The 56,766-nt window shown below is 67.0% G+C and carries 55 protein-coding genes, 1 tRNA gene and 1 pseudogene (2 of these 57 running past the window's edge); 26 read left to right on the top strand and 31 right to left on the bottom strand.

Translation table 11 applies throughout. The features are described from left to right. Together mfd and RZ1_RS12115 are read left to right on the top strand one after the other, a co-directional pair. Nucleotides 1-291: the 3' end of a transcription-repair coupling factor gene (gene mfd, locus RZ1_RS12110; protein WP_072812166.1), read on the top strand. 3,360 nt of this gene lie to the left of the window's left edge; the window shows 291 of its 3,651 coding nt (coding positions 3,361-3,651); its start codon lies off the left edge, out of view; it ends in the stop codon at nt 289-291. Continuing rightward, nucleotides 288-1,178 carry a nucleoside triphosphate pyrophosphohydrolase gene (locus RZ1_RS12115; protein ID WP_072812168.1) on the top strand — a complete coding sequence of 297 codons (891 nt, stop codon included), beginning with the start codon at nt 288-290 and terminating at the stop codon, nt 1,176-1,178. Before mfd ends, RZ1_RS12115 begins: the two co-directional genes overlap by 4 nt. Nucleotides 1,179-1,193: 15 nt before the next feature. On the opposite strand, the gene RZ1_RS12120 is transcribed toward RZ1_RS12115, so the two are convergent. From RZ1_RS12120 to RZ1_RS12130, 3 genes are all read right to left on the bottom strand, one after another. After that, nucleotides 1,194-2,096, bottom strand: a complete 903-nt coding sequence (locus RZ1_RS12120; protein ID WP_083583651.1) for a glycosyltransferase family 2 protein — start codon at nt 2,094-2,096, stop codon at nt 1,194-1,196. A 3-nt stretch (nt 2,097-2,099) separates the two neighbouring features. Beyond that, nucleotides 2,100-3,086, bottom strand: a complete 987-nt coding sequence (locus tag RZ1_RS12125; protein WP_072812170.1) for a hypothetical protein — start codon at nt 3,084-3,086, stop codon at nt 2,100-2,102. 78 nt (nt 3,087-3,164) lie between these two features. After that, the gene (locus RZ1_RS12130; protein ID WP_238071686.1) at nt 3,165-3,749 is read right to left on the bottom strand and encodes a methyltransferase type 11; all 585 of its coding nucleotides are present in this window, start codon (nt 3,747-3,749) and stop codon (nt 3,165-3,167) included. 209 nt (nt 3,750-3,958) lie between these two features. Here RZ1_RS12130 and RZ1_RS12135 point away from each other — a divergent pair, with 209 nt between their 5' ends. Beyond that, entirely contained in the window at nt 3,959-5,212 is a 1,254-nt protein-coding gene (locus RZ1_RS12135) for a glycosyltransferase family 4 protein (RefSeq protein ID WP_072812174.1), read from the top strand. Then, nucleotides 5,212-6,249: a GDP-mannose 4,6-dehydratase gene (gene gmd, locus RZ1_RS12140; RefSeq protein ID WP_072812176.1), complete on the top strand. Its 1,038-nt coding sequence runs from the start codon at nt 5,212-5,214 to the stop codon at nt 6,247-6,249. Before RZ1_RS12135 ends, gmd begins: the two co-directional genes overlap by 1 nt. An 11-nt stretch (nt 6,250-6,260) precedes the next feature. Here the strand turns inward: gmd and RZ1_RS12145 are convergent, their stop codons facing one another. Next, the gene (locus RZ1_RS12145; RefSeq protein ID WP_072812178.1) at nt 6,261-7,202 is read right to left on the bottom strand and encodes a GDP-L-fucose synthase family protein; all 942 of its coding nucleotides are present in this window, start codon (nt 7,200-7,202) and stop codon (nt 6,261-6,263) included. A 243-nt stretch (nt 7,203-7,445) separates the two neighbouring features. Here RZ1_RS12145 and RZ1_RS12150 point away from each other — a divergent pair, with 243 nt between their 5' ends. After that, nucleotides 7,446-9,185, top strand: coding sequence for a WecB/TagA/CpsF family glycosyltransferase (locus RZ1_RS12150; RefSeq protein WP_072812180.1), 1,740 nt, complete (start codon nt 7,446-7,448; stop codon nt 9,183-9,185). A gap of 31 nt (nt 9,186-9,216) precedes the next feature. Further along, nucleotides 9,217-10,029: a glycosyltransferase family 2 protein gene (locus RZ1_RS12155; protein WP_238071685.1), complete on the top strand. Its 813-nt coding sequence runs from the start codon at nt 9,217-9,219 to the stop codon at nt 10,027-10,029. 6 nt (nt 10,030-10,035) lie between these two features. On the opposite strand, the gene RZ1_RS12160 is transcribed toward RZ1_RS12155, so the two are convergent. From RZ1_RS12160 to RZ1_RS12200, 9 genes are all read right to left on the bottom strand, one after another. Beyond that, entirely contained in the window at nt 10,036-11,808 is a 1,773-nt protein-coding gene (locus RZ1_RS12160; protein WP_083583653.1) for a DUF4082 domain-containing protein, read from the bottom strand. Nucleotides 11,809-11,812: 4 nt separating this feature from the next. Continuing rightward, on the bottom strand, nt 11,813-13,084 hold the full coding sequence (locus RZ1_RS12165) for an O-antigen ligase family protein (protein WP_238071684.1): 1,272 nt from the start codon (nt 13,082-13,084) through the stop codon (nt 11,813-11,815). A gap of 156 nt (nt 13,085-13,240) precedes the next feature. Further along, nucleotides 13,241-13,996 (bottom strand): hypothetical protein, encoded by a 756-nt coding sequence (locus RZ1_RS12170; RefSeq protein WP_072812184.1) that lies wholly within the window; start codon nt 13,994-13,996, stop codon nt 13,241-13,243. A gap of 105 nt (nt 13,997-14,101) precedes the next feature. Next, entirely contained in the window at nt 14,102-15,358 is a 1,257-nt protein-coding gene (locus RZ1_RS12175; protein ID WP_072812186.1) for a hypothetical protein, read from the bottom strand. Beyond that, nucleotides 15,355-16,656, bottom strand: a complete 1,302-nt coding sequence (locus RZ1_RS30850) for a hypothetical protein (protein WP_072812188.1) — start codon at nt 16,654-16,656, stop codon at nt 15,355-15,357. The genes RZ1_RS12175 and RZ1_RS30850 overlap by 4 nt, the downstream gene beginning before the upstream one ends. Continuing rightward, complete coding sequence (locus tag RZ1_RS12185; protein WP_072812189.1) at nt 16,653-17,441, bottom strand: SGNH/GDSL hydrolase family protein; 789 nt, start codon at nt 17,439-17,441, stop codon at nt 16,653-16,655. Before RZ1_RS12185 ends, RZ1_RS30850 begins: the two co-directional genes overlap by 4 nt. Then, nucleotides 17,438-18,097, bottom strand: coding sequence for an SGNH/GDSL hydrolase family protein (locus RZ1_RS12190; protein WP_072812190.1), 660 nt, complete (start codon nt 18,095-18,097; stop codon nt 17,438-17,440). The genes RZ1_RS12185 and RZ1_RS12190 overlap by 4 nt, the downstream gene beginning before the upstream one ends. Continuing rightward, nucleotides 18,094-19,245, bottom strand: a complete 1,152-nt coding sequence (locus RZ1_RS12195; RefSeq protein WP_072812192.1) for a glycosyltransferase — start codon at nt 19,243-19,245, stop codon at nt 18,094-18,096. Before RZ1_RS12195 ends, RZ1_RS12190 begins: the two co-directional genes overlap by 4 nt. A 3-nt stretch (nt 19,246-19,248) precedes the next feature. Next, nucleotides 19,249-19,797 (bottom strand): WcaF family extracellular polysaccharide biosynthesis acetyltransferase, encoded by a 549-nt coding sequence (locus RZ1_RS12200; protein ID WP_072812344.1) that lies wholly within the window; start codon nt 19,795-19,797, stop codon nt 19,249-19,251. 73 nt (nt 19,798-19,870) lie between these two features. Here RZ1_RS12200 and RZ1_RS12205 point away from each other — a divergent pair, with 73 nt between their 5' ends. From RZ1_RS12205 to RZ1_RS31275, 3 genes and pseudogenes are all read left to right on the top strand, one after another. Further along, nucleotides 19,871-21,136, top strand: coding sequence for a hypothetical protein (locus RZ1_RS12205; RefSeq protein ID WP_238071683.1), 1,266 nt, complete (start codon nt 19,871-19,873; stop codon nt 21,134-21,136). A gap of 17 nt (nt 21,137-21,153) precedes the next feature. After that, complete coding sequence (locus RZ1_RS12210; protein ID WP_238071682.1) at nt 21,154-22,041, top strand: glycosyltransferase family 2 protein; 888 nt, start codon at nt 21,154-21,156, stop codon at nt 22,039-22,041. Further along, nucleotides 22,041-22,928 (top strand): annotated as a pseudogene (locus RZ1_RS31275) (oligosaccharide flippase family protein); the annotation flags it as partial. The gene RZ1_RS12210 and the pseudogene RZ1_RS31275, both read left to right, overlap by 1 nt. 400 nt (nt 22,929-23,328) lie before the next feature. On the opposite strand, the gene RZ1_RS31280 reads toward RZ1_RS31275, so the two are convergent. Next, nucleotides 23,329-23,943 carry a serine acetyltransferase gene (locus tag RZ1_RS31280; protein ID WP_072812198.1) on the bottom strand — a complete coding sequence of 205 codons (615 nt, stop codon included), beginning with the start codon at nt 23,941-23,943 and terminating at the stop codon, nt 23,329-23,331. 10 nt (nt 23,944-23,953) lie between these two features. After that, nucleotides 23,954-24,451: a YdcF family protein gene (locus RZ1_RS12225; RefSeq protein ID WP_240795021.1), complete on the bottom strand. Its 498-nt coding sequence runs from the start codon at nt 24,449-24,451 to the stop codon at nt 23,954-23,956. 218 nt (nt 24,452-24,669) lie between these two features. Between RZ1_RS12225 and RZ1_RS12230 the strand changes: the two genes are divergently transcribed. Further along, nucleotides 24,670-25,842, top strand: a complete 1,173-nt coding sequence (locus RZ1_RS12230; RefSeq protein ID WP_169917927.1) for a glycosyltransferase — start codon at nt 24,670-24,672, stop codon at nt 25,840-25,842. On the opposite strand, the gene RZ1_RS12235 is transcribed toward RZ1_RS12230, so the two are convergent. From RZ1_RS12235 to RZ1_RS12245, 3 genes are all read right to left on the bottom strand, one after another. Continuing rightward, a complete protein-coding gene (locus RZ1_RS12235; RefSeq protein WP_072812202.1) occupies nt 25,839-27,320 on the bottom strand; it encodes a lipopolysaccharide biosynthesis protein in 1,482 nt (493 codons plus the stop codon). The two genes, RZ1_RS12230 and RZ1_RS12235, sit on opposite strands and share 4 nt — an antisense overlap. A 63-nt stretch (nt 27,321-27,383) precedes the next feature. Next, nucleotides 27,384-28,322, bottom strand: a complete 939-nt coding sequence (locus tag RZ1_RS12240) for a TIGR03621 family F420-dependent LLM class oxidoreductase (protein ID WP_169917929.1) — start codon at nt 28,320-28,322, stop codon at nt 27,384-27,386. Between the two features lie 46 nt (nt 28,323-28,368). Continuing rightward, nucleotides 28,369-29,481 carry a methyltransferase domain-containing protein gene (locus tag RZ1_RS12245; RefSeq protein ID WP_072812205.1) on the bottom strand — a complete coding sequence of 371 codons (1,113 nt, stop codon included), beginning with the start codon at nt 29,479-29,481 and terminating at the stop codon, nt 28,369-28,371. Between the two features lie 14 nt (nt 29,482-29,495). Here RZ1_RS12245 and rfbC point away from each other — a divergent pair, with 14 nt between their 5' ends. Next, nucleotides 29,496-30,050, top strand: coding sequence for a dTDP-4-dehydrorhamnose 3,5-epimerase (gene rfbC, locus RZ1_RS12250; protein ID WP_072812206.1), 555 nt, complete (start codon nt 29,496-29,498; stop codon nt 30,048-30,050). On the opposite strand, the gene RZ1_RS12255 is transcribed toward rfbC, so the two are convergent. Genes RZ1_RS12255 through RZ1_RS12270 form a run of 4 tightly spaced genes read right to left on the bottom strand, consistent with a single transcriptional unit; the run spans nt 30,034 to nt 33,763 of the window. Beyond that, a complete protein-coding gene (locus tag RZ1_RS12255; RefSeq protein WP_072812208.1) occupies nt 30,034-31,062 on the bottom strand; it encodes an NAD-dependent epimerase/dehydratase family protein in 1,029 nt (342 codons plus the stop codon). The two genes, rfbC and RZ1_RS12255, sit on opposite strands and share 17 nt — an antisense overlap. Before the next feature lie 3 nt (nt 31,063-31,065). Further along, nucleotides 31,066-31,749 carry a PIG-L deacetylase family protein gene (locus tag RZ1_RS12260; protein WP_072812210.1) on the bottom strand — a complete coding sequence of 228 codons (684 nt, stop codon included), beginning with the start codon at nt 31,747-31,749 and terminating at the stop codon, nt 31,066-31,068. Next, nucleotides 31,716-32,510: a glycosyltransferase family protein gene (locus RZ1_RS12265; RefSeq protein ID WP_072812212.1), complete on the bottom strand. Its 795-nt coding sequence runs from the start codon at nt 32,508-32,510 to the stop codon at nt 31,716-31,718. Before RZ1_RS12265 ends, RZ1_RS12260 begins: the two co-directional genes overlap by 34 nt. Beyond that, complete coding sequence (locus tag RZ1_RS12270) at nt 32,507-33,763, bottom strand: class I SAM-dependent methyltransferase (RefSeq protein WP_072812214.1); 1,257 nt, start codon at nt 33,761-33,763, stop codon at nt 32,507-32,509. The genes RZ1_RS12265 and RZ1_RS12270 overlap by 4 nt, the downstream gene beginning before the upstream one ends. Before the next feature lie 246 nt (nt 33,764-34,009). On the opposite strand from RZ1_RS12270, the gene RZ1_RS12275 reads away from it, so the two are divergent. The 6 genes from RZ1_RS12275 to RZ1_RS12300 all read left to right on the top strand — a co-directional run bounded on the left by RZ1_RS12275 (nt 34,010) and on the right by RZ1_RS12300 (nt 41,561). Further along, on the top strand, nt 34,010-34,471 hold the full coding sequence (locus RZ1_RS12275) for an effector binding domain-containing protein (protein WP_072812216.1): 462 nt from the start codon (nt 34,010-34,012) through the stop codon (nt 34,469-34,471). Then, a complete protein-coding gene (locus RZ1_RS12280; protein WP_072812218.1) occupies nt 34,468-34,893 on the top strand; it encodes a hypothetical protein in 426 nt (141 codons plus the stop codon). Before RZ1_RS12275 ends, RZ1_RS12280 begins: the two co-directional genes overlap by 4 nt. A gap of 138 nt (nt 34,894-35,031) precedes the next feature. Continuing rightward, nucleotides 35,032-35,739 (top strand): hypothetical protein, encoded by a 708-nt coding sequence (locus RZ1_RS12285; protein ID WP_139281818.1) that lies wholly within the window; start codon nt 35,032-35,034, stop codon nt 35,737-35,739. Continuing rightward, nucleotides 35,736-37,862, top strand: coding sequence for an Rv1355c family protein (locus RZ1_RS12290; RefSeq protein ID WP_072812350.1), 2,127 nt, complete (start codon nt 35,736-35,738; stop codon nt 37,860-37,862). Before RZ1_RS12285 ends, RZ1_RS12290 begins: the two co-directional genes overlap by 4 nt. Nucleotides 37,863-37,906: 44 nt before the next feature. Further along, complete coding sequence (locus RZ1_RS12295) at nt 37,907-39,793, top strand: putative bifunctional diguanylate cyclase/phosphodiesterase (protein ID WP_072812221.1); 1,887 nt, start codon at nt 37,907-37,909, stop codon at nt 39,791-39,793. Nucleotides 39,794-40,022: 229 nt separating this feature from the next. Further along, complete coding sequence (locus tag RZ1_RS12300) at nt 40,023-41,561, top strand: sugar transferase (protein WP_072812222.1); 1,539 nt, start codon at nt 40,023-40,025, stop codon at nt 41,559-41,561. Between the two features lie 116 nt (nt 41,562-41,677). On the opposite strand, the gene efeB is transcribed toward RZ1_RS12300, so the two are convergent. The 3 genes from efeB to efeU all read right to left on the bottom strand — a co-directional run bounded on the left by efeB (nt 41,678) and on the right by efeU (nt 45,097). Beyond that, nucleotides 41,678-42,952 (bottom strand): iron uptake transporter deferrochelatase/peroxidase subunit, encoded by a 1,275-nt coding sequence (gene efeB, locus RZ1_RS12305; RefSeq protein WP_072812224.1) that lies wholly within the window; start codon nt 42,950-42,952, stop codon nt 41,678-41,680. Further along, on the bottom strand, nt 42,949-44,088 hold the full coding sequence (efeO, locus tag RZ1_RS12310) for an iron uptake system protein EfeO (RefSeq protein ID WP_072812351.1): 1,140 nt from the start codon (nt 44,086-44,088) through the stop codon (nt 42,949-42,951). Before efeO ends, efeB begins: the two co-directional genes overlap by 4 nt. A gap of 121 nt (nt 44,089-44,209) precedes the next feature. Further along, nucleotides 44,210-45,097: an iron uptake transporter permease EfeU gene (efeU, locus tag RZ1_RS12315; RefSeq protein WP_072812226.1), complete on the bottom strand. Its 888-nt coding sequence runs from the start codon at nt 45,095-45,097 to the stop codon at nt 44,210-44,212. Nucleotides 45,098-45,266: 169 nt separating this feature from the next. Between efeU and RZ1_RS12320 the strand changes: the two genes are divergently transcribed. The 7 genes from RZ1_RS12320 to RZ1_RS12350 all read left to right on the top strand — a co-directional run bounded on the left by RZ1_RS12320 (nt 45,267) and on the right by RZ1_RS12350 (nt 50,428). Further along, nucleotides 45,267-46,022, top strand: coding sequence for a lytic transglycosylase domain-containing protein (locus RZ1_RS12320; RefSeq protein ID WP_072812354.1), 756 nt, complete (start codon nt 45,267-45,269; stop codon nt 46,020-46,022). A 106-nt stretch (nt 46,023-46,128) separates the two neighbouring features. Next, nucleotides 46,129-47,415, top strand: a complete 1,287-nt coding sequence (gene eno / locus RZ1_RS12325; RefSeq protein ID WP_072812228.1) for a phosphopyruvate hydratase — start codon at nt 46,129-46,131, stop codon at nt 47,413-47,415. A gap of 127 nt (nt 47,416-47,542) precedes the next feature. Next, nucleotides 47,543-48,130, top strand: coding sequence for an FtsB family cell division protein (locus tag RZ1_RS12330; protein ID WP_240795023.1), 588 nt, complete (start codon nt 47,543-47,545; stop codon nt 48,128-48,130). Continuing rightward, a complete protein-coding gene (locus RZ1_RS12335; RefSeq protein WP_072812232.1) occupies nt 48,127-48,654 on the top strand; it encodes a DUF501 domain-containing protein in 528 nt (175 codons plus the stop codon). Before RZ1_RS12330 ends, RZ1_RS12335 begins: the two co-directional genes overlap by 4 nt. Next, entirely contained in the window at nt 48,651-49,601 is a 951-nt protein-coding gene (locus tag RZ1_RS12340; RefSeq protein WP_072812233.1) for a Ppx/GppA phosphatase family protein, read from the top strand. The genes RZ1_RS12335 and RZ1_RS12340 overlap by 4 nt, the downstream gene beginning before the upstream one ends. 94 nt (nt 49,602-49,695) lie before the next feature. Further along, nucleotides 49,696-49,772 (top strand) — tRNA-Leu (locus tag RZ1_RS12345). A 182-nt stretch (nt 49,773-49,954) separates the two neighbouring features. Continuing rightward, nucleotides 49,955-50,428 carry a hypothetical protein gene (locus RZ1_RS12350; protein ID WP_072812235.1) on the top strand — a complete coding sequence of 158 codons (474 nt, stop codon included), beginning with the start codon at nt 49,955-49,957 and terminating at the stop codon, nt 50,426-50,428. 76 nt (nt 50,429-50,504) lie between these two features. On the opposite strand, the gene RZ1_RS12355 is transcribed toward RZ1_RS12350, so the two are convergent. The 4 genes from RZ1_RS12355 to RZ1_RS30510 form a co-directional block, all read right to left on the bottom strand. Continuing rightward, nucleotides 50,505-50,879, bottom strand: a complete 375-nt coding sequence (locus tag RZ1_RS12355; RefSeq protein ID WP_169917931.1) for a hypothetical protein — start codon at nt 50,877-50,879, stop codon at nt 50,505-50,507. Then, nucleotides 50,876-51,613 (bottom strand): FHA domain-containing protein, encoded by a 738-nt coding sequence (locus RZ1_RS12360; protein WP_139281819.1) that lies wholly within the window; start codon nt 51,611-51,613, stop codon nt 50,876-50,878. The genes RZ1_RS12355 and RZ1_RS12360 overlap by 4 nt, the downstream gene beginning before the upstream one ends. Before the next feature lie 113 nt (nt 51,614-51,726). Then, nucleotides 51,727-51,906 carry a hypothetical protein gene (locus RZ1_RS12365; protein WP_072812238.1) on the bottom strand — a complete coding sequence of 60 codons (180 nt, stop codon included), beginning with the start codon at nt 51,904-51,906 and terminating at the stop codon, nt 51,727-51,729. A 498-nt stretch (nt 51,907-52,404) separates the two neighbouring features. Next, complete coding sequence (locus tag RZ1_RS30510; RefSeq protein ID WP_169917933.1) at nt 52,405-52,542, bottom strand: hypothetical protein; 138 nt, start codon at nt 52,540-52,542, stop codon at nt 52,405-52,407. 253 nt (nt 52,543-52,795) lie between these two features. Here RZ1_RS30510 and RZ1_RS12370 point away from each other — a divergent pair, with 253 nt between their 5' ends. Both RZ1_RS12370 and RZ1_RS12375 read left to right on the top strand, forming a co-directional pair. After that, the gene (locus RZ1_RS12370) at nt 52,796-54,256 is read left to right on the top strand and encodes a SulP family inorganic anion transporter (RefSeq protein ID WP_072812240.1); all 1,461 of its coding nucleotides are present in this window, start codon (nt 52,796-52,798) and stop codon (nt 54,254-54,256) included. A gap of 93 nt (nt 54,257-54,349) precedes the next feature. Then, entirely contained in the window at nt 54,350-55,753 is a 1,404-nt protein-coding gene (locus RZ1_RS12375) for a DUF4389 domain-containing protein (protein WP_072812242.1), read from the top strand. On the opposite strand, the gene RZ1_RS12380 is transcribed toward RZ1_RS12375, so the two are convergent. Both RZ1_RS12380 and RZ1_RS12385 read right to left on the bottom strand, forming a co-directional pair. After that, entirely contained in the window at nt 55,743-55,940 is a 198-nt protein-coding gene (locus tag RZ1_RS12380; protein ID WP_072812244.1) for a CsbD family protein, read from the bottom strand. The two genes, RZ1_RS12375 and RZ1_RS12380, sit on opposite strands and share 11 nt — an antisense overlap. A gap of 97 nt (nt 55,941-56,037) precedes the next feature. Continuing rightward, nucleotides 56,038-56,766 carry the 3' portion of a magnesium transporter CorA family protein gene (locus RZ1_RS12385; RefSeq protein WP_072812357.1) on the bottom strand. 291 nt of this gene lie beyond the right edge of the window, so 729 of the gene's 1,020 nt are visible here — the last part of the coding sequence; the start codon falls outside the window, past its right edge — the gene reads right to left on this strand; it ends in the stop codon at nt 56,038-56,040.

Consider the following 56,766-nt stretch of genomic DNA (forward strand, 5'->3'; position numbering starts at 1 on the left):
TGCCGCGAATACGGGCTCGAGGAAGTCACGGTCGCCGGCACCCAGCTGAAGATCTCCCCGATGGAACTGCCCGACTCGAAGCAGATGCGGCTCAAGCGGATCTTCCCGGCCGCCCAGTACCGCGCAACCAGCGGCATGGTGCAGCTGCCGCTGCCGCGTACCGGCGGGGTCGGCTCCGATCGGGTCCGCGACGTCGAACTGCTCCAGTACATCGCGGATTTCCTGCTCGCGATGGACGGCAAGGCACAGGGGTCGGTGGACGTGCGGGTCGCGGCGGGGGCGAACGCGTGACGGTGGTCCTTCTCGATCCGCGCCGGCCCGGGGTCGTGCCCGCGACGGCGGTGCGCCTGCTGTGCGGCCCGGTCGAGTACGGCGACGAGGTACCCGACTCGGTGCGCGCCGCAGTGGGCCTCGACCACCGTCCCGGTGCCGACGTGCTCGTCGCGCTGGACGCCGGCAGTGGTGCCGTGACCGCACGGACCGCGCGTGGCGAGGTCGTGGTCGCGGCGGACCCGGTCGTGGGGGACCGGTTGCTCGACGCGGTGGACGTGATGGACCGGCTGTGGGGGTTCGGCGGCTGGGAGGTCACCCAGACGCACGACTCGCTCCGGCGCTACCTGCTCGAGGAAACCTACGAGCTTCTCGACGCCATCGACGAGGACGATCGGGCCGGGCTACGGGAGGAACTCGGCGACCTGCTGCTGCAGGTGCTGTTCCACTCCCGGATCGCCCAGGAATCACCGACCGACCCGTTCGACGTCGACGACGTCGCCGACACCCTCGTCACCAAGCTGTCGCAGCGGAGCCCGCATCTGACCAACGGCCACACCGGTCCGCTCGACGTCGCCGAGCAGGAGGCGGCGTGGCAGGCGGCCAAGGCAGCCGAAAAGGCGCGGGAGTCGTGCCTCGACGGCATCGCGATGGCGCAGCCGGCGCTGGCGCTGGCGGAGAAGGTGATCGAACGGGCAGGCGGGGCAGGTTTGCCGGGGGCGATGATCCCCTCCGAACTGTGTACGGTCCGGTTGGGTGGTGACACCGACGCCGAGCATCGGCTTCGAAAGGCTGTCGTGGCGTTCGCCGGCCGCATCCGCGAAGCCGAGAACACGGCGGAGGCGGATCGCGGCGAGCGACGGCCGTTGTCGGCCGACGACTGGCACAGATTCTGGCCGTCGGTCTGAGATTCTCCGACGACGTCAACTCGTCGGCCGGTGTCCCGCCGATCCTCCGACCGTACGGAAGAGTCGGCGGCCGATCCGGACAAACAGATCCTGCTGCCGTCGCGCATAGAGTCGTGCCACCGCCAGCCTGGCGGCGCGCCGCTGCTCCGAGTCGAGGTCGTACTCCGCCAGTACTCGCAACATCTCCCTGCATTCGAGAGTGGTCGCGCAATTCGCTTGCCACGACGGAACATCGAGCTTACGTGCCAGCGCCGACGGCGTCGCATGTGTCAGATTCCGGCGGCCGAGGACTTCGGGCACGTGTCCCCACGGTCCCGTCAGCGCGAGTTTCGCGGCGAACACCTCGTCCTCGCGCAACATGTTCCGGCGGTCTATCCGAAGCACAGGTTCCCGTCGGACAAGGCTGTAGAGGGGATCGACGAGCGGAATCGTCTCGTTGAGCACCGCCAGTAACGCGACGAAACGGGTGGCGGGGTCGCGCGAACCGAGCGCGGTGTCGTCGTACCGCCCGCTTCGGGCGAGGCCTTCGGGAGTCAGGTAATCCATCCGGTGGGTCACCAGCACGAGCCGGTCGTCCGCCGCGAACGCAGCCAGGCTCCGTGAGATGCAGGGCGGTGCGAGCCAATCGTCGTCTCCGACCCAGCGAAAGAACGTTCCGGTGGCCAGCCGTAGCGCACTGATGTAGTTGTTGAGCACGCCGACATTGACGGGATGCCGGTGGTAGACGATCCGGTGGTGATTCTCGACGAGTTCGCGGCACACGTCTTCGGTGCCGTCGGTGGAGGCGTTGTCGCAGATCACCAGTTCGAGGTTCGGGTGATCCTGTGCGAAGACGGACCGCACCACGTCCCCGATGCGATCTGCCCCGTTGCGCACCGGCAACCCTACGGAGACCAGCGTGTCGGACACCGAGTTCACAGGTCACACACGTTCGAGCCAGATCTCCCGCCAGAACGGCACGAACTCCCGTGGGCAACTGGCGTTGAGCGCACCGTTGCAGGTGATGCCCTCGAGGACGATGCAGGGATTCTTCATGGTGAGCAACTCGCCGGTGCCCTCGTCGATGCACCTGGTCACCCGCGCCTGAACCCGGGCCGTACGTCCGCAGTGACGTGCCATTTCTTCCTCGAAGCCCATGCCCCGGTTCAGGCGATCCGCGTCGAGCGTCTCCATGATCTCGCTCTTGGTCTTGATCCGGACCATCTCGCCCGGTTGCAGGTTCAGGTGGGCGGTCGGTGTCCTGCCCACGACCTTGCCTTCTACGAATCCCCAGGGCAGTCCGTTGCGAAACCACAGCTTGCGCGGGAGCAGCCGCCGGCTGGTGTCCTGCAGCCGATTGAAGAGACCCACGAGGAATGCTTCCGCGGAATCGACCGGGCCGACGTTTCCGGTCTTCACGTCGGTCACATATTGACCGAGATCGCGGAAGGGCAGGCATGTCGGCGCGGCGCGGAGCAGCTCGGTGGCCTGGCACGAATACCGTGGCCGGTCGTCGGATCCCGGTTCCTTGCGAGTGTTGGCGTCGAGCAGTGGAATATCGGCGGACGACGAGCTGGGCGGGTTCGGCGTCCCGGGCTCCACCCGTTTGAGCCAGGCATCTTTCCAATACAGCGAACACGCAGTCTGGCACCCGCCGTGGGCGGATCCGTCGCACCGCGAGTCGGTCAGGTGGACGGCATTCTCCATTCGGTGGATGCCGGTGCCCGAGATGGTGTCGCAGAGCTTGTGCGCAACCTTGTGCACGGTCAGCCGACGACCGCAGAACCGGAGCATTTCCGGCATGAACGGAAGGTTCTCGAGCTCGCCACTCTCATCGAGGGTCGCGAGTATCTCTTCGGCGCTTCGCACCTCGACCAGGTCGCCGACGCGCAGACCCGAAGCGGTCGTACCGGCCACGGACTTCGTCACGGAGCGTCTCCTTCTATGCTGGCTGACCTGTGGAATTGTGGTCGGTCCTTGGACGCCGGCTCCTCCCCGGACGTGCCGCTACGAGTCGGTCGCGATGATCGATTTGGTGAGGCCGAATATGCGTTCGCGCAATATGGTTGCGGTCGGGAAGTAGTCGCGCATCTCTGTGATACTCACCAGTTCCGTCCACAGAACCTCGCGGCGCGCCTCCTCTGTGTTCCGCGGCCTCGTGTGCACCAGCGGCCAGTGTTCGGCGACGGCGACCCTGGCCGCGGCCGGCATGAACTGCATTCCGGGAAAGAGCCAGTGCGGTTCGATGGGAAAATACCGGTAGGGCGTCTGGACCCAAAAGTGCGGTGCGAGTGCGCGGACCTGACGAGCCAGCTCCGTTCTCCGCGCGTGTCCGCCCACATGCTCGATGAGCGAATTGGAGAAGACGACATCGAAGTGGGTGTCGGCCTTGGCCTCTGCGAGGACCCGCGCAGCATCGCACGCATCACCGAGGACCGGGGCGATCCACCCGTCCTCGGACTCGCCCGGCTCGAAGAGGTTGAGTACGGTGACACGACCGGGCCTGACCGGTGCGCGCCGCCAGGTCTCGACCGTGCCACCGAGATCGAGAACGTGGGCCTGCTCGATCGCCGGGAATGTCTCGGTGAACATCTGCCAGCGCCGCATTCTCGCTCTGGCACCCAAAGATGTCGGAGAATCCACGACCATGCGTCGTAATCGGGTGCCGTTCACGCGATCCCTCCGGCGATGTGGCTCTCGAGGTTCGTGAAGAACCACCCTATCACCGTCGCGGGAAGAGGAGGCCGATCTCGCGGCCGTTCGATGAGGCCTTCCGCTCCGCGGGTACTACCCTCGAATTCATGACCCGGCAAAGGGTTCGTATCGCAATCGTGGGCATCAACTACGCCCCCGAGTCGATCGGGATTGCGCCCTACACGACGCTTCTCGCGTCCGGATTGGCTGCCCGCGGGCACGAGGTGCAGGTACTGACCGGTTTCCCGCACTATCCGGAATGGGCGCGCCGCGACGGGACCTTCCGGTTTCGATCCGAGGAGGTCGAGAATCTCGTTCACATCGGCCGTTTCGGTCATTACGTCCCGCGGCGCGCCACGACGTCGGGCCGTGTCGCGATGGAAACGACCTTCGGACTGCAGGTTCTGCTCGCTCGATGGAACGAACCGGAGGTCGTCCTCGTCGTGAGTCCGCCGTTGCTCGCGGCAGGAATATCGGCGGTGCGAGCGCGACTGTCGCGACCGCGACCTGCGATCGGTGTGATCGTTCACGACCTGTACGGCCGGGGGGCCGAGGAGACCGCGGCGGTCACGGGCAGACCGGCTCTGGCGGTGCACGCGGTGGAGGCAGCAGTTCTCCGGCTGGCGGACGAGGTCGTGGTGATCCACGAGGGGTTCGCAGAGATTCTGGAACGTCTCGGCGTCGACCGCGGCCGGATCCGCACCGTTCGGAACTGGAACCATGTCGCGCCGCCGGATCCTGCGGCGAGCGCAGCGTTCCGCGCCGCAGCGGGATGGGATCCCGCCGAGGTGGTGATTCTGCACTCGGGGAACATGGGGGCCAAGCAGGGCTTGGAGAACGTGGTGGCGGCAGCCCGGCTGGCAAGCCTCGAAGGACGGCGGGTGCGGTTCGTCTTGCTCGGCGACGGGAATCAGCGTGTCCGTCTGGAGGCCGAGGGCGCGGGAGTCGATACCCTGCAGTTCCTGGATCCGGTCGCGGAAGACGTCTTCCCTTCCGTCCTCGGTGCCGCCGATGTGCTTCTGGTGAACGAACGCCCGGGGGTCGCGCAGATGGCGGTGCCCAGCAAATTGACCTCCTATCTCAACTCCGGAAAGCCCCTTCTTGCCGCGACGGACGCGGGCGGCTTCACCGCGGCGGAGATCGCCGCCTCCGGAGCGGGTGTCCGTGTCCCGGCCGACCGGCCGGACCTATTGCTTCGGGAGGCAGTGCGACTGGGCACGGACGGTGAACTCGCGACCCGGCTGGCGGAGGCGGGCCGCCGCTACTGCGCCACCGTGCTGTCCGAGCACGAGGCACTGGATCGATACGAGGAGTGGATCCTGGACCTGGCGCGTACCCCACGCGGGTTGGGAGCACGTTGATGGCGAAACGGGCATTCGTAACCGGTATCACCGGGCAGGACGGGTCGTATCTCGCCGAGTTCCTGCTGGGCAAGGGCTACGAGGTGCACGGAATCATCCGTCGTGCGTCGACCTTCAACACGCACCGGATCGAACACCTTTATGTGGACCCTCACGTTTCCGGCGCGAGGATGTTCCTTCATTACGGGGACCTCGTGGACGGGGCGCGGCTCGCGTCGTTGTTGTCGACGATCAGACCCGACGAGGTGTATCACCTGGCGGCGCAGTCCCATGTCCGGGTCAGTTTCGACGAACCCGAATATACCGCCGAGACAACAGCTCTCGGAACACTCAAACTATTGGAAGCGATTCGTCGACTCGGCCTGAGCTGCCGCTTCTACCAAGCGTCGAGTTCCGAGATGTTCGGTGCTTCGAGGCTGCCGCAGAACGAGATCTCTCCGTTCCATCCGCGTTCGCCGTACGGTTCGGCGAAAGCCTTCGCCTACTGGACTGCATGCAACTACCGGGAGGCTTACGGGCAGTTCGCCGTCAACGGCATCCTGTTCAACCACGAATCGCCCAGGCGAGGAGAAACCTTCGTCACCCGAAAGATCACGCGCGCGGTCGCCCGGATCCGGGCCGGCCTCGACGAGCACGTGTACCTGGGCAACATCGATGTGATCCGGGACTGGGGATACGCGCCGGAGTACGTCGAGGGGATGTGGCGGATGTTGCAGGCCGACGCACCCGACGACTATGTGCTCGCAACGGGATCGGGATACTCGGTGCGTGAGTTCCTCACTCTCGCTTTCGATCACGTCGGTCTCGATTGGGAGAGGTATGTGCGATTCGACGACCGCTATGTCCGGCCCGCCGAGGTCGATGCGCTGGTCGGCGACGCGGCGAAGGCGAGGTCCCACCTCGGTTGGCATCCGAGAGTGCAGACCCCGGAACTCGTGAAACTCATGGTCGACGCAGACATCTCGGCACTCGAGGCCGGGGGCCGGCATTGGATCGACAGGCCTGCACTTCCGGGTTGGAGCACCGCGCCGAGTTGACCGGGATCGGGTCAGCGACGGTACGTGTCCTGGTGTGCGAGAAACCAGTCGTAGGTTGTTTTGATTCCTTCTGCAAAAGGTGTCTTCGCGGACCACCCGAGACCGGCGAGGTGCCGGACGTCGAGCAGTTTGCGTGGCGTCCCGTCCGGCCTGGATGTATCCCACCGAATCTCCCCGTCGTAACCGACGGCCTCGGCGATGATGTGTGCGATCTCCGAGATCGGGATATCGGTACCCGACCCCACATTGACAGGGCCATCGCCGTCGTAGTGATCCAGCAGGAAATGGCACGCCTCTGCGGCGTCGTCGACATGCAGGAGGTCGCGCCGAGGCAGGCCGGTGCCCCAGCAGGTCACGTGTGGAATGTCGGCGAGCATCGCTTCGTGGAAGCGGCGGATCATCGCGGGCACGACGTGGCTGTCGTGCGGACTGAAGTTGTCGCCGGGCCCGTAGAGGTTGGTGGGCATGGCGCTGACGTAGGGCAGGCCGTGTTGCCGACGGATCGCGGTGACCTGCGCGATGCCCGCGAGTTTCGCTACAGCGTAACCCTCGTTCGACTCTTCCAGAGGGCCGGTGAGCAGGGCCTCCTCGCGGATCGGCTGCGCCGCGAACTTCGGATAGATACAACTCGAGCCCAGGAAGAGGAACCGCTCCACCCCGCTCGCGACGGCGGTGTCCAGCAGGTTGAGCTGTATCCGCAGATTGTCCGAGACGAAGTCCGCGGGCCGAAGGGCGTTTGCCGCGATTCCGCCGACCCGCGCTGCCGCATCGATCACCACCTGCGGGCGGGTGGCACGGAAGAACGCTGCTGTTGCTCCGGCATCGCGGAGATCCAGTTCCGATGAGCCGAGTCCGATCAGGTTCTCGAATCCGCGCGCCGTGAAATGTCGCCACAGAGCCGAACCCACGAGTCCCTGGTGCCCGGCGATGTAGATCCGGGTGCTCGGCGACATCGGTGGGAAGTTCGTCACGGTACGACCGTATTCGATGGGATGGGTACATTCGGCGATTCGCCGCGCCCCGCATCTGCATCCTCCTCGTATCGCCGCATCGGGCATGTACCGCAGCATCCCTTCGATACAATTTCCGAGAACGGAGACGCCCGGAGAGGCGCCGGTTAGGCAGGAGCAATGCCGCTCGCAAAGTCCGAGAACCTGCGCGATCCGCCTCGGCCGCATCCTGCGCCGTGGCCTCGAATGGTCGTCGATGCGGTCCCGATCGACCTGATCGATCGAGAGCGTGCGATGTCACTGATCATCGATGCGCTCGGCGCCCCGAACCCCCTGGTCGTCGCATCGGCGAATCTGGACCATCTCCACCATTTCGGGGGCGACGAAACGTGGGCAGCGCGCCCACCAGCGGTATCCGTGGGAGCATCGCCGGAGGGGCTGCGCTGGCTCACGCTTCTCGACGGCGTGCCTCTCGTCCGGAAGGCCGGGGCGCTCAGCGGCCGAGACTGGCCGAAGCTGTCCGGCAGCGACCTGATCGGCCCGATTCTGGAGTATGCGGCGAGGCACGGTACGCGCGTAGGGTTTCTGGGTGGAACCGCCGAGGCCCACGAGCGTCTCCGCACGACGCTGCGCGCCCGCCTTCCGGCCTTGGACATAGTCGGCACCTGGTCACCGGCGCGATCCGAACTGCAGGACCCGGCGACATCCGCGGCGATCGCCGCCGAGATCCGTTCCACCGGCGTCGAAATTCTGGTGACGGCACTCGGAAAACCTTTGCAGGAAAATTGGATTGCGCAGTTCGGGGCGGAAACCGGAGCCCAGGTGCTCCTCGCGTTCGGTGCAGTGGTGGACTTTCTCGCAGGCCGGGTGCGGCGGGCGCCGAAGTGGATGGCGGACCACGGGCTCGAGTGGGCATGGCGACTGATGTTGGAACCAAGGCGGTTGAGTCGTCGCTATCTTGTGGAAGACCCACCGGAACTGGTCAGGCTGATGCGCAGGGCACGGACGATGCAGCGAGGATCGATGATGCTGATCCACGACGCGAATCCGGCGCGCGGGATATTTGTCGCGCCCGGACGGAAGGCCGCCATCACCGTCGTGGTGGTGACGCACAACAGCGCCGAGGACGTGTCGCGTTTGATCGACGACCTGCGTCGTGCGGCGAGCGCGCAAGTGATCCGTGTGGTTGTGGTCGACAATCGCTCATCGGACGGCACCTCCGACCGGGTGCGCCTGCACCCCGACGTCACGTTGGTCGAATCAGCAGGCAATCTCGGGTATGCCGGTGGCATCAACACGGCGCTGCCGTTCGCGGATCCGTGCGACGCCGTGTTGATCCTCAACCCCGATCTGTCGCTGGCACCCGACTCCGTCACTCGTTTGACGGCCTCGCTGCGCCGCGACGACCGGGTCGGGGCGGTGGTGCCGCTCATTCTCGACGAGGACGGTGCGGTCTATCCCTCGCTTCGCCGGGAGCCGTCGCTCCTCGGTGCGATGGGTGACGCGTTCTTCGGCAGCCGGCTGCGTAGAAGGCCGGGATTCCTCTCCGAGATCGTCTACAGCCCGTCGAACTACCTCGATGCGCACGATGCCGACTGGGCGACGGGAGCTGCGGTGCTGGTCCGGGCTTCGGTCGCGCGAGAGGTCGGCCCCTGGAACGAGGAGTTCTTCCTCTATTCGGAAGAGACCGACTACTTTCGCCGTATCCGTAGAGGGGGGTATCTGATTCGGTTCGAACCGTCGGCGGTCGTGCAACACCGCCAGGGCGGATCGGGCACGTCGCCGGCGCTCGTGCGACTGTTGACCGTGAACCGTGTCCGCTATGTGGAACGGCATCACAGCGGCGCGTATTCGATGCTGTTTCGCTCGGTGGTTGCTCTCTCCGAAGCGGTGCGCTCGTACGATCGAGAACATCGACGTACATTCGCCACCGTTGTGAATCGCGGGAAGTGGCGAGAACTACCTCACGCGAGCTTCGATGGCTGAACGATCTTCGGGCTCTTCCCGACGCGGCGCGGTGATCATTCCTGCGTACAACGAGGCCACGGTGATCGGGCGGACGCTCGTGCCGCTCGGCCGGGCTGCTGCGGAGGGATGCTTCGAACTCGTCGTGGTATGCAACGGCTGTACCGACGACACCGCCGCGGTTGCGCGGAAGATCCCGGGCGTGCGGGTGGTCGAGTTGCCGGAGGGGTCGAAACCTGCAGCTCTGAACGTCGGCGACCGGGTTGTTTCGCTGTGGCCCCGACTGTATCTGGATGCCGACATCCGCATTTCGGCTGCTGCGGTGCTGGATGTCCTCGATCGCCTCGCCCGCGGTGACGTTTGTGCCGCTCGTCCGGTGTTCCGCTACGATTTCGCGGCCGCGGACCCGCTGGTGCGCAGTTATTACCGTGCTCGACAACGCATTCGACGGGAAACGGTGCTGTGGGGCGCGGGTGTCTACGGTCTCGCCGAAGCCGGACACGTGAGGTTCGGGTCCTTCCCCGACCTCATCGGGGACGACCTTTTCGTCGACGGCCTGTTCGGCCCGGACGAGAAGGTCGTCGTCGATACGGAACCTGCGGTGGTGACGACTCCGACCGACGTCGTGAGTCTGCTCGCGATCCTGCGTCGCGGCCAACGGGGTGTCGTCGAAGCTCGTACCGACGGCGGCCGCACCGGATCTACCGGTCCGGCCACAGCACGTGCGGTGTTGCTGTCGATTCGCGGACCGGGTACGGCGGTGGATGCGCTGGTGTATCTCGCCTGTGGGCTGGTGGCGCGCGGGGGCGCGCGACGGCAGACCGGGGGATGGGAGCGGGACGAGAGCAGCCGGGCCCGCCGGTGATCGGTCTCACTTCAGGGCACAGCCGTCGGTGCCGTCGATGCGATAGAGATGAACCGTGTTCCCGTCATCGAAGTTGTCACGGAAGGTGTTGTCGCTGACGGGGATTGTCCGGTCCTCGTCGAGTACTTCCACCCGGGTGGCATCGCCGCACGAGAGGCTGATCGTGGCCTGCCCGCCCGTGCTTCGCGTGGATCCGGCAAAGATGTACAGGCTGTCCTCGAAGTACTTCGCGGCCACGTCGGCAGTCCCGTCGGACCGGGCGAATCCGTCGACGAACGGTGCGTTGAGCACTGGGGCGAGCCTCGTGATCTGTTCGTTGACCGCCGTCACCTCGTCGCGGACGGTGTCTCCGCAGCGGTCTCGGAAGATGTTGTACGACAAGCACGGACCGCCGAAGTTGTGGGCGAAGTAGATTATGCCTCGCGCTCCGTTGATGATGCTGCTCCACACCGAGGCGCGAATCTCCGGGCCGGTGATCCCGGCAGTCCCGTTGTCGGAAAAGGGCTGACCTACTTCGACGAAGTTCCACACCGGCATGGCCGCGCGTGGCTGGACCAACGAGCGAACGTGTCGCGTCGTGATGCCGTAGTTCGCTGCCAGATGGCATTCCGCCGGGGAGAGATCGGTCTGCCCGTTCGTTGTGAGGACGCCGCCTTGGTCGGCCTGACAGATGGTCTCGTCGGTGAACCAGTAGTTGTCCACGGACACGACGTCCTGAAAATCGTTGACGAATCGCTGGGCCGCCTCCCGCGTCTCCCAGAATGTAACGCCCTTGCCGTAGTTCGTGAACGCGAGGACGCCCGGAGGGACCTTGCGGCCGAATTCCGACATCACCGTGTAGCCGCATTCGGCGTCCGCGGGTACACAGATCGGCCCGTCGCCGGGCAACCGGCCGGTCCACGGTGCCTCGCCGGCGCCGGCCCACATGTCCGCCTCGTCCGTGGTGAACTGACCGGCCATCAGGGGATCGGTTCGACTGGGAAATGCGAACATTCCGCTGTCGCGTATCTCGCGGAGGTTGCTGTCCTCGGTCAATTCCACATAGGTGTTCAGTCCGAGTGCCCGATCGGCGGCGACCTCCGCGGGGGAGGCCACCCGGGCGAACCAGACCGCGAGAGGGAAGAAGTCCGGCGTGGTCGGCAGTGAGTTCTCGAACGTGCCGTAGTAGTCCTCACCGCCGTCGATCGTTCGCAACGTCGGACCGGAGGGTTCGAAGACGACGTCGACGAAATAGGCGGTGCCACCGTCCGACTGATCGGGGATGCCGCCGTCGTAGGTGAACAATCCCCGGCGTGCGGTCAACCATCCGGTCGTGACGGTCGCACCCTGGCCGAATGCGTCGGGATCGGCGGAATAGTGTCCCCCGGACGCGCGGTACGAGATGACGTAGTTCCTGTCCGCCTGGATCGGAATCGGGTTGTCGAAAGGCACCTCCCGCCAGCCGTCCGCCCCGGCATCGATGGGGGTGGTACCCAGGGCAGTGCCGTCGGCCGACCACAACGTGGCAGAGACCGCGCCGGTGTTCTGGGCTCCCTGGAAGAACCGTGCGGCCGTGACGATCCCGCTGCTCGAGGTTGTGAATTCCGTGGCTACCTCGATCGATCGGCTGTTCGGATCGGCGATCACCGTCGGGACGGATTCGTCGGTCCACAGGCTTTCCGTCGGCGAATCGGTAGGTTCGGGCACTTCGGACGGGACGCCGGTGCACGAGGAGGCGAGAATCGTCGCGACGAGGATCGGAACGACGAGCCATCGTGCGGTCGGTCGTCTGTCGAACACTGTTCTAGCCTTCCGGCGCGGCGGCGGTGTCGCGCTCTGCGTCGTGTCGGCCGGACGGGCCGGGGTCCGGCACCGAAACGCTGTAGGTGGACCACAGCAGGCCGAACACGATGAAGAACGTCAAGGTGGCCTGCTGGTAGTAGAACAAGTCGAAGGTCGTGCTGGAAACCAGAGTTCCGACCAGGATCGCTCCCATCATGTACGCCTGGTCGCGTTCTCGTGGTGAGGAGGCACGGCGCAGGCCCGCCGCGATGGCGAAGATCGCTCCACCGCTCAGCAGGACCAACGCGGCGAGGCCGACGACGCCCCCCTGCACGACCGTGCGTAGCCATTCGTTGTCCAGAAGCGGATACGCACTGGGTGGCGCCCCGCCGAGACCGAGACCGAAGACGGGATGCTCTCGGAAGGTCTGCGACACTGCGGCATAGTCGGCCGTACGCGTCAGAATGCTGTCGTCCTTCACCGATCCGGTGATCGTCCTCCACAGGGCGTCGAACGTCTCCGGGAAGTACGCGGCGTAGCCCACTATTGCGACGACCCCGGCGACGACGGCAACGGCGAGCTGACGAACCTTGAACGCGAACATGTAGACGAGCAGGCACGCGAGCAGAGTGAGCACCCCGGTACGGGAGACGGCAGCGGGCATGGACAGCAGTGCCACACCGCAGGCGACAGCTGCAGCCCAGCGGACGACCCGGTTCGCGGCGAACCGCGCAAAGTGAATGGTCATCGGCACGGTGACGGCGGCGAGAACCGAGAATTCGATCGCATGCTCGGCCGTTCCGAGGACGCGCACGGTGCCCATCCGCTCGCTGAGTGCCAGGTAGTCGGAGTCGAGGTTCACGACGAAGCCCGGCGGCATGAAGAGGAAGCGCAGATCGAGCGAGGTCAAGCCCTGGAGCAGCCCGACCGAGCAGGCGAAGGTGAGCCCTGTGGTGAGGCAGCCGAGGACGATGGTGCGCACACGAGCGGTGTCGACTCTCGCGAGAACGTAGAGAGCCACTCCCACATCGGCGATCAGGTTGATGACGGCCCGGGTCTTGCTCGCCTCCACCAGGGCGTCGCCGGTAGTGAGCAGACCGACCCCATAGACCAGCATCAGCAGAAGGAAGAAGAGGAGTACGACGATCACCCCGGGATTGACCGTGCGGTGATTCCGAGTGCGCCGCAGCGTCAGGAACCCGAGGAGTGCCAGGCCGAAGAGCATCACCGCGATCACTCGTGCGGGTGAGCCGTTGCTCTTGAGTGGGCCGGGAGGGATCGCATAGGCAGGCAAGGAAGGAAGGAGGAGGCACAGGAAACAGAGCAACCAGGGTATTCGTTCCCGTCGGCCGGCCACTCCGGCCGTGTCCGCGCGGACGCCGGGCGGTCCGGGTCGGCGAAGTGCTACGGGGGTCTTCATGGGGTAACTGTCTTCATCGGGCATCGGTACTCATCTGGCATCGACGGCACCGTCGTCCGACGGCTCGCGTCCGCGCCCCGCGTCGGCGGTGTACGCAGACTCACCGTCACGCCGGTTCGCGGAGGTCGACGGGCGCACTGGTTTCTGTCTGGCAGATCTCAGCCGGGTGAGCAGGATGTCCGCCAGTACGGTGACCACGATCGAAAGCCCGGTCCCGGCAGCGAGAATCGCGAGGGTCGACCGGGTGCGCGTGGGCATCGCGGCAACGGGTGTCCCGGGGGGCGTGACCACGAACGGCGTCACCATCTGATCCTCGGGCACGCGTGCCTGCTGCTGCAGGGTCCGCAAGGTCACTTCGGCCTGCGCGGCCACCAACTCGAGGGTCTTCGTCACCTCGGCAGGATCTGAGGATGTCTGCTCGACGAAGACCATGGGCAATTGGGGATTCGGCGGTGGAGTCGGGAAGGCTTTCGCGGTGTAGTCGGGCGACCCCCCGGCTGCGACGACGCGGTCCACCACCGCCGGCTCCCTCAATCCCAATGCCGTCAAATTCGCCACCAGCGAGGCGCCGCCGACATCGAGCAGGCCGTTTCTCCGGATCTCACCGCCGGTCGTGGGTGAGTCCTGCCGGACACTCGGGGGAGCCAGGCCGATGATCGTATTTGCATAGTAGACGGGCTGCACGGAGCTGTAGGTGCTGTAGCTGTACCACGCGGTGATCGCCAGCAACGGAAGAAGGACATACCACCGCCGGAAGCAGGACCGCGCGACATCGAACAGGTCCACGTCAATGCTCCCTCGTCACCGGTTCAGCCGCCGCGTAATACGCGCGCGAACGTCGAACCGCACCAGACGACTCGGCCACCCACCGACTCCCGACCGGCATCAACACTACCGAACCGAGCCTGCTTGCATGTCGATTCCGTCCTGGTCGGTTCCGCTCCGGTCGACGAAAACCACGCCCACCGGACAAACTCCACCGTCGCGGAGACTCTCGGCTGCCCGGGCCAGATCCCGTCGCCGGGTCTCGGCCGGCACGACGATAAGCAGAACGCCGTCGGCGTTCCCACCCACGACCGACGCCGCACACGTCGACAGGACCGGACCGACCGCGACGACGACGCACGTTCCATCCATACGCAGGCCTTCGATCGCCGTCGCGGGATCGGCCGCGGGGCTGTCGCTTTCGACGGGCGGAGAGAAATCGGACAACCCGCGCGCAAACGGCACTGTCCATTGCTCCTGTTGCGGAGACAGTTTCCGTATTCCGCTCTCGTCGTAGCCGAGCGCGATCGCAGGGTCACCCGCCGAGACCATGACCCGCCCGAGGCTCGATGCGATCACCGCCGCGTCGGCTTCTCCGGCCGGGGATGCCAGAACCCATACCGCCGACGGGTCGTCGGGTCCGGCACGTCGACGGGTCAAGGAGCGCAGGCGCAACCGTAGTCGGCGATACCCGTCGAGATCGTCCGTCGGGGTGTCGATGTCCTCGACGCGTGCGAGCACGGGACCACCGGACACCGCGGCGGCCCGGCGAGCGGTTCGTACGACCGGGTCGGTCCGGGCTCGGATCCACACCGCGACGGCGCCGAGCAGCGGTCCGAGAAGCACGACTGCCGCAGCAAGACCGGCGCGTTCGGTCCACGGCTGCCGTGGCTCCGACGCGGCCGAGACGATCCTCGTGTTCACTTTCTGATCGTCCTCGCCCGTGGGTGTCTCCAGAACATCGACGTATCGGACGAACTCACGTGTGACCGTGTCGGCGAGAAGACGCGCACGATCGGGGTCTTCGTCGGTGACCGAGACGTCGATGAGAGAGGTCTTCGGAGGGACGGCGGTCGCGCTGACCTCGCCGGCCACGTCGCGGGCGCTCATCGGCAGATCGAGAGCACCGACCACCAGATTGCCCACGACCTCGCTGGTCAGCAGTGCGACATAGGAATTCACTCGACCGGCTACCACCTCGTCGTTCTGATAGGCAGCGGCCGTCGTGGAACCTTCGATCGACACCATCAGCTTGGCGGTGGAGACGTATCTGCTCGGAGTCAGCAGCAGCCATGCCAATCCGGCGGCGATCACGGCTACCGTGACGACGAGAAGTGTCTTTCGGTAGGGCCTCAGTTCGGCGAGGAGTGCATCGAATCTCACTCTGCGGCCTCGATCTGCCTGTCGGGCTCGGAATTACGGGGCGAATCCGGTCGAATCCGCGCGTCGAACAGCACGACCGTATTCGCCGGCAGCAATGGCGAGATCTGCCGGAGCTCTTCCTCCGTGGTGGCATTCTCCCGTACTGCGAGCACCGCCACATCGGATTCGGCCCCGATCGCTGCCGCGGTCGTCACCGAAGGGCAGGCGAGCACCACGAACGAGTACAGCTCTCGAAGGTCGTGGACCGTTCTGCGAAGCGCGGCCGATCCCGCGGGGCCGCCGAGGTCGCCCGGTGCGGTGCCCACACCCATGAAGTCTCCGACCCGCGTCCGAACGGCGGCGCTGGACGCCGTCGTATCCCCACATGTCACGTCGGAAATTCCGGGCACACCGCGCTCGGACAACAGACGGGTCGAATCGGCCGACCGGAAGTCGAGATCGACCAGGAGTACCGAATCACCGTGCGCGGTGAGAGCCGATGCCAGGAAGACGGCCGAATCCGACGTCGCCGGGCCCGGGCCGGTGCCGATCACCGTGATCACACCGTGGCCGGGCTGTGGCAGGGCCGCGAGCAGGCGATGCAGGACCGCCTGCACTTCCGCCGTGAGTGCGTCGCCGGGACCACTGCGGATCGACCCGATCAAGGGCAGCCCGGAGATTCGCGCGGCATCGAGTGGGTCTCGGATCGACCGGTCGAAGAGCGAGCGCAGTGCCGCTGCGGTCGCGCCGAGAACCAGCCCGGCCAGTGTGGCCGCGAGCAGGGTGACCGGGACGGTCGCGCCGAGGGCGACGACACGGACGGCGGGTGCCGGCGTGTCCACCACCACCAATTCGGCTCGGGGAACCAGAGATCCGGGAACCGACTCCAGGGTGCGTACTGTTGACGCCAGCTCCGCGAGGAACACGGTGGCGATCTGCTCGGCCTCTCCTGGTGACCGGGCTCCGAATTCGAATCCGATGAGTGCGGTACCGGACGGGTTGACCGCGGCCACCCGCGTCGACAGTTCGGCCGGGGTGACGTCGAGGCCCAGATCGGCGATCACCCGGGCCGCCAGATCGTCGCTGCGTGCCAGTGCGGCGTAGGTTCCGGCACGTCCCCGAGCGTAGGAGTCGCCGCCGTCGAGAACTCGGCTCACGTCTCCGGGCGTTCGGACGAACACGGTTGCCTCGTAGCGGTACAGAGGAGGGCGGATCAGCAGGAGCAGCGTGGTCGCGCCCAAGGCGATCAAAGTTCCCCAAACGAGCCAGCGCCATCGGCCACGCAGTACCCGCCCGTACTCGGTGATCGGTCCTGTCATGACGGGGCCGGCTGTCCGAGAGGTTCGAGCGCTTCGGTCAGTGCCGTGCCGATCGCTTGCGACCCGTGCGCATTCGGGTGCGTGTGGTCCTCGGTCAGCAACCCCGAGGTGTCCCCACCGGTAAGCGATGCGAGGGGATCGACGAAGAGCACACCCTGGGCTGCCGGTTCGGCCGCGAGCCGGGCGATGAATTCGTCGTCGAATCCGAGGTCGTCGGCGGGATCGGTGAGTAGACGAGGACGGACGAAGACCACCCTGGCCTCCGGCCAGGTCCGCCGGACGTCCTCGATGGTCGCCACCATTTCCCGATAGACGTCCCCCGGAGGGGGAAAACGATCGTTTCGACCCCCGTCGAGGACGACGACATCGGGATCGTGGACGGTCGCCAGGCGGGGGATACGTTCGGTGAAGGACGTCGATGGACCGGTGTACTCGTCGACGACGAACCGGTTGGCCGGTCCGCCGCTGATGTACCCGGTTCCCGTGACCGCCGACAGGTTGCACAACCAGCCCATCCGGACGGCGGTGGTGCACGCATAGGACATCTCGGCGAGCCCGTTCCCTGCGGTGTACGAATCGCCGATGAACAGTGCGGAGGGACGGTCGTCCTCGGCGACCTGCTGCCGCGCGACGTCCGCCGGCGCCGAGGCGGTCGCGGCATCGGTGCCCGCGGACCCCGCGACGGTCACCACGGCGATCGCGATCGCGGCAGCGCAAACGAGTATGGCCAGGTCCCACCGGGTGAGCCGAGCCGCGGCCAACGCCCGTAGCCGGACCCGGGTCATCGGGAGACCTCCGTGCGTACCCACGTGGCGATACCGTCGGCGAGCTCGGATTGCCCGGCATCCGTGGGGCCACTGAGATCGGGCCACATCCGATCCCTGGTCAGCAACGGGGGATCGAGTGCATCGAAGTAGGGAACTCCTGCCTGCTCCGCGGTGGAGCGCAGGGCGTCGGACACCCGGATCACCGACTCCGGAACCGGCGACTCGAACCACGAGGGGCCGACGACGAGTGTTCGCCTTCCCGCGAGAATGCTCTTGTTGATCGCGTCGATCGCCCCCACGGAGATCGCATACGTCTCCGGTAGGCCGGTGTCCGCGAGTCCGCCGACGATCAGGACGACCTCCGGGTCGTCGCGCAGGGCTCGGTCGACCTGGTAGGTGAACGCGTGCCCACCCTGTCCGTCGGCGACGTAGCCGGAGCCGGGCAGTGCGAAATTGGCGACCGACCATCCCGTTCGTTCGGCCATGAGCGTCGGCCACACCACCCGGTTGTGGAACCCGGCCGACCAGTCGTCCCCCACCACCGCGACCCGGAGCGGCGAACGGTCCGCGTCGCTGCGCGTCGCGAGCGCCGATGTGGCGACGAGAGCACCGATCAGGACAATGACGACGACGACTGCCACCGATATCCGAGGAAGGGTGACAAGGCGTTTCATAGCGCGCCCACCATGTCCTCGTATGTGTCGAGCAGTCGGTCGGCGACCGCGCGCATCCCTTGGTGGGTCTGCACGGTCCGGCGTCCGTTCTCCCCCATCGCCCGCGCAAGGGGCTCGTTCGCGAGCAGCGTGGCAACTGCGTCGGCCAGGGCCGGGACCTCCGGATCAGTGACGACACCGCAGCCGCTGTGCTCGATCAGGGAGGCCAGGCCACAGTCGCGTGTCACCACGACGGGAAGACCGACGGACATCGCCTCGAGTACCGACATCGGATAGGGCTCGCGGACCGCTGGCAGCACGTACACGCTCGCCGCGGCCATCCTCCCCGGAACCTCGGCCGGGTCGAGTGCGCCTTCCCACGAAATCCGGGTATCCGGCGCGGCCGCGAGTGCGGTGCGCAATGCCCGGCCGTCACCTCCGTCGGGCCCCACGAGCGTGAACCGGGCATCGATTCCCGAGGCCAGCAACGCTCGCGCAGTCTCCACGAACGCCGTCGGACGCTTGCGCGCATGGATGCGGGCAACGAAGAGCACCTCGGGCGCTTCTGGGCTCGACCGGCGGGATGGGCTCGACCGGCGGGGCAGATACTCGGGGACACCGTTTCCGAGTTCCACGAATCGCGGCCCGGACGCACCGGAATCGGTTCGCGTCACGGCGTTCAGCTGGTCCCTCTCCAGCGCCGTGAGGTGGAAGACCGCTCCGGCGGCCCGCAGCACCTTGCGCGTCCACAATGCATCGAGCGGTCCGGCGAGCGGATGGCCGGACGGGATGATCATGCCGTGGGTCTGCACCGCAAAGGGGATTTCGTGACGCCGCGCGCACACCGCGACGGGAAGAACCACGAGGTCGCGGCCGAGATGGATGTGGACGAGGTCGAACCGGGTCCGATTCCGGTGGAACCACCGTTGCAGGCCGGGCGCGCCGATACCTGCGAACCCTGTTCCCGGAACGAGGGTCCGGGCGGGGAAGAGTTGTACGGGAACACCGTCCACACGGTTCGGCGTCACCCGGAAGCCGCGGGTGCCGGCGGCGACGGTCACCTCGTGACCGCGATCGATCAGCGCCGCACTCTGGTTGAGTGCGACCCGAGCCGGTCCTCCGTATGCGCCGTCGGGACCGAGAAGGGTGACCACGTGGAGGATACGCACGAGTCATCCCGGTGTGACGAGCGAGCGTGGAGCGCGCACGAGTGAATCAGGTGGAATGTCGGAGGTGACGAGAGCCCTGGCCCCGACGACCGAATTCGCACCGACGGTCACTCCTCGCAGGACGGTGGCGCCGGCGCAGAGCCAGACACCGTCTTCGATGACGATCGGGCCGTTGTCGAATTCGAAGGTCGGCGACCGCCTGTCGTGGCTTCCGGTGCAGAGGTATGCGTACTGCGATACACAGACGTCCGAACCGATGACGATCTCATCGATGTTGTAGAGATCGGCGTTCGTCCCGATCCACGAATCGTCGCCGATCGTAAGCTTCCAGGGCCATTGGACATTGACCCGATGCCGGATGAGCACGCCGGTGCCGATTCTGGCTCCGAACCAGCGCAGAACGGTGCACCGCAGGCGGGCCGGACACCACACCTGCGTGAAGATCAGCGTCGAAACCGCAACCCACAGGGCCTGGGCCGCGAAGCCGCGGCCCTTGTCGTAGGAGCGGCCTCGCAGGGATCGCAACGATCGCTTCGATTGTGCAGCGGACACGTACACCTCCGCAGGGCACCGCACTACACTTCGAGAGGGTACGCCGTGTTCGGCTCCGAGCGAGGGGCATTTCGTGACAGATCTCGCGAGAGCATCCGTCTTCACCGTGGCGGAACGGCAGAGTGCCCGTATCCGGGTACTGGCCCGAACGCTGCTGTTTGCCGCCGGTGCCACGTCGGGTATTCAGCTGGCGAACTTCACCGTCACCGGATTGTCGCTGGTCTGCCTGCTTCTCGCGCCCGGATTTCTGCTGATGGAGCACCGGGGAGTCGACCTGCTCCCGATCGTTCTGGCGTTGGTGGGATCGCTGTCGTTTCTCGCGTCGTGCGCAGTCAACGATGTAAGCCTGCTGTGGCCGAATGCAACTGCGTTTCCGGCATTTCTGATCTTCCTTGCGGGACTGGCGGTTCTCACGGCTCGTTCGATCGACGCGATCGCCACGGTCCTCGCCGGAATCGCCACCGGCACAGTGATCTTCTTTCTCGTCCAGGGCATCGAACTGACCCGGACCGGGAGTGTCCCGGACCTGTGGAAATATGGTATCGCTCATGCGGTAACGATTCTCCTGCTCTTCGTGATGACGACTGTCCGGGTTCATCCGCTGCTGCAGGGAACGGCACTGGGGGTGCTCGGGCTGGCGAGCCTCGGGCTGAATTTCCGGTCTCACGCCCTGGTCTGCCTGGTTGCCGGCGCCACTGTCTGTACCCGGCACATCCTCGGCTCGAGGGTAGGGCGGGGCTGGCAGTTCCTGGGAATCGGCGTTTTCGGGCTCGTCTTCGCACACGTGATGCCGATCGCCGCGCGAGCGGGGCTTTTCGGGGCCGCGCTACAGCAGAAGACGCAGGAGCAGGACGCCACGAACCTGCCGTTGCTGCTGGCCGGACGCACCGAGCTCCCCCTGAACGTCACGGCGATTCTCGAGCGCCCGTTCCTCGGGTGGGGCAGCGCGTTCAACCTGACCCCGGACCTGTACACGCGAGCCGCGCATCTGGCGATCAGGATGGGCTTCGACCCCGGATTTCCGTTCGACCTCTACTGGCGCTTACCGCCGAGCGACTACTCGGCGACGCATTCGATCCTGCTGGGCGCGTGGGTGGAGGGAGGTGTCCTCGCGGTTCTCCTGCCGCTGTGGCTTCTGGCGGCCTGCCTCGGCGTGGTGTGGAACAGTGACCGCTTCGGGCCGTGGGCGCCGCTCGTGGTGACCGTGGCGTTCCAAGGGATCTGGGACCTGCTCTATGCACCCTGGACGTACAACATGATCGCGGAGTTCGCGTGCATCGCGCTCTTCTACTGCGCCGCACACTTCCGCCGGTCCGTAGCCGTCGCGCCGGACTCGTGACACCCAGCGTGAGCGTCGTGATTCCCACCCTGTCCAGGCCTTCCCTGCACCGGGCGGTGCGATCCGTTCTCGACCAGACGTATCCGGTCGACGAGATCATCGTCGTGGCGGATACCGATCTGCCGGTGGCGCTTCCTCCCGACGACCGCATCGTGGTGCTCCGCAGCGGAGGTCGTGCGGGGCCCGCCCGGTGCCGGCAGCTGGGTATCGATGCCGCGCACGGGGCCGTCATCGCGCTGCTCGACGACGACGACGAATGGTGCCCGGTCAAGCTCGAACATCAGCTGGCGGCCGTCGCGAACGAAGTGCCCGCAGGCAAGCCGTGGATTGCGTCGTCACGAATGGTGGTTGTCGGGCCCGGAGACCGTCGGCGGATCTGGCCGCGGCGCCTGGCGGAATCGGACCAATCGGTCGCTGAGTATCTGTACCGCTTCACCGGATTCACGGTCGGTGGCGCGACATTGCAGACCTCGACGTTATGCTTTCCCGTCGACCTCGTGCGCACCGTGGGCTGGGACGTCGATGCGGATGCGCCGCACGAAGAGGCGAGCTGGCTGCTGCAGATCCGGCGCGCCGTCCCCGACGTACGCCTGGTCCACCATCCCGAAGTGCTGAGCACCTACAACGTGCGCGGCCCATCCCTCTCGCGCGCTTCGACGGACCGAACCGACGAATATCTGGCCTGGGGATTGCGGTATCTGGCCGGGGAATCACCGCGCGTGCGGGGTGACTATCTCAGCACGAGTCCCGTGAGTGCGGCGGTGTCCGCGCGGTCGCTTGCGGGAGTGCGTCGTTCGATGTGGTCGGCGATCCGGCACGGCAGACCCGGCCCCTTCGCAGTCGTGTACGCGGCACTCGGCACCGCACGCATACTCGTGCGGTCCGCCCTTGCGCCGGTTCGATGATGGCGAGGGGCGACGACCGGCTCACCCCCGACGAACGCCGTGTGCTGATTCGTGGAACGCTGTACCGCATCGTGGGTACTCCCGTGGTCGCGATTCTGGGGCTTGCCAACACGGCCCTGATTGCGCACGAAACCGGTTCGGCAGTATTCGGATTGGTATCCCTCGTCGCCACGATCACGCTGCTGGTGCCGTTCGCCGACCTCGGTATCGGGGCGACGGTGCTGAGCGCGGGTTCGAGGCTTCAAGGCAACCGTGACGATCCCGGCACTGCCGATGTGGTCCGGAGGGCCTATCGCGTCCTGTTCGCGGTCGCAGCCGTGATGGTAGCCGTTGCCCTGACCGTGATGGCACTCGACGGATGGACCGTGCTGGTGGGCATATCCAGCGGTCCGTCGGACCGCTGGGCGATCACGGTCGCAGCATGTCTGTTCGCCTTCACGATTCCGGCCGGACTCGGATTGCGCATCCTCATCGGCATCGGCCGGATTCCGGCGGCGACAGTGATACAGATGAGCTGCCCGGCCGTCGCCCTGGTGATCACCCTGGCGTTGTACGCGAGCGGGGCGAACGAAATCTGGTATGCGGTATCGGCACTGGGCGGACTTCTTGCCGGGCAGATCCTCGGTACCGTTCTGGCTCTACGATCGAGCGGCTTGGGGTGGTCGGCTTTTGCACGGGTCTCGGCGTCGAACACCGGAACCCGGCTTCTCGCCGGGAGCGGATGGTTGTTCGTCGTCGGTGCAGGGACCGCGGTCGGACTGCAGTCCGGACGAATTCTCCTGGCGCACCTGTCCACTCCGGCGGAAGTGTCTGAGTACGCCGTGATGGCACAGATCTACGGGGTCGTCTGGTCGGTGATCTCGACGGCCGGGCTCGCTTACTGGCCGGTCTTCGTGAAGCGACAGGCCGCCGCCGAGGAGACGATCCGGATGTGGTGGCGACTGACTGCCGTGTTCGCCGTGTGCGCCGCGGCCGCGGCCGCCGGAATGGCCGTGCTGGGTCCGTGGGCCGCGGATGTCCTCTCGGGCGGGCAGATAAGGGTGCCGACGGTCCTCGCCCTGACGTTCGGCCTGCTGATGGTGGCGCAGGCCGTGCATTTCCCGGCGAGCGTCCTGCTGGTCATCCCGGGTGAGGCCCGGTGGCAGGCCCTGTGGACGGTGGCGATGGCCGCAATCGGCGTGGGTCTCGGAGGCGTGGTGGCGGGGCCGTCCGGTGCCGTGGGCGTCGTGTGCGCGGCGGCCCTGGGCGTCTACCTCGCGCACGTCGTTCCCGACCTCCTGTGGGTTCCTAGGCTGGTTCGCCGCCGCGTCGCCGCTGGTGGCGATCGAGCGCGATGGCAGGGGGAGCCACGACGGTCCGACCTGCAGGTACGTCGTGGATCACGGTGGCGTTCGCGCCGACGACTGCACCGTCGTGCAGGGTGACGGGCCCGATCACGACCGCTCCCGCACCGACCCGGACGTCGTCGCCGAGAGTGGGTCGTCCGTGTGCGTCGTGGCCGATGGTGACCTGCTGGTTGATCCAGCAATGACGTCCGATCGCCTCGGCGGTCACGATCGTGCCGACACCGTGCTGGATGAACAGGCCCGGCCCGATCCGGTCCGCCTCGAGGGTGAGCGCCGGCGCGGGACGGTACACCGCGCGCAGTACCGTCCGCAGCAGTAGCGGGACGGACCGAAGACGGAAGTGGACGAGCGTCCGGAATTCCGTGAGTGCGCCGGACAGATAGGCGAATCGGGAATAGTGGTCGAGCCTCAGCAGATCGTCGTCTCCGATGCAGCGCATCCACCAGTCGACGTCCTCGGCGATGTCGTCAGCAGCATCGGAGTGGGTGCCGAGCCACCACAGCGGGTAGGCCCAGACTCGCGCACACCGTATGAGAAAAGCCCGATTTCGTCGCATCGTCCGACCTTCAGCACCCCGGCTCGAGCTCGGCCTTCACAAATCCCGCTGTCTGGTACACGTATTCGGATGCCCATCGCCAGGGCGGCAGATCCGCAGGACTCGCGATCATGATCAGTTCACCGTCGAAGCAATGCTCGAGGATGAACCGGGCTCGGGAAATGTGCGGTAGGAACGTCACCACGATCACCCGATCCCAGCCGTACTGCTCGGCCAGGCGGCGCAGTTCGCGTGCCTCGCCGCGTGTCGTCGGCGGGTCGGGGAGGAAGCAGTCCAGTTCGAAGCCGGGGCGGACCCTCCCACAGTTGTCGGCTGCCCAGTGCTCCCCGGGTCCGTCGGGATGGGACAGAACAACTTTCGGAGCCCAACCCTCCATTCCTAGTTCCACGCCCAGTGCGTGGCGGCGCCAGTCGTCTCCGCCGAGGACGAAAATCGCGTCGGCAGGCCGCAGCGGATCGATCTGTGGTCGTACATAGATCGGCAACCCGGCAATCAATGAGGCAATCACCAGGATGCAGATCGATGCCGCCGCAATCCGGAGGCGAGACCATGTGTTTCGAAGTCTCACCCACACGTTCTCCGTTCCGAGCCGAGGGCAATGACTCCCGGCCAGTCTATCGATGTCATGCCGAGGATTGCGCCGGTTGGGCGTCGAAACCGTTACGGACAAGAAGGCTCTCGCCAACGGAGACCGTCGCCGGCCGGAGCGACCTATCATGTGAGGGTATGGAGCCAAGCCACGGGGCGTCTCCTCGTCCGGATGTGTTCTTCGGGTTCTCGTACGAGATGTTCGACGACGCAGTCGGTCGTGAATTCTGTCGGCCACCCGATCAGACCCTGCTCGCGCTTGCTCACGATGCACGCGTCGGCAGATTGCTGGTGGCGGATCCGTGGCGCTCCTACGTCGTGTCGGCGGCGCGGCGCCGTCCGGTTCGGCTGGTCGAGGACATCACCGTCGCAGGGCGGGAGGCGATTCGTGTTCGCCCGCACCGGCTCCGTACCGACGACTCGGCCGAGATCGGCACGGTGGAACGTTCCTATCGCCGCTACGGCGAGGTGCTCGGCCGTGCCCTGGCCCGCAGCCGCGGCGAGCGGGAGCCGCGGCCCCGATCGGCGACCCTGGTCACTTATCACCCGTTCGCGGCGGCCTTCTGTGACTCCGCGTGGATCGACCGGATCGTGTACTTCGGCCAGGACGACTGGGCAACGGGGGAGGGGGTGTCCAGATGGTGGGAGGTCTACCGAGAGGCCTACCGGCGCATCGACCGGCGTTGTGATGCGATCTTCGCCGTGTCCGAGGAACTGGCAGACCGTGTGTCGCCACGAACCGAGGTCGTGCCCAACGGCGTGATAGCCGACGTCTGGCGCCCACGGCACCCCGCAGACGATCGCATCGCGGCACTGCCACGACCGCGCGTCGTCTACACCGGCACGATCGACGACCGTCTCGAGCGCAGCCTGGTCGAAACGACGGCGGGCATGGCCGGTTCGGTCGTCATGATCGGCTATCCGGGGGACGCAGGCACCATCGAATGGTTGCGTTCTCTCGATCGTGTGCACGTGTTCGACCCGGTCGGACAGGACGAACTGGCCGCGATGGTGCAGGCGTGCGACATCGGAATGATCCCGCACCGCGACGATCCCTGTATCCGGGCGATGTCACCGCTCAAACTCTACGAGTACCTCGCCGCGGGGCTGCCCGTACTGTCGGTCGATCTCCCGCCCGTGCACGGCGTCGACGACGAACGGGTACGCATCTGCCGCCGCGAGGACTGGGCGAGTGCGCTGGCCCAGGTCCTCGGGATGGGCTTCGCCACGGAGCAACACCGCCAGGCGTTCGTCGACGCGGTCTCGTGGGAACAGCGGATGCGACCGGTGGTGGACGCCGCGGTCGGCTAGCCGTGGGTCGGTTGTCCCTCGGCGGTCGCGGGACGGTCCTGCACGCCCAGCACCCGTTCGACCATGTGCCGAAGCTCGGCGCACTGCGACGGATGGGCAAGGCGCAGAACAACTCCACCGGCCGCCGCGGTCGCGAGCGATCCCAGCCCGAGCACCACGAGTTCGTGGCCGGGCACGGCGGCCGCGATCAGCAGGTACGTCGCGCCGACCCACATGGCCGTGTGGGCGCCCGGAACAAGCAATCCGATCTGGTCACGCAGGCTCACACCGAGAAGCCGGCGCCGGATCAGCCACTCGACCGGGACGATAAGACCGGTCGCGAGACTGTATCCGGCGGCAACTCCGAACGGACCGAACGGCAGGCCCGCCACGATCCCTGCTGTGGATGCGGCGGTGGTCAGCCAGGCGTAGCGAAGGTTGAGCGTCGCGTGCCCGAGCCCGAGCATCAACGGTGCGGTCGACGGCTGATAGATCGCCTGCATCGCTCCCGCCAGAGCGAGAACCTGGACGATGGGCACCGCCGGATTCCACTGCGGACCGAAGAGCACGAACACCAATTGGGGTGCAGCCACGGCCGCGAACGTCATCACGGGCAGTGCCAGCGTGGCATCGGTACGGGTCGCGCGTGCCAGTTCCCTGCGCAGCGCCCCGAGATCGTGTGCGAGCCGGGAGAAAGCAGGAAAGAGCACCGCGCCGACCGTGGCGGAGGCGAGCTGGACCGGCAACAGCAGCAGCCGATACGCCAAGCCGTAGAACGCGAGTGCCTGAGGTCCGTGGAACCGCCCGACCAGCAGATTGTCGATGTTGCGGGACACCGAGTTGACCAGGATTCCCGCCGCGAATGCACGCCAGGAGAATGCCGCGATCTCCTGCAGACGACGAAAGTGCAGATTCGGCCGATGCCCGGCTCCGACCAGGAGGAACGCCACCGCCAACACGGCGTCGGTGACGAGGATCTGCACCACGAGCGCCCAGTAGCTTCCCCCGGTGAGCGCAACGACCAATCCGGCCGCGCCGCCGACCAGCGCCGCCGTGATGTCCGCGATGCCGATCCTGCGAAACTCCATCTCGCGTTGAAGCATCGCCCGCGGAGTGATCGAGGCCGCGCGGATGATCAGACAGGGTGCGAGCGCCACGAGAACGAGACCGAGTTCCGGAGTCCGCATGAAGGAAGCCCACAGCGGCGCGATGGCGACGGTGAGCACGGTCAGCGCTGCTCCCACCCCGAGGTTGACCGTGACCACTGCGCCCGGCATGTCGGGTTCGACGTGCTCGCGCTGGATCAGCGCACTGGAAAAGCCCTGATCCAACAGCAGTCCGACCACCCCGACGTAGACGAGCGCCTGGGCGACGGTGCCGAACGCCTCGGGGCCGATCACGCGGGCGAGCAGAACCACGAACACCATCCGCGAGACTTCCCGGCCCACCATCGAAATGCCGCTCCAGCGGATTCCCCAGGACAGACCGCTGTCGGTCATCGTCACCTCCCGGGCGATCGTGACCGCCGGCGCCGACTCGAGGCGTCAGGCCGGCTCGGTACGTCAGATCGAGGAGGCGAGCTCGTTCGAGCGGTCGAGCTGTTCGATGATCCGGGCTGCGGCACCGTCGCTCCTTCCGAGATTCCAGTAGGTGATTCCGAATCGGTCGCGCCACTCGCGCAGGTGATCTGCGCATTCGGTCGCGGTGCCGGTCAGTACGGCCGGAGAGCCCGTCAGCAGCTCGGCGTGGGCTTGGACGCGGGCCGTCCACGACGACCGCTGTGTCGACGGCGAAGGGAGGTCGGTGACGTCGACGTGGTAACAGCTGAACTGGAGTGCCGGAGGCGGACGTCCCGCAGAGGCAGCGGCGGTCCGGACCCGGGTGACCTTCTGCGCGATCCGGCCGGCTGTCAGATCGGCGACGGTATCGTCGTCGATCGCATTGTTCTTCATTCGTGCATGCAGTCCGACGATATCGGCTGTCCGGCCCGCGAGATCGAGCATCCGAGGTCCCCCCGCGCCTACCAGTATCGGAGGGCGCGGCCGTTGAACGCAGCGGGGAAGTGCTTCCATGCGGTCGATCCGGTAGTGCTCGCCGGTGAAATCGACGGTGTCCGTTGTGAAGTATCGGCGGATCACTTCGAGCGCCTCGGACAGCCGCGCGATCCTGGTTCCGACGTTGCGGAACGGAATGCCCAGAGTCGCGTAGTCGCCTTCCTGCCAGCCTGCGCCGATGCCGAGTGCGACGCGTCCACCGGAGAGGACATCGAGGGTGGCAATGTCTTTCGCGAGGAGCGCGGGGTGATGGAGATCGTTCGGCACCGCGAGCGACAGGACTCGTAGGCGCGACGTCGACGCGGCGGCGTACGCCATTGCCATCAGGGGGGACAGTTGCCATCCTCGGGTGACGTGCTCGGACACCGAGACGGTGTCGAATCCCATCGATTCGATCCGGCGAACTTCGGTCGCCCAGGAATCGCCGTCGCCACGGAGCCGCGGCATCGGCGCGATCATTCTGAGCGAGTCGGACATTGTGGGCCTGCTGTGGTCATCTCGCATCCAGCCTTTCGCGCCGGGACGGCGACCATGCTCCGGGGCCGTCGACCCTCCACCGTCCGGCCAGTGCGGGATAGCGCCGCCGGACTTCCGGTAGCAGGTCAGGAAGCGTCAGCACCACCCGGTCGGGATCGGCCGACACGAGTTCCTCCGGCGAGATGATCGGTACATCGGTGCCCGGCATCCGGCGGCCCTGCTTGCCCGGCGCCGCGTCGGCCACCGCGGTCACGAGCGTCCGATCGATTCCGGCGAGATGGAACAGCGCCACCGCGCGGGACGCCGCGCCGTACGCGTATACGCGGTGGCCCGAACGGGTTTCGTCCTCGAGCCACGTGCGGAGCGAGCGCGCGTGGTCGTCGGCGGCGTGCTGCAGTCCGCGGACAGCGCTGGGATCGACTGCGCCGGCTTCGTCGACGACGACTCGCTGCACCGACCCGCCGGGTATCCCGCGACCGTGCACGGCCGCCAGCAGGACCGTGCCGCCGTACAGGTCGAAGGTCCACGCTTCCACGGCGCGCATACCGGCCGCGTCGAGCAGCCGGATCAGTGCTGCGGCCGAGTAGTACGCGAAGTGGCCGTGGCGCAGTGCGTTCCACTGAGCGAGCCGCACAATCGTGGACAGTGTGTGGAAGTGCAGCAGGAGCAGTCCGTCCGGAGCGGTCGCCGCGGCTCGTTCCGCGAAGGCTGCCCGCTGGTCCGGATCGTGCATGATGCCGAGGCTGTCGATCACGATGTCTGCGGGTCCGTCGTACGGGGTGAATCCGTGTTCGGCGAGCAATGGCAACCAGGTCCCGCCGTGGGGGCTTCCGTATTCGCGCACCGTCGCGCCCCGGAGCCGACCCGATTCGCGGACCCGCCGAACCGCTTCTGCCGCCTGCTCCTCCAGGGCCTGAGGTTCGATCCCGCGGGGTTCGGCCAAGGTGGTGTCGTCGTCGGCCAATTGCGCTAGGCCGCACTCGGTACACATGTCCATTGCGAGGAAGTGGGAGATCTCGTCGTCGCGGACGGGGTCGGTCATCCGGGGAAAATCGTCCGCAGCGGGGACCTGCCCGAGGTCCAGAACTCGCTGCAGATTCGGCATCCCACATCCTCGGCATGCGTTCATGGGACGATCTCCTCATGCGCATCGAGAAGACGGACCTGTCCGATGTCCTGGTTCTTGTACCGCAACCGGCCCGGGACGACCGCGGGTTCTTCACCCGCACGTTCGATGCCGCGATCTTCGACGAACACCTCGGCAGACCGGGTGCGGCCGCATCGTTCGTTCAGGATTCCCAATCCCGTTCCATCCGTGGTGTCGTACGGGGTATGCACGGACGATCGGGCCACGGGGAGGCGAAGCTGGTGCGGTGCGCGCACGGCGCCGTCCACGACGTGCTCGTCGATATCCGGCCTGCTTCGCCGACTTTCGGGACGAAGCGGGCATTCGTGCTCGACGACGACGAGTTCCGTCACCTGTACGTTCCGCCGGGGTTCCTGCACGGCTTCCAGGCGCTGACGCCGACGGCGGACGTCTGCTACCGGATCGACCGGCCGCACGATCCCGAGGCCGACCTCGCCGTCGCCTACGACGACGCCGATCTTGCGATCGGATGGCCGCTGCCGGTGACGATGGTTTCCGCGCGCGATGCACACGCCGGGAGTTGGCAGGAGTTGCTCACGCTGCTGAGGTGACTCGCCGCATCGATTCATCCAGAACTCCTGTTCTTCTGAGCATTTCGAGTCGAGCGAGCCGGGTGAAGCGTTCATCGAAGTCCTCCGCGGTGAGGCCGGCGAGCGTGTACTGCTCGTACAACTCCGCGGCACCGTCGGCGATACTCCATTTCGCCTCGAAGTCCAGCTCGGTGCGAGCAGCACCGAAGTCCACCCGGTACGAACGCGGATCGGATCCGTACTCGCCGGTGATCACCAGTTTCGAATCGGGAACGGTATCGACCACGGTCTGTGCAATCTCCGCGACGGTCCGATTGTTCGCCTCGGAACCGATGTTGAACGCGCTGCAATGGATCGTTTCGGCGGGTGCCACGAGGCAACGCGCGAAGGCCTGCGCGATGTCCTGGGCGTGGACGAGCGGACGCCACGGTGTGCCGTCCGAAAGGACCTTGACCTCGCCGGTGAGCACCGCAAATCCCACCAGATTGTTCAGCACGATGTCTGCGCGGAGACGCGGTGAGAATCCGAATGCCGTGGCATTGCGCAGGAACACCGGGGAGAACCCGGTGTCCGCCATCGCCGCGACATCGTCCTCGACCCGCACCTTGCTCTCGGCGTACGGCGTGAGGGGGCGCAGGGGTGCGTTCTCGTCGACCGGCTCGGATCCGGCTGCACCGTACACCGAGCATGTCGACGCGTAGAGAAAGCGTCGTACGCCTGCGACTTTCGCGCACCGGGCGAGTCGGACGGATGCCGCGTGGTTGATCTCGTAGGTGATCTGCGGTTCCAGGTAGCCGAGCGGGTCGTTCGACAGCGCCGCGAGGTGGATCACGGCGTCGAAGCCCGTCAGGTGCGCGGCCGTGACCTCCCGGATATCGAGTCGCAGGGTCGGCGGATCGTCCGGTGGGGCACCGAGGATGCAATCGGCGAAGAGCCCGGAGTCCAGGCCGGTGACGTTGTGGCCGTGCGCCCGGAGCACCGGCACCATGACCGACCCCAGATAGCCTTGATGGCCGGTGACGAGAACCCTCATCGCTCATGCCTTTCCGAAGTCGACAGTGGCTTTCTCCACGACGAATGCCTCCGCATGCGGGCGTCGGCACTGCACGCCACGGAGTCGGGACAGTCCGAGGAATGCGTCTTCGTCGAACCAGTCGTGGTCGGTCTGGGACGGGTAGTGCTTGAGCAGGATCCGTGCCTTCTCTTCGGCGATCTTGCGACTGAGCGGATGGTAGATCGTCGTTCGGGGAGTGTCGGATTCCCATTTGAGGATCTCGTAGCCGAGGACCAGGTGATCGCGGAACACCGTCGGCACCAGTTCCGCGACCAGGCGGTGATCCTGATGCGCGTCGTCCCGTTGCGGCGCGAAGACCATGTCCGGCTCGCACGTGCGCCGGAACGCTTCGAGGGCGGTCTTGATGGCCTCCCAGTACCCCGGGGCACGACCGTCCGGGACGTCGAGGATAGTGAACTCGATCTCGGCGCCGGGGCACAGCGCGGCGAGCGCGTGTCGTTCCTCGATCTCACGCCGGGAATCCTCACCGGCGATGACGAAGACGTGGACGCGCGTGCTCACGGTGGCGCGGGCCGTCAGCGTCAGCAGCGTGCCACCGATCCCGATCGCGATGTCGTCGCAGTGCGCGCCGATCGCGGCGACCTCGCGCACGCCGGTTGCGCTGAGCTCGATCACGACGGCACCACCGGCTGCTCCGATTCCCATACCGTCCACGGATGGAGGCCGCGCGCATAGTTGTCGTCGAGCTCGGCGCGTTCCTTGAAGGTGTCCGCCGGCTTCCAGAAGCCGTCGTGGCGGTAGCCGAACAATCGGCCCTGGCCCGCGAGGGTTCCGCAGACATCGGCCACCAGGTCGCCGCCCGGCGGCAGGAGGTCGAAGATCTCCTGGCTCAGCACGAAGTACCCGCCGTTTTCGAAGATCGGCAGGTTGCCGACCGGGATGATCTCCTTGATCTCGCCGTTCTCGGCGACATTGACGCAATGGAACGACGACTGGGGTGGAACGACGAGCATCGACGCCGCAGCTCCGGATTCGTGATAGTGCTCGATCATCCGGTCGAGAGGGGCGTCGGTCAGCACGTCGGCATAATTCGCGAGAAAGAACGGGTCCCCGTCGAGATGATCGCGGACGCGGCGCAGTCGCTCGCCGATCGCGGATTCGAGGCCGGTGTCGACGAAGGTGATCGACCAATCGCTGATGTCGGTGTGGAGCATCTCGATCCGGTTGTCGTGCATGACGAAGTCGTTGGACTGTTCCTCGTGGTAGTCGAGGAAGAATTCCTTGATCTTGGTGGCGCCGTAGCCGAGACAGAGAATGAACTCGGTATGACCGTAGTGCGCGTAGTACTTCATGATGTGCCACAGCAGGGGCCGGGGACCCACCATCTGCATGGGTTTGGGAATCTCGTCGTGACGATCGTTGCGCATGCGCATGCCGTATCCGCCACAGAAGAGTACGACCTTCATGACCTGACGCTCCTTACGAAGTCACTGGGACCGATAGTGGTGTGCAGGGTGGGCAGTGGGAAGACGAGACGGCCGTCCCACGCGTTGATGGGCTGGAGCTGGGCTGTCAATTCCCGTTCGAGATTCCACGGCAGCCCGACGACGACGTCGGGCCGGTCCTTGTCGAGGTCCTCCGGCGGACGGATCGGAATCCGGACACCGGGTGTGTAGCGGCCGTGTTTGTACGGGTTGCGGTCGACGGTGTATCGCATGAGGTCGGGGCGGATACCGCAGTAGTTGAGCAGGGTGTTGCCTTTTCCCGGCGCGCCGTAGCCCACCACAGTCAGGTCGCGGTCGCGGCAGTCCAGCAGGAATCGCAGGAGTTCCCGGCGGATCGACTGGGCGCGGGGTTCGAGGTCCGTGTAACCCTGTATCGCGTGCAGCCCGGCTTCCCGTTCCTGTTCGAGAACGGCCTCGAGCCGTGGTCCGGCGGGCCCGGCGGACTCCTCGGGTCGCGCCCACAGCCGGATGGATCCGCCGTGGGTGTCGAGTTGTTCGACGTCGACGATGCACAGGTTCGCGGTCGCCAGCGCGCGCATCGCGGACAGGACCGTGTAGTACTGGAAGTGCTCGTGGTAGACGGTGTCGAACTGGGCCGAGCGGACCAGATTCAGCGCGTGGTGCACCTCGATGCTGAGCCATCCGTCGTCGGCGACGAGGATGCGCAGCGCACGCGTGAACTCGACCAGGTCGGGGATGTGGGCGTAGACGTTGTTCGCGACGACCAGATCGGCCGGGCCGTACTCGCGGCGGATGTCCTCGGCGGTGCCTTCGTCGAGGAATGCGGTGAGCGTGGGCACCCCGATCCCGCGGGCGGCGGCCCCGACGTTGACCGACGGTTCGATGCCCAGGCACGGGATTCCCGCGGAGACCGCGTGGCGGAGCAGGTAGCCGTCGTTGCTGGCGACTTCGACGATCGACGAGTGCGAGCCGAGTTCGAGGTCGTGGGCGGCCTTCTCGACGAATCGCCGCGCGTGCTCGACCCACGAATCGGAGTACGACGCGAAGTATGCGTAGTCCGTGAAGGTGTCCTCCGGTGTGATCAGCGCCGGAATCTGAAGAAGGAGGCACTCTTCGCACAGCCGGAGGTGGAGGGGATACGTGGTTTCGGGGAGATCGAGGTGTTCCTCGAGGAGGAAACGTTCGCAGGGCGGGGTGGCGCCGAGGTCCAGCACGCTCAGCAGGTGTTCGGAATCGCAGAGACGGCATCTCATCGCTTTACCCCTCGGGCGCTGAGGATCCGCACCGACAGTAAATTGCGACGCAGAGTCCGACAAGGCCAGCTAACCATACTCGAAGGCGGTAGAAAAGATAAAAAGAGACTTTGAGATTGTTTTGGGGGTTGTGAGAAAACGGTCGAAGGTCGGTCCTAGACTCGAAGCAACTCACATCGTTCGCATTCGTCGGGGACTGTGCGGGGTGTCGAGGCGTCCGGAACCTGAGGGTTGGGAGGTTGCCCGATGTCGTTCCAGATCGTCCAGCGACAACGAACCCTTGTCGCGGGGCTGCCGGTGCGCAGCCCCCGCCGGCCGCTGGGGAAGTTGCGCGATCGCGAGCTCGAGCGAGCCTGGTCTGCCGTCCTCAAGCAGGAACTCGGCGGGCCGTTGGCCTCGGCGTACACCGATCACGCCGTGGAAGTCGGCTCGTATTACACGCAAACTGTGGGGTACCAATGTGATTCGCTCGATCAGGTGACGCCGGGACACATCGTGTCCTGGTTGCCCGCGGGAAGATACGCGAAGTTCTCGTCGACCGGAACTTTCCCGGGGATACTCACCGATCTGTGGGAGCGGATCCACGCCGCCGAGAGTTCGGGCGAGATAGTCCGTTCCTTCACAGGCGATTTCGAGTTCTATCCGCATGCGTACGGGATCGAATTGTACGTAGCAGTCCATCTCCCCGAGGATATCGGTGTGCAGTGAGTTTCGAAGTACTGAAAGTTCATTCGTTCGGCGTCGGAGGGTTGGTGCTCCCGGGGGTGTCTCCCGGCGCGACGGTTCAGCGCTCGGAACTGATGGTCTTCACCGAGGACAGGATTCGGGCACGGGGCATCGACGAGGTCGTCGTGGCTTATGTGTGCAACGCGGAGGTCGGCTGGTCTGCGGTGGTCGGGTACCGGTGCAATGGAGTGGAGGACCTGGCGATCGGAGACTCGATGGTGATCGTGCCGACCGCATACTTCGCTCAATTCACGAACGGTGCTGCCGCCGGCGACCCTGTCGAGGACGTGTGGGAGCAGGCCGAGATAGCGGAGAAGGAGGGGCGAATCGAACGCGCCTACGGCGGCGACGTCGCGACCATCCGATCGAACGGCGAAACGGACCTGCTCATCCGGTTGGTCTGACGACGAGAAGAGAAAATGACGGGATGAGCCGTATTCGCCTCATCCCGGCGATCCGTGCGTGATGATTGTTCGGAGTCGGTCGTCGCCGCGCAGTGCGCGGCCACCGGCCGGGGAGTGACGGGCGTTCGGAGGCCGACAATGAACCGAGCCGTACGGCTGGTGGCGGAACCGGTGGCGGAATCGGCGCAGTCGCAGGTTTCGGTTCACCGGGATCACGCATCCGGGTATCACTTCGTTGCCGCCCCACCGCACGCGGTGCCGGACCTGTGGCACGAGTACATCTCGGGAGCGGTGCGCGCCTACCGGCACTTCGGGGTGGAGGCCGCGCTGGAATACGAGCGAGTGTGCACCGGCGAATCGACGGCGCTGTTCCATGCGGCACTCGATGCGCGCGGCGTCGTGGTGGGTGGGTTGCGTGCGCAGGGGCCGTACCGGCGGGCAGAGGAGTCCCATGCACTGCGTGAGTGGACGACACCCGAGGAGACCGACCGGATCCGGCGGATGATCGAGGCCCGCATCCCCGCGGGAGTGATCGAGGCGAAGGCTGCCTGGGTTGCCGAGGAACTGCCACATCGGCGCGAACTGACACTTGCCTTGGCACAGATGGGTGCAAGGTTCATGGACCTGCTCGATGTCCGGTTCATGATGGCCACGGCGGCGGACAGTGTGCTCGAACTGTGGGAGACCTGCGGTGGCGTGGTGGACAACCGTATCCCGGCGACTCCCTATCCGGACGCTCGATACCGGACACGCCTGATGTGGTGGGACCGGCGCCGCATCCGTGCTCCGCACTTCGCGACCGTCGGGGAGACGCCGGTGCCGCCACGCGGCGAGGACTCGAGGTGAACCCGTCGGAGAATTCGACGTGGGAAGCGCCCGTGCTCGCGGAGGACCGGGCGGTGGACATGGAAACGTTGCGCGACCTGCGCGCGGATCCCGGCGTTGCCGTCGTCGACCGTCTCGTCGATCAGATGAAGGAGCTTCGGGCGGTCCTGCCTTCCCCGGGCCCCGAACTGCTCGACGAGGCCCCGCGCTGGGTGCACTATCCGTGGCGACGGACCGTGGTGCGGGTACTCGGCCCCCGATCGTTCCGGCGACTTCGGTTCGATCGGAACCGGAACAAGCTCACGATGGAGGAGCAGGATCGGCTCCACCAACGGACGGTCGGTGTGGTCGGGCTCAGTGCCGGTTCCGCGGTGGCGCAGGCACTGGCGCTCGACGGTCTGTGCGGGACACTGCGGCTCGCCGATTTCGACGTGATCGAACTGTCGAACCTCAACCGCGTTCCCGGATCGCTGGTGGACCTCGGTGTCAACAAGGCCGTCGTCGCGGCCCGGCGCCTCGCAGAGCTCGACCCCTATCTCGAGCTCTGCGTGTGGCCGGACGGTGTCCGGCTGGAGACGGCGGGTGCGTTCGTGGACGGGCTCGATGTCCTCGTCGACGAGTGCGATTCGTTCGACACCAAGTTCGGATTGCGGATCGAGGCCGCGAAGCGCGGAGTGCCCGTCGTCATGGCGACCAGCGACCGCGGTCTGATCGATGTCGAGCGCTTCGATCTGGATGCGGCGACGCCGTTCCACGGGTTGTTCGGCGACCTCCGGCCGGAGCGGTTAGCCACGTTGTCCAGTCGTGAGAAGATCCCGTTCGCACTCCGCTTGCTCGGTGCCGATCGGCTCTCCCCACGTATGGGTGCCTCGCTCCTCGAAATCGATCGGTCGCTGACCACCTGGCCACAGCTGGGCAGCGATGTGATGCTCGGGGGAGCGGCGGTCGCAGCCGCGGTGCGGCGGATCGGATTGGGCATGTCCCTCCGTTCGGGGCGGTCCGGTGTCGACATCGAGGATCTGCTCGATGGGCTCGCTTCTCCGGCCGGCCCGGTGACGGCATCCGGTCGCGCCGCCGACGTCGACAGCCCGCCCGACGACCCGATCGACCGGGTGCTGTATGCCGCCGGCCGAGCACCGTCGGGCGGGAACAGCCAGCCGTGGTCGATCAGCGCCGACGGTGCCGTGCTCACGGTCGCACTCGCGACCGACTTCGTTCCCACCGCGATCGACATTCGTTGCCGAGGCGCGTACGTGGCGCTCGGCGCCGCACTGCAGAACGTCCGTATCGCCGCGGCTGCCCACGGCATTCTCGGCCCGGTGCGGCTGGCTGAGGATCACCCGGGCGGGACCGGACGGCCGTTCGCGACGATGGAGTTCGCCGACGGCGCCGATCCGGCGCTGGCGGCTCAATACGATCGGATGCTCGCACGCGGCACCAATCGACGGATGTGCGACGGGTCGCTGCTGTCGGAGACCGACGTCGAGGCGTTGCATGCGGCGGCCCGGCAGGAGGGAGGGGATGTCCGCGTCGTTGTGGGCGCCGAGAATCTGACCGCGATCGCCGAGGTCCTCGCCGAATCCGACCGCATCCGCTATCTGACCGAAACGTTGCGACGCGAGATGGTGGCCGAGTTGCGCTGGCCGGCCACCGGGGACCTCGAGAGCGGGATCGACGTCGACGCTCTCGGACTGGACGACGTCGAGCGCACGATGCTCGAGGTGGCGCTGCGGAACGACGTGCTCGATCAGCTCGAGAAGTGGGATCTCGGCCAGGGCCTCGGGCGGATCACCGGCGAGCGCCTGCTGCGCAGTGCTGCGATGATCGTCGTGACTGCGCCCGGACCGGACCCCATCGACTATGTGCGTGCCGGAATGGTTGCCGAAAGCGTGTGGATCTGCGCACACGGGCTCGGTCTGGCGGTCCAGCCGACATCGCCGGTGTTCCTCTACGCGGAGGACGACGACGATCTCGTTCGCCTCTGCGCGCCTCGGGTCGACGCGGTGCTCCGGTTGCGTTCCGCGCTCGACCTGTCGCTCGGAACGAAATCGGGCGAACGGTACGCGATTCTGCTCCGGGTCGGCCGGGGAGCGTCCGAACCCATCCGGAGCGCTCGACGCTCCGATAGGGTACGGAGATCCTGAACTCGTTGTCGTACGCGACAGGACATGGATTTCGGTGGTGGCAGATGACTGGCGGAAGCGTCGAGAACATCGTCACACGCGTGGCCTCACACCTGATGCCGGTGGATGCGGTCACCCACCGGGCGGTGGTCGAGCAGGTACTGCGCACGCTCGTCGATCACTTCGGAGTGGATACCTCCTTCCTTCGATACAACGACCACGACATCCACGCGACCGTCCTCGTCGCCGAATGGCCGCCGCGCGCGTTCGTCCCGGACCCGGATCCGCTGGGCGTGGTGTACTTCCGCGACGCGGACCCGATCTTCGCGATGACCGAGGACATGAAGGAGCCCGCGGTCAGCCGTCCGTCGGAATCCGGCGCGGAATACGCCGATCGGGTCTTCGCCGGTTCCGGGGTGCCCGCGGTCTCCGTCGCCGCGGTCCCGTTGATCGCGGGCCCGGTGACGACGGGCACCCTCGGGTTCATCAAGGCGGGCGAGCGGGACTGGACCGAGGAGGAGATCAACTCGCTCACCATGATCGCGGCGCTGCTCGCTCAGGTTCAGGCGCGAGTGCGGGCCGAACAGGAGCTGCGCGACGCGGCATATCACGACGAGCTCACCGGACTGGCCAGCCGCAGGGCACTGCTCGAACACCTCGAGGAGCGGTTGCGGCCGGGGCAGCCGGGACCGGTGGCGGTGCTGTTCCTGGATCTGGATCGCCTCAAACCGCTCAACGACTTCCTTGGGCACGCGGCCGTCGACGTGTTCCTGTATCGCACTGCCCAGCGGCTGACCCGGGTGTGCGATTCGGCGGATGTGGTGGCACGGCTGGGCGGCGACGAGTTCGTCGTCGTCCTCGACGGTCCGGTGTCCCTCGAAGACGCCCGTCAGCGCGCCGATGCGCTGCGATGGGCGGTGGGGATGTCGGTTCAGCTCGGCAGCCAGGTCGTCGGACGTGGGGGCAGTCTCGGCGTGGCAATCGGAGAACCGGGCTGCATCACGCCGGTGGCGCTGCTGGGACGCGTCGACGAGGCGATGCTGATGGCCAAGAGCAAGGGCGGCAACAGTGTGGTCGCCTACACCGAGGACATGCGCGGGGCGAGCGAACGCCGCAACCTGATCGAGCTCAGTCTGCGGACGTCCATCGACAGTGAGCATCTCGCCCTGGAGTTCCAGCCCGAGGTAGATCTGATCGACGGCACGATCGTCGGGGTGGAGGCCCTGGTCCGCTGGAACCATCCGATGCTCGGGCGACTGCAGCCGACGGAGTTCATCGAGGTGGCGGAGTCGACCAACCTCGCCGGCGAGTTGGGGGCCTGGGTACTGCGTGCGGCCTGCTCACAGCTGGCCGAGTGGAAAGAGGAGATTCCGGGTCTGAAACTCCGGATGAACGTCAATGTCTCGCCGGTGCAGTTGGTGAGCCGCGACTTCGTCGAGACGGTGGAGAGCGCGCTCGAGGAATTCGGGCTCGACAGTTCGGCGCTGGGCCTCGAGATCACCGAGTACGTGGTGGTCAGTGACCTGGAGCGCTCCCGCATGACTCTGCGTCGGCTCGACCGTCTGGGGGTCCGCTGCGCGATCGACGACTTCGGGACCGGGTACAGCTCGCTTGCGCATCTGAAATCGCTTCCGGTGCAGACACTCAAGATCGACAAGGTGTTCGTGCTGAACCTGCAACGCAGCAAGAGTGACCGGGTCATCGTCGAATCGATCATGGGCCTGGCATCGGCGTTCGGTCTCGAGGTGGTTGCGGAGGGGCTCGAATCCGAGGTGGCCGCCGCGGAACTGCTCGCGCTCGGATGCTGCCGTGCGCAGGGCTTCCTGCTGAGCCGTCCCCGGCCCGCAGACGAGATCGGCGGCATGCTTCGGCGCGGTCGCGTCGATCTGCCGTGGCGGCGTGAGGGGAATTGCGAGTCCTTCCGGGCGGTCCGCTCCGAGCGGCGGCGGTAGCTGCGCGAGCCTACGGTAGCCGCGCGGAGCGACGGGGCCGCGAGACTCGTGGGCCCAGGGCGCTGCTCGTGCTGGAGTGAACTGCGCCATCGGTGAGGCTGGATCTCGTTCGAGAGCGCGGAAGCGGCCGGTGTGGCGACCTGCAGTTCGTTATTGATTTCAAAACAATCCTCAGGTATGTTTTCTACCAGTTCGGATTGTTCATTCCCCGGAATTGGGGTCTGTATCCATGTACAAGAATGCCAATGGTGCTGATGCCGAGGTGGCGGAATTCCCTGCCGGGACGGCAGCCACGCCCGATGGGGCAGCGCCGGCGATTCGCATCGTACTTCCGGGATGCTCTGCCCCCGCACCCGTTTCGCGACCGAGATGGGAGCGGCGATACGCGACGCTCGCGTTCTGCGTCGACCTTCTGTGTGTTCTCGTGGCCGACGCGGTGGTGACGTTCGGCTACCACTGGATGGCGCTCCCGGACGGACGGTCGCTGGCGCTCGTCGCGATCCTGCCGATCGCAGCGATGGTTGCACTTGCATCTCAAAGATCTTGGGATGCAAGGATTATCGGGTCCGGTGTCGAGGAGTTCCGGAGGATCGGACGCGCCTATGCGCTCGCGATGGCGGTGCTGGCGGTGGCCGGCTACGCATGGGGCACCGCCGCCGGCCAATCCTGGATCTTCGGCGCCCTGCCGCTGGCCGCGATCACGACGGTCTGTGCTCGTCTCGGGCTTCGCCGATGCATCCGCAGGCGGCGCCGCCGAGGTGAGTTCGTGTGGTCGGTCCTGGTCGCCGGGGACTCGACGGAAGTGCACCAATTGCTGGCGCGATCGTCGGAGTTCCTCGAATCGGGATGGGAGATCGACGGCATCTGCCTTCCGGTGGACTCGTTCCGCGGGAAGGCTCCGCTCGCGATCGACGACGTACCGGTCCTGGGAGCGGAGGACGACATCGTCGACATCGTCGCACTCCACAGCTTCCAGGCGGTCGCGCTGTTGCCGTCCAGCGGCTGGACGCACTCGAAGACCCGGGCTCTGAGCTGGGATCTCGAGCGGACCGGCACGGACCTCCTCATGGCCCCTGTTCTCATGGACCTGGTCGGTCCGCGCCTGCACATGGCGCCACTTGCCGGTCTCCCGTTGCTGAAGTTCTCCGCACCGCGCTATTCCGGCCCCTCGTGGTTGGTCAAGAACGTCTTCGACCGTGTGCTCGCGCTGCTGATCGTCGCGTTTCTCTCTCCGGTGCTGCTCGCCGTCGCCGTCGCAATCCGCGTCACGAGTCCGGGTCCGGTGCTGTTCCGGCAGACGCGGGTGGGGCGCGACGGACAGACGTTCACGATGTACAAATTCCGCAGCATGGTCGTGGACGCGGAGAACCGGCTGAACGAGCTCGCCGATCGCGACGTCGGTGCCGGTGTCCTGTTCAAGCTGTACGACGATCCGCGTGTCACCCGGGTGGGCAAGTTCATCCGACGGTACTCGCTGGACGAGCTCCCTCAGCTGTTCAATGTGGTGTCCGGCGACATGTCACTGGTGGGGCCGCGTCCGCCGCTCGCGTCCGAGGTCGCCCGCTACGGCGAGGACGGGATGAGGAGGCGGCTGTTCGTCAAGCCGGGGCTTACGGGGCTCTGGCAGGTCAGCGGACGCAGCAACCTGTCGTGGGAGGAATCGGTGCGTGCGGACCTGAGGTACGTGGAGAACTGGACGTTCGCCCTGGACCTGTCGATTCTGCGTCGCACGATCGGCGCGGTGCTGCGCGGCAACGGCGCCTATTGATAACGACCTCCGGTGGGCCTGATAACGACCTCCGGTGGGCCGCTCACCCCTCGGCGACCCACCTTCCCGGCCTGCGCCGGTGATTCAGGGCGGAATCACCGGCGCAGGTGTACTTTTCACGCCTCGAACAGCTGCTGACCCCAGTAGCCGCCCTCGGCCGGGCCGGGTGGGCACGCGAACACCGCCGACCCGACGTGCTGGATGTACTCGTTGAGTGCATCGGCGCGGGCGAGCGCGAGCTGCATCGGCACGAACTGCTTCTGCGGATCGCGGCAGAACGCGATGAAGAACAGTCCGGCGTCGAGGTGGCCGAAGCCGTCGGAGCCGTCGGTGAAGTTGTAGCCGCGCCGCAGGATCCGGATTCCGCCGAGGTTCTGTGCCGACGCCAGGCGCACGTGTGAGGTCTCCGGGACGAGCGGGCCGTCCGGACCCTTCGATTCGAGGTCCAGCTCGTCGAACTCGTTGGTGAGACCGAGCGGGGCGCCCTCGCGCTTGTCGCGGCCGATCACCGCTTCCTGCTCTCTGAGGATCGCGCGGTCCCACTGCTCGATGAGCATGCGGATGCGCCGGGCCACCAGGTAGCTTCCGCCGGCGAGCCAGGCCTGGTCGTCGGCGCCGTCGACCCACACCGACTCCGCCAGTGCGGCGGGATCCTCGGCCTTGAGGTTGTTCGTTCCGTCCTTGAACCCGAACAGGTTCCGGGGCGTCACCTGCGAGGTGGACGTCGACGAGGTGCGGCCGAAGCCGAGTTGTGACCATCGCACCGACGCCGTGCCGAACGCGACGCGCGCGAGGTTGCGGATCGCGTGGACGGCCACCTGAGGATCGTTCGCGCAGGCCTGGATCGCGATGTCGCCACCGCACCGTGCCGGGTCGAGATTGTCGGCGGGGAAGTGCGGAAGATCCTGTAGTGCAGCCGGTTTGAGATCGGCAAGTCCGAACCGGTCGTCGAACAGTGTCGGACCGAAGCCGATCGTGAGGGTCAGCTGCGACGCATCCAGGTCCAGCGCCTCGCCGGTGTCGCTCGGCGGGTGGTACGCGCCGTCGCCGGTTGCGCCGTCCTCGGTGGCCTCGAGTCCGGCGGTCATCCGCGCGGCCATCGCGGTCCACGTCTTCAGCAGTGCGATCAGTTCGTCGCGGTCGCGGGTGGTGACGTCGAACGTCACGAAGTGCATGCGGTCCTGGGCGGGGGTGACGATGCCCGCCTGGTGCTCGCCGTGGAACGCCACGACACCGTCGGTGCCGTTCTCGCTGTCCGGGGCGGTGACCCGGCCGACCACCGCGCCGGCACCGGCGAGTACCGCGCCGGCGCCGACGGCGCCGAACAGCCGTCGCCGGGAGATTCCGGAGGTGCCCTGCATACCGGGGTCTGGGGTCGGCCGTTCGGTCATGCGCCCGAGGCCTCCGCGACGACGCCCTGCACCTTGCTGACTTCGGCGGACAGCGCGTCGATCAGGCGGGACAATTCCTGGCGCTGAGGCTCGGTGACGGTCTCGTAGGAGACGAACACATCGCCCTGGCGGTACTGCGCGAGCGCCGCGTCGAGCTCCGCGAAGCGGGCGTCGATGGCCTGGCCGAGCTCGGGCTTCCGCTCGTCGAGAACCGGGCGCAGCACGGCAACCGCGGCCTGCGAGCCGTCGACGTTGGCCTGGAAGTCGTACAGGTCGGTGTGGGAGAAGATGTCCTCCTCGCCGGTGATCTTCGACGTGGCAACCTCGTCGAGCAGGCCCTGCGCGTCACCGGCGATGCGGGTCGGGTCGACGTTGTAGGCGTCGGCGTTCACCAGGTCGGAGAGTTCCTGGATGTCCGCGGTGAGCTGGTCGGCGATCGCGTTGCTGTCGGACTGCAGGCCGGTGACCCACAGATCCTTCTCGAGGCGGTGGAAACCGGTCCACTCCTGGCCGGGCTCGAGGTCCGCCTCGCGCAGATCCACGCGCGGATCGAGATCGCCGAAGCTCTCGGCCTCCGGCTCGATGCGCTCGAAGTAGGTGCGCGCGAGCGGGAACAGGCGCTTGGCCTCCTCGACGTTGCCGCCCTTGACGGCGGCCACGAACTCACCGGTGGCGGCGACGAGCGCCTCGGCCTGACTGCGGATGTAGCGGCGATAGCCCTCGGCCGCCTCGGCGAGCTTGCCGTCGGCGTCGGCGGCGGCCTTCGAGTCGCCGGTGACGGTGAATGCCTGCCGGATACCTTCGCCGACCATTCCGGGGCGGCAGGACAGTTCGTAGTCGCCGGGCTCGGGAATGTTGACGATGAGCTGTCGGGTCAGGCCCGGCCCGATGTTCTCGACCTCGCCGAGGGCGCGGTCGCCGTCGTCGAACACGTAGAACTCGGTGACCTTGGTCCCGTTGTTGGTCACCGCGAACGTGTTGTGCCCGGTGGTGCCCTCCGTGTCGGTGACCTCACACGTCGAGTCGGTGGCGGTGACTGTGATCGCATCGGAGTCGGACGTCGACTTCTCGGTGCAACCCGCGAGTGCGAGAGGCAGAACGGCGGCTGCCGCAAGGGCACAGGTGGTGCGACGCATCGGGACGGCGCCCTTCGGGAGCAGCATCAGGACGGTGCCTTTCGGGACGAGCATCGGGACGAGCATCGGGACGGTGCCTTTCGGAAAGAGAGGGAGCTGAAGGTGGTGCAGGGAACGGAACTCAGACGACGGCGGATTCGTCGGCCACCGGGGCCGGTTCGGCGGAAGTGACCGGGCGCAGGAACAGGAACAGCACGATCACGAGGTAGATCAGCCAGGCGCCGAACTGCAGGACCGTCGGGTCGGGGCGGACGTTGAGGATGCCGCCCAGGACGGTGCCGTACCAGCTGCCCGCGTCGTAGTGGCCGGAGACGTCGAAGGCGAGGTTGCCTGCGCCGGGCAGCAGGCCTCCGGTCTGCAGAGCGCGCACCCCGTAGGCCAGGATGCCGGCGGCCACGACGACGAGGAATGCCCCGGTGAACTTGAAGAACCTGGCCATGTCGATCCGGACGGCCCCGAGATACATCAGGACGGTCAGGACCGCGGCCAGGGCGATGCCGAGCAGCAGGCCGATCAGTGGCCATGCGCTGCCGGCGGTGTTCTCGGCGTAGCCGACCATGAGCAGCGCCGTTTCGAGTCCTTCGCGGCCGACCGCGAAGAACGCCAGCGCCAGCACCGCGGACGGTCCGACGATCAGGGCCTTCTCCATCCCGGATTTCAGGTCGCCGGAGATCGAGCGGGCCGCCTTGCGCATCCACAGCACCATGGCGGTGACGATGACGACGGCGACGAGGGAGGCGATGCCGGCGGCGATCTCCGCGGCCAGGCCGTCGAGGGTGGACGTGCCGAAATGGATGACGAGGAAGGTCGCGGCCACCATCGCGACGGCGACGCCGACCCCGAGCCACACCCATTTCACCGCGTCGCGCCGTTCGGACTTGACCAGGAACGCGACGAGAATCATCACGACGATGCCGGCTTCGAGCCCTTCGCGGAGACCGATGAGGCCGGAGCCGGCCAGCTGCGTGGCGATCGACGGTGCGCCGGAGGCGGCGGCGAGCACGGACATGGATGGAACTCCAGGGGGTTAGGTGAGGCGAACCTCTGTTTCGGTGGTGCGGACCGAAACATACACCCAGCGATCGCGCGTGCGGGAGGGCCTTTCGCACTTTTACCTGTGCTTTAGGAACGGTGTGGAAGATGGAGATGTGCAGCCGACCGTCAGGTATCCACCGCCGCTGCCGCCTGTGCGGCGGCGCTCGCCGTGGCCGCGATTGCTGTTCGGGGTGCTCGCGGCCGTGGTCGTCTTCGCCGTCGCCGTCTCGATCCTGACGCCGAGCGAACCACCGATCCCGATCCCGGACGGGGTCCCGCCGGGCGCGGGCTCCCCGGTGCCGGCGATCGATGTGGACGGTCCGGGACGCACCGCCGCGCAGCTGCGCGACTGGGCGGAACCGCAGGCCGACGCGCTGGGCATCCCCGTCGTCGCCCTCGAGGCGTACGGTCACGCGGCCGCGGTGCTGGCACGCAGCCGCCCGGACTGCGGTCTCGCGTGGACCACCCTCGCCGGGATCGGCAGCGTCGAGAGCCGGCACGGCCGGCACGGGGGCGCCGGCGCCGACGACAACGCGACGGTCTCGCCACCCATCCGCGGTGTTCCCCTCGACGGCGGTCCCGGCCTGGCCGAGATCCGTGACACCGACGGCGGCCGGCTCGACGGTGACCCGGTCCTGGACCGGGCGATGGGCCCGATGCAGTTCATTCCCGCGACGTGGACGCGCTGGGGCACCGACGCGAACGGCGACGGTGTCGCGGACCCGGACAATCTCGACGACGCCGCGCTCTCCGCGGGGCGGTATCTGTGCGACCGCGGCGGCGATCTCACCACCGCGAACGGGTGGACGACGGCGCTGTTCGCCTACAACCGCTCGACCGATTACATGGCGCTGGTTCGCGACCGCGCCGCCGCCTACGGCGTCGGTGTGCGCCCCTGATCGCAGCTCCTGGACGAGTGGTGCCTCGTGCCCAGGTGGGGACCGTTAGGCTGTTCCCCAGCGTGCAGACCCCGCAGCGTGAAGTCCATCGAAGGAGAATCAGCCAGTGGCCATCATTGAGCAGGTAGGAGCCCGCGAAATCCTCGACTCCCGGGGCAACCCCACGGTCGAGGTCGAGGTGCTGCTCGACGACGGAAGTTTCGCTCGCGCTGCGGTGCCGTCCGGTGCATCCACCGGTGAGCACGAAGCGGTCGAGCTGCGCGACGGTGGCGACCGCTACCTGGGCAAGGGCGTCGAGCAGGCCGTCGAGGCCGTTCTCGGTGAGATCGCGCCGGCCATCATCGGCCTCGACGCCACCGAACAGCGCACCGTCGACCAGGCGCTGCTCGACACCGACGGCACCCCCGACAAGGGTCGGCTCGGCGCGAACGCCCTGCTCGGCGCGTCCCTCGCGGTCGCCAAGGCCGGTGCGGAGTCGTCCGGTCTGGAGCTGTTCCGTTACGTCGGCGGCCCGAACGCCCACATCCTGCCGGTGCCGATGATGAACATTCTCAACGGTGGCGCTCATGCCGACACCGGTGTCGATGTGCAGGAGTTCATGGTCGCGCCGATCGGTGCCCCCACCTTCAAGGAGTCCCTGCGTTGGGGCACCGAGGTATACCACTCGCTCAAGTCGGTCCTCAAGAGCAAGGGCCTGGCCACCGGTCTCGGTGACGAGGGCGGCTTCGCTCCGGACGTCGCCGGTACCAAGGAAGCGCTCGACCTCATCAGCGAGGCGATCGCCAAGACCGGCCTGACGCTCGGTTCGGACGTTGCGCTCGCGCTCGACGTCGCCGCCACCGAGTTCTACACCGAGGGCACCGGCTACAAGTTCGAGGGCAAGATCCGCACCGCCGACGAGCTCGCCGACTTCTACAACGAGCTGCTCGCCTCCTACCCACTCGTCTCCGTCGAGGATCCGCTCAGCGAGGACGACTGGGAGGGCTGGGTCGCGCTGACCGAGAAGATCGGCAACAAGCTGCAGCTCGTCGGCGATGACCTGTTCGTCACCAACCCGGAGCGTCTCGAAGAGGGCATCGTCAAGGGTGCCGCGAACGCGCTGCTGGTGAAGGTGAACCAGATCGGCACGCTCACCGAGACCCTCGACGCCGTCGATCTCGCGCACCGCAACGGCTACAAGACGATGATGAGCCACCGGTCCGGTGAGACCGAGGACACCACCATCGCCGATCTGGCCGTCGCCGTCGGCAGCGGCCAGATCAAGACCGGTGCCCCGGCCCGCTCCGAGCGCGTGGCGAAGTACAACCAGCTGCTGCGCATCGAGGAGTCGCTCGGCGACGCCGCCCGGTACGCCGGCGAGCTGGCCTTCCCGCGTTTCAACCTCGAGGCCTGACCGGAGCGGTATGAGCCAGCGCGGTAGATCCCGGCCCGGCGCCCGGCGCACCCGTTCCGAGGGTGCGGTGGGTGCGCGGCGGCCCAGCCGGTCCCGGCCGGCGGGATCTACCGCATCGCCCGACCCGGTGGCCGAGTCGGCGGGTGCGCGCCCGGCAGGGCGCGAAGACCCCGTCACCTCGGCGCCGGGGCGCGGCCGGGGTTCCGCCGATCGGGCCCGGCCCACCCGCGTCGGTGCGCCCCGAGAAACTCGCAGGACCCGCACCGAACGCACCTTCCTGGGTCTGTCCACCGGTCGCGCCGTCGTGCTCGCGCTCGTCGTGTGCGGACTGGCGTTGACCCTCGCGCTGCCGCTGCGCACGTACGTCGGCCAGCGCGCCGAAGCGGACCGCGTCGAGGCCGAGCGCATCCAGCTCGAACAGGAGATCGCCGCACTGCGGGAGCAGAAAGCACACATCGAGGACCCGGCGTGGATCCGGGCGCAGGCCCGTGAACGCCTGCGGTTCGTGATGCCCGGCGACACTCCCTACCAGGTGCAGCTTCCCGGCGACGGCCGGCGTGCCGACGAGGAGACGATCCAGGAACGCCCCTCGACCGGCGCGTGGTACAGCGACCTGTGGCGGTCGGTGTCCGAACCGCCGCCCGAACCCGAGCCCGAACCGGTGCCGCGGCAGATGCCCGTGGCGCCCCCAGAAGCAGGAGAACCGACCGGGTGACCGATCCCGTCGCACAGTCCGACCTCGACGCCGTCGCCGCCCAGCTCGGGCGCACCCCGCGCGGCGTCCTCGCCATTGCCTACCGCTGCCCGGACGGCGCACCCGGGGTGGTCAAGACCGCACCGAAGCTGCCCGACGGAACGCCCTTCCCTACGCTGTACTACCTCACCGATCCGCGCCTGACCGCGGAGGCGAGCCGGCAGGAATCGGCCGGGGTGATGCGGGAGATGACCGAGCGTCTCGGTACCGACACCGAGATCGCCGCGGCCTACCGCCGAGCCCACGAGTCGTATCTCGCCGAGCGCGACGCGATCGAATCGCTCGGCACCGACTTCACCGGCGGCGGGATGCCGGACCGTGTCAAGTGCCTGCACGTGCTCATCGCGCATTCGCTCGCGAAGGGCCCGGGCGTCAACCCGTTCGGCGACGAGTCGGTCGCCCTGGCCGCCGACGCGGGCCTGCGCGGAACCGCGATTCCCGCGGACTGGCCCACCTATGCGGAACTGCGCGGGGCGTCCGAATGAGCCGTGTCGCCGCGATCGACTGCGGGACCAACTCGATCCGCCTGCTGATCGCCGACATCGGAACCGACGGCCGCCTCACCGACGTGACCCGGCTGATGCGGGTCGTGCGGCTCGGGCAGGGGGTCGACGCCACCGGCCGGCTCGCTCCCGAAGCCATCGAACGCACCCGCGTCGCGCTGACCGAGTACGCCGATCTCATCCGGGAGACCGGGGCGAGCGCGGTGCGGATGGTTGCCACGTCCGCGACCCGTGACGCCGGCAACCGTGAGGACTTCTTCTCGATGACCCGCGAGGTGCTCGGCGCGGTGATCCCCGGCGCGGAGGCCGAGGTGATCTCCGGCGACGAGGAAGCGCGCCTGTCGTTCACCGGTGCGGTCGGCGAACTCGACTCGGCGCGTGGGCCTTTCGTCGTCGTCGATCTCGGTGGCGGCTCGACCGAGATTGTGCTCGGCGACGCTTCCGGGGTGCATTCCGCGTACTCCACGGACATCGGATGTGTGCGGCTCACCGAGCGGTGCCTGCACGACGATCCGCCCACCGCGGATCAGATCGCCGAGGCCCGTTCCGTCGCGCGCGAGAAGATCGGGGAGGCGCTCGCGCACGTGCCGGTCGAGCAGGCCCGGACCTGGGTCGGTGTCGCAGGCACGATGACCACGCTGTCGGCGATCGCCCACGACCTCGCCGAATACGACCCCGAGAAGGTGCACCTGTCGAACGTCGGGTTCGACCGGCTCCGGCAGGTGTGCGCCACGCTGCTCGGACAGACCCACGACGAGCGCGCCGCCTACGGTCCGATGCACCCCGGCCGGGTCGACGTGATCGGTGGGGGAGCGATCGTCACGACGGTGCTCGCCGACGAGTTCGGTGCGCGCGCCGGGATCTCGGAGTTGATCGTCAGCGAGCACGACATCCTCGACGGCATCGCGATGTCCGTTCCGGTTCGGTGACCGGGAGGTTGTGTGCGCTTCCGGCCGGAGAAGGCGCGCACAACCTCCCGGTCGACTGCGTCTCCCCGAACGCGCCGGTTAGGGTAGGACGCACGCCCCCATAGCCCAATTGGCAGAGGCAGCGGACTTAAAATCCGCCGAGTGTCGGTTCGAGTCCGACTGGGGGCACCATGTCGACAGCGCCTCGCCGGGGTGGTGGAAGCGTTGTGCGCGTGACACTTCGCGGATGTGCGGCCCTTCTGCGTTCGGGTCTGTGCCTGGCCGATGTGGCGAATCCGGTCCCGACCTGTTGCCTCCCGTGTGCATAGTGGGACCGAGGCAGTTTCGTGCTCGAGCAGTGTGGAGGACGCGCCATGGGAAGGTGGAAAGTGTGTGCGCTCGCTTGCGCGGTGGTGCTGGCGACGGGTGTCGCGGTGGGGGCATGCGGCGCCGGCGACTCGGGCTCGGGTGAATCGCAGCAGACGACCGTGTCGTCGACGACGACCCAGGTGGCCGAGTTGTCTGCCTCTGGAACCGGCGAGCCGGACACCGGCACGCAGCCGACGTTCCCTGCAGAGTCCGTCGGTGGGATCGCGGTCTATCAGCCGTCCACCGAGATCAGCCGAGCACTCGGTTCGGCGGTGCTGACGACATCCGATCCCCTCGAAAAGGTGAGCGACTTCTATGTCGGCTCCGTCGACCGTGAGGGCTGGCAGAGCGTGTCCCGAAGCATCACGCCCCACAGCACCAGCTTGACGGTGCGTAAGGACGGCAAGGGCGCTTCGATTTCCGTCTCCATGGGCGGTGACGGCACGCTGATTTCGATCAGCACCTACCCGTCGCCTTAGCCGCGACGGTGATTCGAAGGACTACGAAAGTCTCTGTCTCTCAAATCGATAGGACTCGGCTGTGGAAGGCGGTTGCTCACAGTCCGAGCGCATGCAGGACGGGGGACCCCGGCGCGCCCAGCCATCCGGCGAGTGCGACCAGCGGGCGATGAACGGCGGAACCCGCTCCTGCGATCGCAGTGACTGTCTGCGCAATGTGCGTCAGCCGGGACGCGACGTGCTCGCGATCGGGGGTGCCCTGCTTCAGTTCCCGCTCGATCTCGTCGACGTCGCGTGCGCTCTCGCCGAGCCCCAGCCCGCGCAATGCACGGGCGAGTTCGCCGGCGGAGACGATCGCCGCCGCGTCGGTGAACGAAACACGCTGGCCGCCATGGGTCGTCTGGCTTCCCGCGACGTTGTTGATCGCTTCATGTTGTGAGCCGATGTTGAAAACCACGATGGCTCCCTTCATCTCGACGTGGGTGTGTTCCACGGATAGCGCGGGTCGGTGTCGACCCGGCGCACATGAGCGGCCGCGATGATCCACAGGAACGACCCGAGAATCAGCACGAAGTGGCCGACGAACCCGATCATGAAGAAGAGCGTTCCGACCGGCCCGAGAACGGTGTGCGGTCCGAACGCCGGGAAGTCGCCCGGCGCCGCGCCCGCCGTCGACGAGGCACCGGGCGCGTCCGTGCCGTCTGCGAGTAGCCAGGTGCACCCGGATGCTCCTGCGAGCACCATCGCGAATCCCACCCAGAACACGAACCGGGCCCACGCCCTCGACGCGGTGACTTCGCGCAGGAACGCCGCGCGCTGCTGGGCGTCACTGTCGTTCCCGTCGTCGTCGAAGCCGACAGGTGGAGGTCGCGGATGCGCGCCGATCCGGGGGAGCGCTGCGTCGATCTGTTCCATTCGGACCTCGACACGGCCGAACCTGACGATGTCACCGTCGTGCACTTCGCGGGCCCCGCGCAGACGCTCGCCGCGGACCCAGGTCCCGTGGGAGGACCCCAGATCCTCGACGACGACCCGGTCGCCGAAACGGTCTATCGTGGCGTGACGCGCGCTGACCCGATGATCGTCGATGTGCAGATCGGCGCACCCGTCGCATCCGAGGACCTGCCGTCCCGGCCCGACGCGCAGGACGGTTCCGGAGAGAGCCGGCGGTCCGACGATCGTCATCGACAACGGTTCCGTATCCATGCCGGAAGCCTGGCAGCGGTGGAATCCGAGCACACGAGTACGCGGCTACCCGAATCTGCACGACCGTCGGTACCGGCGGCGAGTATCGCCGCGAGATCCGGTGTACCCCGGGGTCACTGCCGGTCTGGACCGGCGAGCTGCTGCCACCGGCCGTCCACCTGCTCCTCGAGGATCCACGGCCCCAGCTCCGACCGAGGGTGGGTCGTCGCCCACGCGTGGGCTTCGTCGGCGGTGCGGAACGGCTGCTCGTCGATGACGCCGCCGTCCTCGTCGACCATTCGGAAATGCTTCATGTGGTCCCCCGAACTCGGGTCGTCGTGGTTCGACGGTACCCGACACGGCACCGGTCCCGGGCCCCGGCGAATGCGTGGTCGGATACACGTGACTGCGCCTCGCGTGCATTCGGGCTTCACATGCAGGAGTACGTCTCGGACAACGCACATCTCGTGACCGGAGAGGACGCGGTGGTACCCGCGAGCGTCCGCTCGATTCCCGGCGTGCGGTGGGCCGACGCCCACCTGCGGGTTTTCAAGATCGTACCGGTGCTGCTGTTGGGGGCGTGTCGATTTGGCGCTTCGCCAGGGTGTGCAGGACGAGTTCGTCCCTGATCGTGATCGCCGTGGACGGCACGGAGCGTCACGGCAACATGGGGAGCGGCGACGGGTTCGACCGGCGAGCAACGTGGAACAGGTGGTGTGGGAAGGTGTTTCGTCCGGCGAGTGGTCGTCGCCGATCGAATCTCGCAGTCTTCTCAGCCGTATGCGTACGCGTGACGGATATGCTGAACGCCCTCAGGGGCGTGACGAAAACAACCCGTCGTAGTTCGGGGCGCCCTGCGGCTGCGGCTGCGGGTTCTCGGGCAGCTGTTCGTCGTCCGGGTTGCTCGGCTGCAGGAACAGCGGACCGGAGAATTCGGTGTCGTTGCTCATAGCGTCCTTCTTTCGGGTGCGGCGCGGTACAACGGCGATCGCGGAGTCGAGAAAGATCCGCAACCGGGGTGGAGACGTGCGAGGTGGTTCTTGGATGGTCGCGTGCTCGGATGGTGATTGTGAACCATGGGAGCGCGTCCGACCTCGGGCAGTCGATGCGATCTGCTCGATGTGCCCACACTACACGTTCCGCCGATTCACACCAGAGCGACACGAGACCGAACGCGTCGAGTTCCCGCCCTAGACTCCTCCGGTGCAAACCGTGTTCGAAACCCTGCGATCCCCCCGGCTCCTGACCACCGAGATCCTCGCCGGCCTGGTCACCTCCCTGGCCCTGATCCCCGAGGTCGTCTCGTTCGCCGTGATCGCCGGCGTCGACCCGAAGGTCGCGCTGTACACCTCGTGCATCATGGCGATGACGATCGCGTTCGTCGGTGGCCGCCCGGCGATGGTGTCGGCCGCGGCGGGCGCGACCGCGCTGGTGATCGCCCCGCTCGTCGCGTCGCACGGGCTCGACTACCTCATCGCCGCGGTGTGGCTGGCTGGTGCCCTGCAGATCGTGCTGGCCGTCGCGGGCGTCGCGAAGCTCATGAGGTTCATTCCGCGGTCGGTGATGATCGGCTTCGTCAACGCGCTGGCGATCCTCATCTTCACCGCGCAACTGCGGCACCTGTTCGACGTGCCGTGGGCGGTGTATCCGCTCGTCGCCGCCGGCATCGCGATGATCGTGTTCATCCCCAAGCTCACCACCGCGGTACCCGCCGCGCTGATCGCGATCGTCGTGCTCACCGGCATCGTGGTGCTGTTCGGTCTGGACGTGCCCGACGTCGCGGACCAGGGCGACCTTCCCGGCGGCTTCCCGACGTGGATGATCCCCGACGTGCCGTTGACCGCCGAGACGCTGCGGATCATCGCCCCGTATGCGGTCGGGCTCGCGCTCGTCGGCCTCATGGAATCGCTGATGACCGCGAAGCTCGTCGACGACCTGACCGACAGTCACTCCGACAAGACCCGCGAAGCGTGGGGGCAGGGTGTCGCGAACTGGGCAGGTGCGCTTTTCGGTGGCATGGGCGGCTGCGCGATGATCGGCCAGACGATGATCAACGTCAGGGAAGGTCGCGCACGGACCCGCATCTCGACGTTCTTGGCCGGACTGTTCCTGCTGGTGCTGTGTGTGGCGGTCGGTGAGATCGTCGGGGCGATCCCGATGGCCGCGCTCGTCGCGGTGATGCTGGTGATCGCGGTGACCACCCTCGACTGGCACAGCGTCGCCCCGCGGACCCTGAAACTGATGCCGCTCAGCGAAACCCTCGTCATGCTGGTGACCGTGGTGGTGACGCTGCTCACCGACAACCTCGCGATCGGTGTGGTCTCAGGCGTGCTGACCGCGATGGTCGCGTTCGCGCGCCGGGTGGCGCACATGACCCGGGTGCACACGACGGACACGGACGGTGTCCGTACCTATCGGGTTTCGGGCGAGCTGTTCTGGGCGTCGAGCAACGATCTGGTGTACCGGTTCGACTACGCGGGCGACCCCGACCGCGTGGTGATCGACCTCACCGACGCCGAGGTGTGGGATGCCTCGACCGTCGCGACCTTCGATTCTGTACTGCACAAGTACGCGGAGCGGGGCAAGAGCGCCGAGATCGTCGGTCTGGACGGCGCGAGCCTTCGTCGTCTCGAACAGCTGTCGGGGAAGCTCGCCGCGACCTGACGGGCAGATGAGGCGCCGTCGCACTCTTGTTCGGCGCGTTCGCGGCGAGCTACCGTTGACGGGCCTGCGAGTGCGTCGAACCGGAGGTCGATCATGAAGGTCGGCAGAGTGATCCTGCTCGTGGTGGGCGTCCTGATGTCGATGCTCGGCCTGGCGTTGCTCACCGCCGCCGGATTCCTCGGCTGGGCGTACGCCTTCCAGCGCGACAACGGCTACTTCACGACGCCGACGGAACGGTACCGGACCGACACCGCGGCCCTGGTGTCCGAAAACATCGATCTGGTCGTGGACGAGAACATGCCTGGGGGGTTCGGGCCGGACGATCTCGGCCGGATCATGCTGCGCGGCACTGCGGCCGACCCCGGTGGGGAGGTGTTCCTCGGCATCGGGCTGCAGGCCGACGTCGACGACTACCTCGCCGGGGTCGCGCACACGGAGCTCGACGACCTCGACTTCTTTCCGTTCCGGCCGGGCTACCGGCAGATCCCCGGTACCGGGCAGCTCGCCCCGCCGGGGGATCAGACGTTCTGGTCGGCGTCGGCCTCGGGACCCGGCACGCAGGAACTTCAATGGGACTTCCAGGACGGCAACTGGACGATCGTGGTGATGAACCCGGACGGCGCTCCCGGAGTCCGTGCGGACCTCGCTGCGGGAGTGAATCTTCCGATCCTCGGTTCGCTCGCGCTGTGGTGTCTGATCGGCGCGCTGGTGCTGCTGGTGATCGGTGTGCCCCTGCTCGTGCTGGGCGCGGTCGGCCTGGGGAAGCACCTGCCGCCGCCGGCACATGCGCCGCCTCCCGCGGCGGCCGTGGTGGGTCCGTATCCGGTGACGGTGCGCGGCGATCTCGACGCGCCGTCGCGGTGGTTGTGGCTCGTCAAGTGGCTGTTGGCGATCCCGCATTTCATCGTGTTGTTCTTCCTCGCGATCGCGCACTTCGTGACCACCGTGATCGCGGGTTTCGCGATCCTTTTCACGGGCCGGTACCCGCGTGCCCTGTTCGACTTCAACGTCGGGGTGATGCGCTGGTGGTGGCGGGTGTCGTTCTACACCTATTCCGCGCTGGGCACCGACCGGTATCCGCCGTTCACCCTGCACCGCACGGACTATCCGGCCGACTTCGACGTCGACTATCCCGAGCGGCTCTCACGCGGTCTGGTGCTGGTCAAGTGGTGGCTGCTGGCCATCCCGCACTACCTGATCCTCACCGTGCTCGTCGTGGGCGGATCGACGTGGGTTGCGAGCGGCGACCTGGAAGGCCCGGCCGTGAACTACTCCTGGTCGCTGCTGGGGATCCTGGTGCTGGTCGCGGCGATCGCGCTGCTGTTCACCGGCCGCTACCCGCGGGGTCTGTTCGACCTGGTGGTGGGGATCAACCGCTGGGCGTTCCGGGTGTGGGCGTACGCGGCGTTGATGCGCGACGAATACCCGCCCTTCCGGCTCGACCAGGGGCCGCGCGATCACGCGGCCCCCGAGCCGGAGCATCCGGTCACTTCTTGAACGAGTCCTTCACGTCCTCCACGGCGTCGGTCACCTTGTCGCCGGCCTTCTTCAGGCCGCTCGACGCCTGGTCGTTCTTGCCCTCGTCTTCGAGAGAACGGTCACCGGTCGCCTTGCCGGTGTGCTCCTTCGCCTTGCCCGCGAGTTCTTCGCCCTTGTGCTTCGCCTTGTCGATGAAGTCGGCCACGAGTCCTCCTCGGATTGTGATCACCGGGTTGTGATCGCTCGGTTACGACATACCCCGGTCGTCCGCAGCGAAACGTGGGACGTCCCGCCGGAGGCGCCTACAACCACCCGCGGCGTTTGAACACCACGTACAGCGTCCCCGCGGACACCCCGATCACGACCGTGCTGGCGGCCACCCCGCCGTAGCTGCCGAACCCGGGGAACGGGATGTTCTGGCCGTACCAGCCGGTGACCGCCGTCGGGACCGCGATGATCGCTGCCCAACCGGTGAGCTTCTTCATCACGGTGTTCAGCCGCGCGTCCTGCAACGACAGGTTCGTCTCGAACACCGTCGTCACCATGTCACGCAGCGACTCGGTCCACTCCGTCGCCCGCACCACGTGGTCGTACAGGTCGGTGTACCAGCTGTCGAGTTCGACGGAATTGCCGTGCTCGGCACGGTGTCTCATGATCAGCGCCACCACCTCGCGCATCGGGAGCACCACACGGCGCAGCTCGACGAGTTCCTTGCGGACCCGGTAGGTGCGCCGCTGGATCACCTTCGTTTGCGCGTGATCGTCGAACAGTCCGTCCTCGAGACCTTCGATGGCGTCGTCGAGTTGCTCGATGGTCTCGAACTGGCCGTCGACGACCACGTCCAGCAGGCCGTGCAGCAGCGTCGGCGTGCCGTGCACCATCAGATCGACGTTGTCGTCCCAGCGGCGCAGCAACTCGTCGACGTCGAACGCGTCGCCGCGCCACACGGTGACGATGCCGCGGGGCAGCACGAAGGCCGACACGCGGCTCGTCCGCAACCGGGAAGCCAGGTCGCCACCCGAGTCGGGGCT

This window comes from Rhodococcus zopfii NBRC 100606 = JCM 9919, from assembly GCF_001895025.1.
GTDB lineage: Bacteria > Actinomycetota > Actinomycetes > Mycobacteriales > Mycobacteriaceae > Rhodococcus > Rhodococcus zopfii.

What these genes read in the sequence shown, in the direction of transcription:
- RZ1_RS12130 (WP_238071686.1), bottom strand. Translation starts at nt 3,749, where the DNA reads ATGTTCACCGAGACATTCCCGGCGATCGAGCAGGCCCACGTTCTCGAT.
- RZ1_RS12135 (WP_072812174.1), top strand. Translation starts at nt 3,959, where the DNA reads ATGACCCGGCAAAGGGTTCGTATCGCAATCGTGGGCATCAACTACGCC.
- gmd (WP_072812176.1), top strand. Translation starts at nt 5,212, where the DNA reads ATGGCGAAACGGGCATTCGTAACCGGTATCACCGGGCAGGACGGGTCG.
- RZ1_RS12145 (WP_072812178.1), bottom strand. Translation starts at nt 7,202, where the DNA reads ATGTCGCCGAGCACCCGGATCTACATCGCCGGGCACCAGGGACTCGTG.
- RZ1_RS12150 (WP_072812180.1), top strand. Translation starts at nt 7,446, where the DNA reads ATGGTCGTCGATGCGGTCCCGATCGACCTGATCGATCGAGAGCGTGCG.
- RZ1_RS30850 (WP_072812188.1), bottom strand. Translation starts at nt 16,656, where the DNA reads ATGACAGGACCGATCACCGAGTACGGGCGGGTACTGCGTGGCCGATGG.
- RZ1_RS12185 (WP_072812189.1), bottom strand. Translation starts at nt 17,441, where the DNA reads ATGACCCGGGTCCGGCTACGGGCGTTGGCCGCGGCTCGGCTCACCCGG.
- RZ1_RS12190 (WP_072812190.1), bottom strand. Translation starts at nt 18,097, where the DNA reads ATGAAACGCCTTGTCACCCTTCCTCGGATATCGGTGGCAGTCGTCGTC.
- RZ1_RS31280 (WP_072812198.1), bottom strand. Translation starts at nt 23,943, where the DNA reads ATGCGACGAAATCGGGCTTTTCTCATACGGTGTGCGCGAGTCTGGGCC.
- RZ1_RS12230 (WP_169917927.1), top strand. Translation starts at nt 24,670, where the DNA reads ATGGAGCCAAGCCACGGGGCGTCTCCTCGTCCGGATGTGTTCTTCGGG.
- RZ1_RS12235 (WP_072812202.1), bottom strand. Translation starts at nt 27,320, where the DNA reads ATGACCGACAGCGGTCTGTCCTGGGGAATCCGCTGGAGCGGCATTTCG.
- RZ1_RS12240 (WP_169917929.1), bottom strand. Translation starts at nt 28,322, where the DNA reads ATGCCGCGGCTCCGTGGCGACGGCGATTCCTGGGCGACCGAAGTTCGC.
- RZ1_RS12245 (WP_072812205.1), bottom strand. Translation starts at nt 29,481, where the DNA reads ATGAACGCATGCCGAGGATGTGGGATGCCGAATCTGCAGCGAGTTCTG.
- rfbC (WP_072812206.1), top strand. Translation starts at nt 29,496, where the DNA reads ATGCGCATCGAGAAGACGGACCTGTCCGATGTCCTGGTTCTTGTACCG.
- RZ1_RS12255 (WP_072812208.1), bottom strand. Translation starts at nt 31,062, where the DNA reads ATGAGGGTTCTCGTCACCGGCCATCAAGGCTATCTGGGGTCGGTCATG.
- RZ1_RS12260 (WP_072812210.1), bottom strand. Translation starts at nt 31,749, where the DNA reads ATGGGAATCGGAGCAGCCGGTGGTGCCGTCGTGATCGAGCTCAGCGCA.
- RZ1_RS12265 (WP_072812212.1), bottom strand. Translation starts at nt 32,510, where the DNA reads ATGAAGGTCGTACTCTTCTGTGGCGGATACGGCATGCGCATGCGCAAC.
- RZ1_RS12270 (WP_072812214.1), bottom strand. Translation starts at nt 33,763, where the DNA reads ATGAGATGCCGTCTCTGCGATTCCGAACACCTGCTGAGCGTGCTGGAC.
- RZ1_RS12275 (WP_072812216.1), top strand. Translation starts at nt 34,010, where the DNA reads ATGTCGTTCCAGATCGTCCAGCGACAACGAACCCTTGTCGCGGGGCTG.
- RZ1_RS12285 (WP_139281818.1), top strand. Translation starts at nt 35,032, where the DNA reads ATGAACCGAGCCGTACGGCTGGTGGCGGAACCGGTGGCGGAATCGGCG.
- RZ1_RS12295 (WP_072812221.1), top strand. Translation starts at nt 37,907, where the DNA reads ATGACTGGCGGAAGCGTCGAGAACATCGTCACACGCGTGGCCTCACAC.
- RZ1_RS12300 (WP_072812222.1), top strand. Translation starts at nt 40,023, where the DNA reads ATGTACAAGAATGCCAATGGTGCTGATGCCGAGGTGGCGGAATTCCCT.
- efeB (WP_072812224.1), bottom strand. Translation starts at nt 42,952, where the DNA reads ATGACCGAACGGCCGACCCCAGACCCCGGTATGCAGGGCACCTCCGGA.
- efeO (WP_072812351.1), bottom strand. Translation starts at nt 44,088, where the DNA reads ATGCGTCGCACCACCTGTGCCCTTGCGGCAGCCGCCGTTCTGCCTCTC.
- efeU (WP_072812226.1), bottom strand. Translation starts at nt 45,097, where the DNA reads ATGTCCGTGCTCGCCGCCGCCTCCGGCGCACCGTCGATCGCCACGCAG.
- RZ1_RS12340 (WP_072812233.1), top strand. Translation starts at nt 48,651, where the DNA reads ATGAGCCGTGTCGCCGCGATCGACTGCGGGACCAACTCGATCCGCCTG.
- RZ1_RS12350 (WP_072812235.1), top strand. Translation starts at nt 49,955, where the DNA reads ATGGGAAGGTGGAAAGTGTGTGCGCTCGCTTGCGCGGTGGTGCTGGCG.
- RZ1_RS12355 (WP_169917931.1), bottom strand. Translation starts at nt 50,879, where the DNA reads ATGAAGGGAGCCATCGTGGTTTTCAACATCGGCTCACAACATGAAGCG.
- RZ1_RS12360 (WP_139281819.1), bottom strand. Translation starts at nt 51,613, where the DNA reads ATGGATACGGAACCGTTGTCGATGACGATCGTCGGACCGCCGGCTCTC.
- RZ1_RS12365 (WP_072812238.1), bottom strand. Translation starts at nt 51,906, where the DNA reads ATGAAGCATTTCCGAATGGTCGACGAGGACGGCGGCGTCATCGACGAG.
- RZ1_RS30510 (WP_169917933.1), bottom strand. Translation starts at nt 52,542, where the DNA reads ATGAGCAACGACACCGAATTCTCCGGTCCGCTGTTCCTGCAGCCGAGC.
- RZ1_RS12375 (WP_072812242.1), top strand. Translation starts at nt 54,350, where the DNA reads ATGAAGGTCGGCAGAGTGATCCTGCTCGTGGTGGGCGTCCTGATGTCG.